The sequence below is a fragment of the Roseivivax sp. THAF197b genome, assembly GCF_009363255.1.
In the GTDB taxonomy this organism is placed as follows: Bacteria; Pseudomonadota; Alphaproteobacteria; order Rhodobacterales; family Rhodobacteraceae; genus Roseivivax.
In genome coordinates this window covers 1-56,744 of sequence record NZ_CP045318.1, presented here as the reverse complement: position 1 = coordinate 56,744, position 56,744 = coordinate 1, and the positions used below count along the sequence as shown (strand labels likewise).

Genomic DNA, 56,744 nt, shown 5'->3' with positions numbered 1-56,744 from the left:
TCAAAGGCCTGTCCCTGCATGTCGTCTTCATGCTGCTTCCGATGCTGCACGATGTCGGTCGCGAGACACATGGAGGAATTCTGTCCGGCCTCGCAAAGCTGGTGGATGCGGGCAGCGTCACTCCGTTGCTGGACGAGAAAACCTTCAGCTTCGCCGAGGTCGGAGACGCCTATGCGCGGCTCAAGAGCGGTCAGGCCATGGGCAAAGTGGTCGTGGAAATCTGACCCTCGGATCGAGATTAGGACCGGGTGTCTCGAATGCGCCCGGTCCCGTCCCGTGCGAGCCTCGCGAGTCCTCTGCGCAGAATGACCGCGCGCGGGACCCCGCAATCGACCCGGCTCAAGACCTCATTGCGACCGGGACCCGCAATTACCCGTTAGGGGCCTACCCGCGTTGCCGCGCCGCTTCGATCGTGAGCGCGGCCAGCCGGTAGATCCCGTGCGCCATCTTGGAATAGGGCGTCAGCAGGAAGAATGTCAGCACGAGCCCGAGATGGAGCGCCAGAAGCCACGCGACCGCCCCGGTGCCCGTCGCCGCATAAAGCGCAAGACCCGTCGCCCCGACAGCACCGAGCAGAAGGACAAAGGCCATCTCGCCGCCCCAGGCGCCTTGCGCGCCAAGATCCGGATCGGCCTTGGTCTTCAGCCAGGCGAGCGCTCCGGATCCGACCGTCAACAGGACCCCGCAACAGCAACGACAGACCCGCGATGCCGCCGAGGCCCGGAAACACGCCAACGGCAAGTCCCATGACCACGCCCAGAACGAGATACCCCAAAACGACGGGTTGCAAGATGAGGGCCCATGCTTGGCCAAGCGCAGGCAGGGCGGTTGCGAAGATGTCCATCGCACCGGCCTCCGGTTGTCGGAAGTGTCAGGAAAGAGGCGCGGTCCCGGGAGAGAGGGGACCGCGCGGGCTATGTGCTCAGTTCAGCGACACGCCGTAGGCTTCTTGCAGCCAATTCTGCACGAAGGTCTTCGCTTCGTCCGACACGGTCGTGTCGGCCGTGGTGGCCTTCTGCGCGCCTTCGCCGACGAAGACGTCGTATTTGCCGACGCGCTTTTCGGCGATGGTGGCGAAGTCGTCGCGATTGCGGACGGCATCGAAGGCGTCAGAATAGGCCTGCGCCACGTCATCGGGCGTGCCTGCAGGCAGGAAGGCGATCTTCTGCACCGGGAAGCCCGCGACGAAGAAGGCTTTCCACGCGTCCCAGGCCTCGCCGGAGGTCGCGCAGCCATCGGTGGCTTCGCAGACTTCCTTGAAGGTCGGGATGTCGGGGAAGGTCGGGTCGCGGACAATGTTGCCATCGGCATCCAGCGCGCCCCAGGTCATCATCGGCACGGCCTTGCCCTGCGCGACCAGATCGGCTGACGCGCCGAGATAGCCCGAGGACGTCTGGTAGTCGATCGTGGCTTCACCGCGCTCGAACATCAGGCGACCGTCGCCGCGGCCCTTGATCCCGAAGACCGGCTCAACATTCATGCCGAGCATTTCCCAAGCCAGCAGCGGCACGAGATCGAGGCGGGTGGCACCCTGGCTGCCATAGATGAAATCGGTGTCCTGAAGCGCATTGGCCGAGCCGTCGAAATTGGCGCCATCCTCGGCGTTCAGGTAGGCGACACCGCCCGTGCCCGAGGCCATGACGGGGGTCCAGTCGCTATACTCATAGCGCACGCGGGGATCGCCGAGAAGGAACGGGAACTGCGTGGAGCCGGATGTGCCGAACAGCAGCGTGCCGTTTTCATGCTCCTGCTCCTGGAACCAGTTGGCGCCCTTGGTCGAACCGGCACCCGGCATGAACTTGACCACGACGGTCGGGTTGCCCGGCAGCTCTTCCGCCAGGAGCGGTGCGAAGAAGTTGGCCCACTTGGCCGACCCGCCGGTTTCCGAGAACGGGATTACCCATTCGATCGTCTTGCCGGAAAAGTCGACTTCGGCGGCGGCCGAAGACGCGAGAAGTGCAGCGGTGGCAACGGTACCCGCGAATGTCTTGATGGTCATGATGTCCTCCCACAGACCGGTGTATCCCGGACGCGAGGCGCGGCGATAAGTTTGACTGTCCAAAGGGACGAATCCCCTCCTCCAATGCGGGGAACTTGCGGTCTCAACTTTGCGCGAAACTTGCGCATCGTGACAAAGTTTCGGGCATACGCATTGCAATCATCGAGGATAACGAAGCGCTCGCCACCGGGATCGCGTCCCGATTGCGGCATCGCGGCCACGCCGTAGACCTTCTGCACGATGGGCAGGCGGTGGATGATTTTCTCAAGGGGGACGGGGCCGACCTGATCGTTCTCGATATCAATCTTCCGGGGCTGGACGGCCTGTCGGTTCTGCGGGCGCTCCGCGGCCGCGGCGATGGCACGCCGGTGATCCTTCTGACTGCGCGCAGCGAGACGGAGGAGCGGGTGGCGGGGCTCGATGCCAGGGCGGACGACTACCTGACCAAGCCCTTCGAGATGGACGAGCTCGAGGCCCGGCTGCGCGCGATGGCGCGGCGCAAGAACCTCGTGTTCTCGGCGCGCGACCATCTGGGCGCGCTGACCTTCGATCGCACAAGTCGGCAGCTGATGGATGGCGACACGTCGCTCGATGTGCCGCACAAGGAGATCGCCACCCTCGAATGCCTGCTCGAACGACGCGGCCGGATCGTCTCGAAGGCCCAGCTTCTGACCCGTGTCTACGGTACCGGGGCCGATGTCGACGACAGCGCGATCGAGCCGCATGTGTCGCGGCTCAGGCGCAGGCTCGAACAACATGGCGTGCGCATCAAGACCGCGCGCGGGTTGGGCTACATGTTGGACCTGACCGGCTCATGACCGCCTTGTCGCTTCGCGCGGTTGTTCCTGCTGATCCTTGCGCCGCTCCTCGTCGTCTCGGTGCTGCTCGGCATCTGGCGCTACGAGGTGGCCAAGCGCACGGCGGAGGATCTCTTCGACCGCAGCCTGTTATCCGCGGCGCTCGCCATTTCGCGGGATGTCACGATCTCGGAGGGCGATGCGCTGTCCCCCAGCACCCGCGAGATCGTGTCCGATGCGGGGGGCGGCGAGATTTTCTATCATGTGACCGGTCCGGGCGGCATCTATGTCATTGGTTACGTCTATCCGCCCAATGCGCCCGGCAGCTCGGACAGCGACGAGCCCGCCTATTTTCTTGCCGATTACCGCGATGAGCGCGTGCGCGTGTTGCGCATGTCCGAAACGGTGAGCATCGGCACCATGACGGGTCAGGCCGTGGTAACCGTCTGGCAGCGTCTCAGTGACCGCGCCGCCTTTGCAGCCACCCTTGCCCAGCGCGCCGCGGGTTTGATGGCCGTGCTGATGCTGGCTCTCGCATTTGTGGTCTGGTTCGGCGTGCAGGTGGGCCTGCGCCCGTTGCGGGATCTGCAAAATGCCATCGAACAGCGTTCGCCCGATGATCTGCGGCGCATAAAGCGCCCGGTCCCGGTTGAGGTGGCGGCTATTGTCGGCACGCTGAACCGCCTTTTCGGGCAGGTCGCGCGCAATATCGAGACGCATCAATCCTTCATTTCCGACGCCGCTCACCAGCTGCGCAATCCGGCCTCGGCCTTGCTTTTCCTGGCCGAAACGATGCCCGATATCCAAGACCCGAAGGACCGCGAAAGACACCAGCGCGATCTGATCAAGGCGGCACGCAAATCCGCGCGCTTGGCCGAGCAGCTCCTGTCGCTCGAGCGGCTGCGTTTCGACGGACCGCGAGACTTCGCCACGCTCGATCTGAACGATGTGGCAGCCCAGGCCTGTTCCGATCTCGGCCCCGCGATCCTGTCCCGAGATCTCAGCTTCGAATTGGTTCAAACACCCGAGCCTCTACGCGTTCAGGGTGACGCCGTTCTATTGGGCGAAGCCATTACCAATGTAATCGAGAACGCCCTGCAACATGGCGGGCCGGAGCTGACTGCAATCACCGTACGCACTTCCAAGGAAGATAAAAACGCCTGCGTCACCATCGAAGATGACGGTCGGGGCTTGCCAATGGACAAGGCCGATCTCGCCTTTCGACGGTTCGGTCAACTGGAAGCGGGCGGCGGCTCTGGCCTCGGCCTCGCCATCGTCGACAACGTGGCGCAGATCCATGCGGGCACGGTCCGGCTGCTGGACGTATCACGCGGTACAGCCGTTGAATTTTGCATCCCCGGTGTTTGAGGCACCTGCGCGACACAAGCCTGCGCTCCGACCTCTCCACGGTCCCCGGATCGAGAAGACGGCACGCAATGCCGAGAAGGGGAAGCGCGACTGTATCAGGCCTGCACCCCCTCCGGGAATGTCAGCAATCTGCGCATGAATGGCGTTTAGGCCCGGGGCTCCCGCGTCACGGATATGGGTGGCAACGTCCTGCCATCCACCTCCTGCGGGACCGTTGCATAGTTGAACCAGAACCGATCAGCGCCCGTATCGCGGCAGCGCACGCTTTCGGGCAGATCGAGCGTTGCAAGACCGGCGCGTTCGGACGCGTCTTTGACGGAACGACGCATGGCCTCGGCATCCAGCCAGCCTGCGACGTAGATCAGATGACCCTGCGCAACCACGACCGCTTCGCCCTCTGTCGTGGTCTCCAGCACCTCTTCACCGGTTTCCAGCACCTCGCGGTAGCTGCGGATCGTACCGCCGCCTTTCAAAGCCACGGGTGTATCGGGCCGCAGGCTTTCTACATGCGTCACGGTGACATCAAAGCCCGGCAAGGCGGGCGGCAAGGGCACCGGGATGCGCATGTTGCCGTCTCGCGCAGCAGTGCGCGGACCGAGAAGCACAATCGCGCCGCTTTCCACGAACGCCGTTTTCAGCGCCTCCGGGACATGCATCAGTCCGGGCGCGGCGATCAGCTTGTAGCCCTCCAATGCGGCGGGATCCGGCGGCAGGATATCCACCGAATGCCCTGCCCGGCGCAGCGCGCGGTAGGTTTCGAAGACCAGCTCAAAATAGCTGAGCCCCGCGCCATGCGGCTGGATCGCCCAAGCCCATTCGGCGTCATAGTCGAAAATGAGCGCGACCGGGGATTGCGCAGGGCTCACCTCCGGTGTCTCGGCCAGTTCCGCCGCGACCTGCCGCGCCTCCTTGAGGCCCTGCGCCTCGGCGCTGTCGGGACGCAGCAACCCGGCATGCATCTGCTCCTGCGCCATGGGGGCCTGCCGCCAGCGGAAGTAGCACACGGCCTCGGCGCCGTGGGCGAAGGCCTCCCACGACCAGAGCCGCACCATGCCCGGCAGGGGTGCAGGGTTGTAAGGCGCCCAGTTCACCGGCCCCGGCTGCTGCTCCATCACCCAGAGGCGACCGCGCCCGACGGCCCGGTAAAGATCGTGATGAAAGGCCTGGAAATCCGGATCGCCCTGTCGGGCATAGAGCCGCTGCTGTTCCACCGTCGCAGGCACGCGGTCCTCGAGAAAGCCGAGCGGGTAGCTGTCCCAGGAGGAGATTTCCAGATCGGCGCCGACCTTGTAGTGATCGAAATCGGTGACCCGCCCCATGTAATTATGCGCGATGGGCGCGCTGGAATGGGCGCGAATGATCTCGGTCTGCAGGCGGTTGAACGCCACCACCTGATCGGACGAGAAGCGCCGGAAATCGAGAACGTGGCTCGGGTTCGGTTCGGTCACGGTCAGGTTGGGCAGGTCGATATCGTCGAAATCGGCGTATTCCATCGACCAGAAGACATTGCCCCAGGCGGCGTTCAAGGCGCGGATATCACCGTCATTGGACGGCCCCGGATAGCGCGCGCGGAGCCAGCGCCGAAACGCTTTGCGTGCCGCATCGCTGTAGGAGATCGTGGTATCGTGGCAGCCATATTCGTTGTCGGTCTGCCAGGCGGCGACGTGCGGGTTCTGCCCGTATCGCGCGGCGAGTTCCGTGACGATCTTTCCGCACTCGGCCTTGTAGCCTTCATGGCTGAAGCAATAATGCCTGCGCGAGCCGAACTTGCGCGGACGCCCCTCCGCATCGACCGCCAGCATGTCGGGATGCCGGTCGATCATCCAGCGCGGCGGCGTCGCGGTGGGCGTGCCGAGCACCACGCGCAGACCTGCCGCACCAAGCACCTCGATGGCCTCGTCAAGCCAATCGAAGGCGTACCGGCCGGGCTCGGGTTCGAGCCGCGACCATGCAAATTCGCCGATCCGGACCCAGGTGAGGCCTGCCTCGACCATGCGGCGCGCGTCGTCCTGCCAGATCTCACGCGGCCAGTGCTCGGGGTAATAGCATGTGCCGAGGGTACGCTTCATGTTCTATGCTCCGGGACCTGCATGTTGTGTCCGGCCTCAGGTCGCGGCCAGGACCCGCGCCTTGGGGAAATCGGCGGTCAAGCTGTCGGCCACCGCGGTCGCCCTGTCATCCGGAATGAGCGCCACGATGGAGCCACCGAAACCGCCACCGGTCAACCGGGCACCGATTGCGCCTGCCGTGAGCGCACCTTCGACCAGGTCGTCGATCTCGGTCAAGGACACGTCGTAATCGGCACTTTGCGAGCGGTGGCTGGCAATCATCAGTTCCGCGAATGTCGCGGCATCGCCCGCTTGCAGCGCTGCGGCACCCCGCTGCACCCGGTCATTCTCGGTCACGATGTGCCGCGCGCGTCGGTTCAGCGGATCGGGCAAAGCCGCAATCCGGTCCAGATCGTCGAGCGACAGATCGCTGAGCACTTCGACGCCCAGCGCCGCGCACGCCGCCTGGCATTCGGCAACGCGCGTCGCATAACCGCCATCGGTGAGCTTATGCGTCGCCCCGGAATGCACGACGAGGAAGCTGTATTCCGCCAGCAGCGGCACCGGCTCATGCCGCAAGGTCCGGGTGTCGAGAAACAGCGCCTCGCCTACCGCGCCCACGGACACCGCGAACTGATCCATGATCCCGCAGGGCATGCCGACGAAGTCGTTCTCGACCTTTCGCGCGAGCTTCGCCATTTCCACCGCATCGGTCTTCGTGCCGAAGAGGATATCGGCGATGCGCAAGGTACAGACTTCGATCGCGGCGGAGCTCGACAGACCCGCCCCCATCGGCAGATTGCTGGCAACCATCGCGGTCAGACCGTCGCCTGCACCGAGACCGGGCGCGTTGCGAAAGCTGCCGAGCACGTAATCCGACCACCTGTCATCGGCGCTCTCTGACAGGTCGCGGTGCTCTTCGCTGTCGAAATTGGCGCTCGCCACCCGCAAGCTGCCCGCAGGACCGCCCCGTCCCGCCGCCATCGCGGTGCCCAGGCGAAGCGGCATGGGCAGCACGAAGCCGCCGTTATAATCGGTATGTTCGCCCAGAAGATTGACGCGTCCCGGCGCGAAGGCCGTGGCCTCGGGAGCCATGCCGAAATGCGCCTCATAGGCCGCGGTCACTTCGTTCAGAAGCGCGCCCGCCGGATCGTCGGTCATCCTGTGGGCTCCATCTTGTAATGCACTTCCGATTGCGCGCGCAGCCGCTCTGCCGCCGTTTCGGCGGTCAGATCGCGCTGCGCCTCAGACAGCATCTCGTAACCCACCATGAACTTGCGCACCGTCGCGGACCGCAGAAGCGGCGGATAGAAATGTGCGTGCAATTGCCAATGATCGTGGTCGCCCGAGGTCATCGGCGCGCCGTGCCAGCCCATCGTGTAGGGAAACTCGGTCTTGAAAAGGTTGTCATACCGGGTGCAAAGCCGCTTGAGCAGATCGGCCAGGGCATCGCGCTCCGCGCCGGTCAGGTCGGTCAGCCGGAGGACGTGCCGCTTGGGCAACACCATCGTCTCGAACGGCCAGATCGCCCAATAGGGCACGACGGCGATCCAGTCATTATTCTCGACCACCGTTCGCGCGCCGTCGGCACTTTCGCGCTCGGCATAGGTGACGAGCAGGTTGGCGCCCGTGTCTTTCAGGTAAGCGTGCTGGCAATGATCTTCGCGCGCCACCTCGTTCGGGATGAAGTCGCTGGCCCAGATCTGACCGTGCGGGTGCGGGTTGGAACAGCCCATCACCGCACCCTTGTTCTCGAAGATGGCAACCCAATCGTGCTCTTTTCCGAGTTCCTCCAGCTGCTCGGCCCAGAGGTCGATGACCTGGCGGATACTCTCGGGCGGCAATTCCGGCAACGTGAGGTCGTGGCGTTCGGAAAAGCAGATCACTCGCGCCGTGCCCCGCACCGTCTCGGCCCGGAACAACGGATCGCCCTCGGCCTCGCCTTTCGGAGTGTCGCTCAGCAGCGCGGGGAAATCGTTCGGGAAGACGAAAGGGCCTTCATAGGTCGGATTGACCACGCCGTTGACCCGCGTGTTGCCGGAACAAAGGAAGCAGTCGGGGTCATGCGCGGGTTTCTCGTCGGGTGCCGTCTCCTCGGTCTGCCCCTGCCACGGCCGCTTGTTGCGGTGCGGAGAGACCAGAACCCACTCGTCCTTCAGCGGATTGTAACGGCGGTGCGGATCCTCGGTGAAATCGGGCTCTGCCATGCTGTTCTCCGTGCAAGCTATTTCGCGAACGGGCCGTATTTCGGGGCGCGATGCCAGTTCCAGGCGGTCTCGATGATATCCTCGATATCCGGGGTAGCGGGTGCCCATCCGAGCGCCTCCCGTGCCCGGCTGCTGTCCGCCACCAGAACCGCCGCATCGCCCGCACGGCGGGGGCCGATCCGGTAGGGGATCTCGTGGTTCTTGCCGATCACCCGCGCGGCGGCATCCAGCACCTCCTTGTTGGAGAAGCCATTGCCGTTGCCCAGGTTGAAGACATGCGCGCCGGGATGGGCGTCCATGTAGCCCAGCGCCTTCAGATGCGCCGAGGCGATGTCGTCGATATGGATGTAGTCGCGGATACAGGTGCCATCGCGGGTGTCGTAATCGTCCCCGAAGATCTCCAGCCCGTCACGTTCCCCAAGCGCTGCCAGAAGCACGTTCGGCACGAGGTGCGTCTCGGGGTCATGCGCCTCGCCGATCTCGCCCGAGGGATGAGCGCCCGCGGCGTTGAAGTAGCGGAAACAGACGGAGCGGATGCCGAAGGCGTGGCCGTAATCCTCGAGCACCTGCTCGATCATCAGCTTGGAGCGACCATAGGGATTGAGCGGCGCCTTGGGATGATCCTCCGAGATCAGGTCGGTCTGCGGATTGCCGAAGATCGCGGCGGTCGATGAAAAGACGAACCGGTCCACGCCCGCCACGCGCATCGCATCGAGAAGGTTGAGCGTGCCGGTCACGTTGTTGCGGTAGTAGAGGTCCGGCGCCGTGACCGATTCCCCCACCGCGATCAGCGCGGCGAAATGGTAGACCGCGTCGAATGCGTGCTGGGCGAAGAGCGCGGCCAGAGCCTCCCGGTCGAGCAGATCGCCCTGGATCAAGGGCACACCGCCGACAGCTTGGGCATTCCCCTGCGAGAGGTTGTCATAGACGACCACGTCATACCCGTCAGCCACAAGTTGACGCACCATGTGCGAGCCGATGTATCCGGCGCCGCCGCAGACCAAAATTCTGGGTTTCAAAAGAATGCCTCTCTGAATGTGCGTCCGCATCCGGTGTGGGTGCGGGATATCGTCAGCGAATGCGGGCTTCTGTGTCCGCGTCGAAAAGGTAGGCGCGTGCGGGGTCGAAGCTGAGCGACACCCGGGTCCCCGGTGCAAAACGGTGATCGCCGCGTTCCTCGACGATCAATCGCTCGCCGGTATCGGCCTGGATGTAATCGTAGGAGACGCCGCCCAAAGCTTCCGTCAGTTCGATCGACAAAGCGTCGCCCTCGGTCACGTCCACATGTTCGGGGCGGATGCCGAGGATGACCTTGGTGCCCGCCGCGGGCAGGGTGATCGGGACCGCAACTGAGGTCTTGAGCGCGGGGATCTCCACCTTGCCATCGGCCTTGACGACGGCGTCGAGGAAGTTCATCGCGGGCGAGCCGATGAAACCGGCGACGAACTTGTTGTCCGGGTCGCGATAAAGATCGAGCGGCGCGCCCACCTGTTCGATCCGGCCCAGCCGCAGCACCACGATCTTGTCGGCGAGCGTCATCGCCTCGACCTGGTCGTGGGTGACGTAGATCATCGTCGCGCCGATATCGTTGTGCAGCCGCGCGATCTCGACCCGCATCTCGACACGCAGCTCGGCATCGAGGTTGGACAGCGGCTCGTCGAAGAGAAACACCTCCGGCCCGCGCACGATGGCGCGCCCGATGGCGACGCGCTGGCGCTGGCCGCCCGACAGGGCCGCAGGCTTGCGCGCGAGGAACGGGTCGAGCTTCAGGATGCGGCTCGCCTCTGCCACCTTGGACTTGATCTCGGCTTTGGGGTGGCCGTTCATCTTGAGGCCGAAGCCCATGTTCTCCTCGACCGTCATGTGCGGGTAAAGCGCATAGGTCTGGAACACCATCGCCACCCCGCGCTCTGCAGGGTCCATGTTGGTCACATCGCGTTTGCCGATCTCGATGCGGCCCTCCGTGGTCTCCTCCAAGCCGGCCACCATGCGCATCAGCGTGGACTTGCCACAGCCCGACGGGCCGACGAAGACGCAGAATTCGCCGTCTTCGATTTTCAGGTCGACCCCGTGGATCACCTGCACGTTGCCGTAGCGTTTTACGACATTGTTAAGCGTTACTCCGGACACGAGCTCTCCCCCCTTGCATCCCAGTTTGCATTTCGATCCGGAAACCGCCACTCCGCCGCGTCGCGGGCAATGATCGCGGCCGTGTTCTGCATATCCGGGATATGGCGCTTGAGCGTGTCGAGATCGGTGCGCCTGTCGCCCGCATGGACGCCAATTCCACCGAGAAGGGCACCGCCCGGCGACAGGATCGGCACCGCCACCGCGATGATCCCGCGGACATGCTCACCATCCTCGATGGCGTAGCCCTGATCGCGGATCGTCGTCAGTTCGGCCCGCAGCACGTCCGGATCGGTGATCGTGGCGTCAGTCATCGGATGAAAGCTCTGCATCGTGAGCGCGTTCTCGCGCGCGTCCTCGGGCAGGTTGGCAAGCATCGCCTTGCCGACCGCGGTGCAATAGGCGGGATAGATCCGGTCGATATCATGAAAGACCCCGGCGATGACCTCCGGCGTGCCACGCTCAAGGGAGACGCACTGACCGCCGTCGAGCTTTGAGAGGTAGGTGGCCAAGTCGATCTTTTGGGCCAGCGCATCGAGATGCGGCCGGGCCACGGGTGCAATCTCGAAGTTGCGCCACGCGACCTGCGCCAGGCTGACCAGCCGGACACCGAGAAAATAGACCCGCCGGTCGGGGTCGTAGCTCAGCATGTTCTGCTCGGTCAGGGTCTGGAGAAACCGGTAGAGCGTTCCTTTCGGCAGGTCGCTGGCGGCCTGAATCTCGGAGGCACGGACCGGCCGACCGAGGCGGGCCACCACGTCGAGAACGCCAAGCGCCTTGCCGACGGTACCGCTGCCGGAGCCGTCGTTTTCGCGCTGGGAATTCTTCTTGTCAGCCAAAGCCCTGGCCTTCATCGTGATTTTGCCATCCGAAATCTGCGTCATCGATGATGATTGACTCGTTTCACCATCTGGCATACGTCTCAAATAATGAGATGTCAATTTCAATAAATGGACCAAAATTGAAGTCTGATCGGGAGGAAACCATGACACTTCAGAAAACATCTGCCTGGGTGGCGCTCGGCGTCTCCAGCCTGCTTGCCGGAGCGGCCTTTGCCGAGTCGCACGGGGCGGCCCTGTCGGGAGATCTCAAGATCATCTCCGACATGTCGAACCCGGCGCCGCGCGCGGTCATGGAGGGCATGGTCGCCGACTTCCAGGAAATGCATCCCGATCTGAACATCGATCTGACAATCGTCGACCGCGAGGCCTGGAAGACCCAGATCCGCAACGCGCTCGGCGCGAACCCGCCGGACGTGGTGAACTGGTACGCGGCCAACCGCATGCTGCCTTACGTCAATGCCGGTCTCTTCGCTGATGTTTCCGATCTCTGGGCGGAGCCCGAATTCGAGGCGCTGGCCTCCACCAAGGACGCGATGACCATCGACGGGGCCCAGTGGGGCGTGCCTTACACCTATTATCAGTGGGGCGTTTACTACCGGAAGGACATCTACGAAGAGCTCGGCTTGAGCGAACCTGCGACCTGGGAAGAAGAGAAGGCCAATTGCCAGGCGATCCTCGATTCAGGACGGAAATGCTACACCATCGGCACCAAGTTCCTGTGGACCGCAGGCGGCTGGTTCGACTACCTCAACAGCCGCACCAACGGTTACGACTTCCACATGGAGCTGGCCCGCGGGGAGATCCCCTGGACCGACGAGCGCGTCCGCCAGACCTTCGCCAACTGGCGTGAGCTGATCGACATGGGCGCCTTCATCGACGATCACCAGACCTATTCCTGGCAGGAAGCGGTGCCCTTCATGGTCAATGGCGAAGCCGCCGCCTACCTCATGGGCAACTTCTCGGTTGCGGCCTTCCGCGACGGCGGTCTGACCGACGATCAGCTGGACTTCTACCAGTTCCCGAAGATCGCCGAGGATGTCGATTACGCCGAGGACGCCCCCACGGACACGTTCCATATCGCATCCGGCGCGCAGAACATGGAGGCCGCGAAGGCGTTCCTGCGCTTCGTCGTGTCGGAAGAAAACCAGACCAAGATCAATGCCGGTGACGCGCTGGGTCAGCTGCCCGTGAACGCCAATTCCGAGATCGGTGAAGACAAGTTCCTCCAGGAAGGCTTCGACATGCTGTCGAACAATGCCTCCGGCGGGATCATGCAGTTCTTCGATCGCGACTTCCCGGCCGAGATGGCCAGCGTCGGCATGGAAGGTCTGCAGGAATTCATGGTCTTCCCCGACAACCTCGATGACATCCTCGCGCGGCTCGAAGACGCGCGTGCGCGGATCTACGAGTAACCGGACCCAAGGCCCGGGGGCGGCATCCACCGTCCCCGGACCAACCCTTCTGACAGCCGCCCCGACAAACCCGGCGGCTGTCACGAGGGTTGCATCTGCCAAGAGGGAGAGCCGATGACATACGCCACCGTCCCGGACACCCATCCGCCCGCGCCGCGCGGCTGGTACAAGCGCAATCAGATAGCGATCACGCCGTTCCTGTTCCTCGCGCCCGCGATCCTGTTCTTCGCCGTCTACGTCATCATCCCGATCGGCCAGAGCTTCTGGATCAGCCTGCATGAATGGGACGGTCTGGGAGAGGCCGAATGGGTGGGCACCGCCAATTATGAGCGCCTCCTCGGCATCGGCGAGCAAAACATGGACCGCAAGTTCGAGACCTCGTTCTGGAACAATATCAAGTGGCTGATCCTCTATCTGCTGGCGATCCCGGCCGGATTGTTCATCGCGCTCTTTCTCAATCAGACGGTGCGCGGCATCCGCGTCTACAAGTCGCTGTTCTTCTTTCCCTTCGTCATCAGCCAAGTCGTCGTGGGCCTTGTCTTTTCGTGGTTCTACCTGCCGCGCGAAGGGCTTCTGAACGCCTTGATCGGCGTTTTCGGCTTCGGGCCGGTGAACATCCTCGGCGATCCGTCCATGGCAACCTACGGGATCATCGCTGCGGGCCTCTGGCCGCAGACGGCCTATTGCATGATCCTCTATCTGACCGGCCTCAATGCCGTCGATCCCGAGCAGGTGGAGGCTGCGCGCCTTGATGGTGCGAAGGGTTGGCGGATGCTGTGGTACGTGATCCTGCCGCAACTCAAACCCGCGACCTTCATCGCCTTCGTCGTGACGATCATCGGCGCGCTTCGGTCCTTCGATCTCATCTCGGTCATGACCAATGGCGGCCCCTTCGGATCGACCCGTGTCCTGAGCTTCTACATGTTCGAGGAATCGCTGTCGGAATTCGGCTTCCGCATGGGCTATGGCGCGGCGATCGCGGTGATCCTCTTCTTCATCATGCTGGCCTTCATCGTCTACTTCCTCTGGTCGATGTACCAGGACGAGAAAGGAGCGCGCTGAGATGTTCCCGACACCCATCGAAAAGCAACCACGCTCCGCTCAGCTCAGCTACCAGGCGTTCCTGCCGCTGGCCCTGATCCTGTGGCTTCTGCCGCTCATTGCTGTCGCCAATTTCTCGATCAAGCCCGAGGCGGATTTCGCCAACGGCAATTACTGGGGCATGCCGTCCTCGTTCGAGCTGTTCTCGAATTACGGCCGGGTGTTCTTTGAATCGAACATGCCGCGCTATTTGCTGAATTCGCTGCTGATCACCATCCCAACGGTGATTGGTGCCGTGGCCCTGTCGGCGATGGCGGGCTTCGCGCTCGGCGTGTACCGTTTCAAGGGCAACCTGCTGATCTTCTTCATGTTCATCGCGGGCAATTTCGTGCCCTTCCAGATCCTGATGGTGCCCGTGCGCGATCTGACGATCGATCTGAACCTCTATGACACCAAGACCGGTCTGATCCTGTTCCACATCGCCTTCCAGACCGGCTTCTGCACGCTCTTCATGCGCAACTTCATCCGCGCCCTGCCCTTCCCGCTGATCGAGGCGGCGCGCGTCGAAGGCGTCGCGGAGTGGAAGATCTTCTGGTACGTCGTGCTGCCGCTGATGAAACCCGCACTAGCCGCGTTGGCCGTGCTGATCTTCACCTTCATCTGGAACGATTACTTCTGGGCCGTCGTGCTGACACAGGGACCCGGCGCGCAGCCGGTCACGGCGGGCATCACGGAGTTCAACAGCCAGTTCCGCGCCGCCTACCACCTGATGAGCGCAGGCTCCATCGTGGCGGCGCTTCCGCCGGTGGCGATGTTCTTCCTGATGCAGAAGCACTTCATTGCCGGACTGACACTCGGGGCCGTCAAGTGATCAGATGCTGGCGTTTGGATGACACCCGGCAGTCGCTGGTTCTCGGTGCCCGGAACGACCACCTTGCGGAAGTGGTCTATTGGGGGCCGCGACTGCCCGATGGCGAAGATCTCGAAACGATCTACCGGGCGAACGAGCTCGATGTGACCGGCGGTATGCTCGATACGAACCCCGAGCTGTCGATCAACCCGGAGGCGACGCGGACCTTCCCAGGCCAGCCAGGGCTCATTCTGCGAGACGGGTCGGGCACCCCGATCCTGCCCGACTTTCGCTTCGATACCGCGGATCAGGACGGCACTGCGCTCTCGCTGATCTTTCGCGATACGGCCCACGGGCTGCGCTACACCGCCTCCTTCGCGATCAACTCGGCGACCCATGTGATCGAGACCAAGGCCGAGCTGGAAAGCGACAGCCCCATCCACTTGCACTGGCTCTCCGCACCGGTCTTTCCTGCGCCGCAACTGGCCGACGAGATGATCGACTTCTCCGGCCGCTGGTGCGGTGAGTTCCAGATGAACCGCGCCCCCTGGTCGCCAGGAATGCGCTATCGCGAGAACCGCACCGGGCGCACCGGGCACGAGCATTTCCCCGGCCTGCTGCTGCCGTGCCGAGGGGCAACCAACGCGGCGGGGGATGTCTACGCCTTCCATTACGGATGGTCGGGCGGCCACCGCATGGTCGCCGAGGAATTGCCCGACGGGCGACGCCAGATCCAGTTCGGCCATGCGGCCCGCGTGGAGAACAACGCCAAGCACCGCTTCGAGACGGGCATCCTCTACGCCGTCTATTCCGATGACGGGATCAACGGCTGCGCCGTAGCCTTCCAGCGCCATCTGCGTGACGAGGTCGTGGACTTTCCCTTCCCCGACAGGCCGCGCCCGGTGCACTACAATTGCTGGGAAGCGGTCTATTTCGATCACGACCTCGCGGAGCTCAAGGAGATCGCCGAGATTGCCGCAGAGCTTGGCGCGGAGCGCTTCGTGCTCGACGACGGCTGGTTCGGCAATCGCGACGACGACACCCGCGCCTTGTCCGACTGGGAAGTCGATCCGCGCAAATATCCCGACGGGCTGAGGCCGCTGATCGATCACGTGCACGGGCTGGGCATGAGTTTCGGCATCTGGTTCGAGCCGGAAATGATCAATCCGGACAGCAGCATCTATCGCAAACATCCCGAATGGGCCTTTGGCAGCGCGGACCAGATCCTCGGACGGCAGCAGAAGGCCCTCGACATGGCGCTGCCGGAGGTGCGGGATTTCCTCTTCGACAGAGTGGGCAAGATCCTCGGCGATCATGACATCGACTACGTCAAATGGGATCACAACCGCGTCCTGCCCATGCCGGACGCGGCCCAGACCCGCGGGTCCTACGCCTTGATCGACCGGCTGCGCGCGGCCTTCCCCGCCACCGAAATCGAAAGCTGTGCTTCGGGCGGCGCGCGGATCGACTTCGGCATCCTGCAAAGGACCCACCGGGTCTGGCTTTCCGACAGCAACGACGCGATCGAGCGGCTGAGGATGCAGCACAACGCCGCAATCTTCCTGCCGATGGCCGTCACCGGCTCCCACGTGGGCCCGCGGGTGTGTCACACGTCGGGCCGCACCATCGACATCCGCTTCCGCGCCTGGGTCGCAGCCCAGCGGCATATGGGCTTCGAGATGGATCCGCGCGAATTGACGGCAGAGGAGGCCCAGGTCCTGAAGGACGTGACCCAGTGGTGGAAGGACAATCGCGACTGGATGGTCAAAGCCGATATCCTGCGTCTCGACAGCCCGGATCCGGCAGTGCTTGCCGAACAGCATCTGGCACAGGGCGGCGGGCGCTTCGTAATCTTCGCCGGAAAGCAGGATACCTCGTCGCAGATCGTTCCTCGCCCTCTGCGCCTCACCCGGCTTTCGCGGGACGCAATTTATCGCATCACGTTGAGGAACAGAGAGGACGCGCCGACCCTGTCGCGGGGCACCCCCTTGTTGAAAAGCGAAAGCATGACCGTGAGCGGTGGCTATCTGATGGCCCACGGGCTGACATTGCCGTGGAGCTTTCCGGCCACGATGTGGGTGATCGAGGGCGAATTGGTCTGACCGGACGGCGGAATCCGGCTCAAGCGGTGTCGTCCGTGTTACTCGGGCCAAACGAGGATCGCTTGAGTATCTCTTTCGCTGCATGCAGGTCTCAAGACGGCTGAACGCAACCGGGAAAGACACGTGGCCCAACAGATTGAACACTTCGGAGAAACCCCGGCCGGAGACGCCATCCAACGGGTGACGCTGAGGGGCGGCGGGCTTCGCGCCCATATCCTGACCTATGGCGCCATCGTTCAGGATCTCAGGTTGAACGGCTTTGCGCACCCGCTCGTCCTCGGCGCACCTACCATCGAGCCTTATTTCGGTCCGATGAAGTATTTCGGCGCCCTTGTAGGACGCTTTGCGAACAGGATCGGGCACGGACGGTTCTCCCTCAACGGGCAGGACTACCAACTGGTCCGCAATCGGCTGAGCAGGCACGCCCTGCATGGCGGGGCGGTCGGCACGAACGAGAAGATCTGGTGCATCGAGAACCTGACCGAAAACAGCGTCACGATGGGTCTCACGCTTGCCGATGGCGAGATGGGATTTCCCGGCCAGTTGACCGTTGGCGCAGAGATAACCCTGACCGAGGATTGCAGTCTCAGCTTCGATATCCGGGCCACCACGACCGCCCCGACGCCATGCTCCTTTGCGCATCATGGCTATTTCAACCTCGATGGCAGCCCCGACATCACGCGCCATGAATTGCGCATCAATGCGGACGCTTACCTGCCCGTCGATGCGGAGCTGATCCCCACGGGTGAAATCCATCCGGTGGCGGGCACGAAACTGGATTTTCGCACAAGATCGGAGATTGGCAGGCGCGGTCTGGATCACAATTTCTGCCTGTCGGATGGGCGGCGGCCCCTGCGGCCTGTCGCGGAGCTGTTCAGTGCGGAAAGCGGTCTTTCGATGTCGGTCGAGACGACGGAGCCCGGCATGCAGGTTTATGACGCCGCCCATATCCCGGAGGCGGGTCTGTCGGGCCTCGACGGCAAGCGATACGCACCTTTCGGCGGGCTGGCGCTGGAAACCCAGGCTTGGCCGGACGCGCCCAACAAGCCGGGCTTCCCCGACGCGATTCTGCGCCCTGACGATGTGTACCGGCACCAGGTGCGCTACACCTTCTCTCCCGGCGCGTCTTCCTGAACACCGCAGGGATGCAGAATGGAAAACGCCGATTGCCAGACCAGCAATCGGCGTCGTCCGTTCGGTTCTGAAATTCCTGTAGTATGCCGCGCAATCCTGCGCGACCGCCACTATCGCTGTTGGAAAAATTCTGCCGCCAGTGCCAAAAGGTTTACACTCTCCTTGCCCAAAGCCGTGCGCAATTTCCCCAAAATATTTCGCGAATTCATTTAGTTAAGAAGTGTCTGCTTGATTCAAACTTAACTATGAATCAAACCGCTGTCGAACAAATTATCGAAGACGAAAAACGCCGCCAAGGGATACCTCAGCGGCGTTCGATGGAATTTCCAATCTCTGGAGATTGGTCAGGCGGCAGGGGAAATCAAGATTCTTGCAAGATCGCAGGACCGGATCAGATGCCCTCGCGATGAAGAACCGGCTGGTCGCGAACCCACCGTGACGATCACCCGATCAGCGCAGGATTTGAGGATTTTCCGCGAGGTGGTTCTTCCCTCCTTCGCAAGATCTGAGACGACACGAAACTCCTGATTAAAACGCGCGAGAGCCTCCTCGGTGACCTGCCAGACCTCGAGGCTCCCTCGTTTTGCCTTGGTTGCCTTGAGAAGACCTTGCTCGCACCAACCGGCGACGCACTCGGATTTCCATCCAGTGAATGCCGCGATGTCGCCGACTGTCCATGCGCGCGCGCCACCATGCTGCTTCAGTAGGACATCAATTTCATCTTCGTCGAACAGAGCATGGCCCAATTTGCTCGCTTCTTCGAAAACCATGGGTCGCAGCTCGTTTGAGGCGATCTGACGAAGAATCTGTAGGAGCGCCTGCCGGTCCGTTGTTCTGCGCAGATTTATCTCGCGAAACTGTATCGCGCGATTTGGCACATAGCCTTGGTCGCTTACGGACTGCCGAACCCGCGCAATGACTTTTCTGACTTGAGCGAGATCGTAGTCACCATCGGTGCAAGGATGGGGCGCCATGCGGCATGCTGCAGGAAAGAAGCCCGCCTGCTCCAGGAGATCGAACTGCTTTCGCGAAACGCCAAGGGTGTCTCGGACCTCCGCTTTGTTTGCTGCGGTTTCTCTCAGGGTGCGGAACTTGTCGACATCTTGAGATCTGATGACTGAGCTACTCCCCGATCCTTGGACAGTTTCCGTGGTGATCTAAGCTACTCTCTGCCCCTGCTGGTCGGTTTCTATTTGGTTGAAGTAGACCACGGCGGGCGGCTGCCCGCCATGGGCGGCGTGAGGCCGCTGGTGGTTGTAGAAGGTGATCCATCTACCAACCCCTGCCTTCGCCTGCGAGCCGGTCTCCCAGGCGTGCAGATAGACGCACTCATACTTCAAGGACCGCCAGAGGCGTTCGATGAAGATGTTGTCGAGGCACCGCCCTTTGCCATCCATGGAGATCCGGGCCCCGATCCGCTTCAGCCGGTCGGTCCAGGCGAAGGACGTGAACTGCGAGCCCTGATCGGTGTTCATGATCTCGGGTGGGCCGAAGCGGTGGACCGCCTCGTTCAGCGCCTCGATGCAGAAGTCCGCCTCCAGCGTGTTCGAGATGCGCCAGGCCAGCACCTTGCGGGTGAACCAGTCCATGATGGCGACCAGGTAGAGGAAGCCTCGTCGCATCGGCAGGTAGGTGATGTCGGCGCACCAGACCTGGTTGGGCCGATCGACCCGCAGGCCACCCAGAAGGTAGGGGGAAGTCTTGTGCCCCTTCGCGGGCTTGCTCGTGTTGGGCTTCTGGTAGATCGGCATCAGACGCATGAGCCGCATCAGTCGGCGGATGCGTTTCACGTTCACTGCGTGCCCCTCGTTCTGCAGGTGCCAAGTCATCTGCCGGACGCCGTAGAATGGGGTTTCCAGGAACTGCCGGTCGATCAGTTGCATGAGCGCCAGGTTCACTGCGGTCTCGCCCTGCGGAGCGTAGTAGAACGACGACCGCGAGATCGACAGCAGGCGGCATTGCGCCCCGATCGACAGCGTGGGGTGAGAGCGTTCGATCATCCCGCGCCTCACTTGCCGGTCCAGGGTTTGAGCTTTCTGGACAAAAAATCGTTGGCGACAGCCAGCTCTCCGATCTTGGCGTGCAGCGACCGCACTGTCTCCTCGTCGAGCTCGGCCTTCTTCTTGCTGCCACGCTCGAAGATATCCGATGCCCCCTCGAGCAGCGCCTTCTTCCACTGGTGGATCATGGTCGGATGCACGCCGTATTCCGCGGCCAGTTCCGACACGGTGCGCTCGCCCTTTAAAGCTTCCAGCGCCACGCGAGCCTTGAAGCCCGCATCATGGTTCCTGCGTTTCGACATGTTCTGATCTCCTCGTTCTTGGAGACCAGCAGACGTTAGATCGTAGCTTGCGTCACTGTCCGATTTTCGGGGAGGTGCTCATAATTTGGCAACGTGATGCCCGAGCGAAACCAAGTGTCTCGTGACGACAATCTGTGCAGGTCTGCCTGAAACTAAAGGTTAAACCCGAGGCGCAGGTTGGGCGGGAAGCCAAAGTTCAGTTCGCCGCACCTGTCACGAATGTCTGACGTCATCCCTCGGAAGACTATTCAAAAACCGTTGCCTGAAGACAGAACACCAGCCGTGATGGTGGCCACGACCGCAGCCTGCAGCGCCTTCTGACCCTCCTTCGATAATAGATCCGTTCCGAATGATCGGCCGAAGGTGTGGCGGTTCGAGACGTTGAAGAAGCTCATCGCACTGATTTGCCAATGGAGTGTCAACGGGTCGATATCGGGGCGAAACACGCCTGCCGCTTGGCCACGTCGCACGATGTCGGACAGCGTGGCGATGGCACCGCGATTGACCTCCCGAATGGCATCTGAGCGTTCGAGATAACGGCCCTGGTGGATATTCTCGATCATGACCAGACGGATGAAATCGGGGTTCGCGCGGTGATGGTCGAAGGTGAAGCCAACCAGCCGCCGCAGCGCCTCAACCGGATCCAATCCACCAAGGTCCAGCGCACGTTCCTTGGCGCGGACCTCGCGATACGCTTCCTCGAGCGTGCGCAGGTACAACCCCTCTTTGTCGCCGAAATAATAGTAGATCATGCGCTTCGAGGTCTCGGTCCGCTCTGCGATCTCGGCCATGCGGGCCCCCGATAGCCCATGTTCGGCGAAGACCGCGCGCGCCACGCGCAGGATGTTCTCTTGTACGCCCTGCGGATCCTGCTTCCAGGTCGCGCGCCCCTGCCTTCCGTCATCCGCCATCCATGCTCCTCCCGATCTGCAGGTTGGCGCATTTAACCGGACGGTTCAATTCCCTTGACAGATTTAACCGCTGCGAACAATGTTGGCCTCATGAGGAGGAATCGCCAGGCGGTTTCGGGGAGGAACATTATGGCCGAACGCGCGGTACAGGACGCCGCGGTGCCCTTGCGCGCCGCGCTGCTGGGATGCGGAATCGCCGCGTCGCGCACGCCGTCCATGCACGAGGCGGAAGGCAGGGCGCAGGGTCTCGACTATACCTACGACCTGATCGACATGGACGATCCCGCCCACGCGGGCCAAACACTGGGCCAGGTTCTGGACGAGGCCGAAGCACGTGGTCTCGCGGGACTGAACGTCACCTACCCGTTCAAGCAGGACGTGATCGGCCACCTCCATTCGCTGTCCGACAATGCGCGTGCACTGGGCGCTGTGAACACCGTGGTCATCCGCGACGGTCGGCGCATCGGCCACAACACTGACCTCTGGGGTTTTGCCGAAAGCTTTCGCCGCGGCATGGCGGGTGCCTCTCTGGATGCGGTCCTACTGCTTGGTGCAGGCGGCGCGGGCAGTGCCGTGGCACATGCGCTGATGCAGCTCGGCGCTGCGCGGCTGTGGCTGCACGACACGGAAACGGCGCGCGCTCGGCGGCTGGCCGATAGTCTCGGGGACCATTTCGACGCGACCCGTGTCGCTGTCATCAACGACCTCGACGCCGTGGCGGCGCAGCTGACCGGCGTCGTCAACGCCACGCCGGTCGGCATGGCCAAGTTGCCCGGATCGCCCTTTCCGCCGCACCTCCTACGCCCCGGGCTTTGGGTTGCAGACATCGTCTATTTTCCGCTCGACACCGCACTCCTGCAGGCAGCACGCGCCGTTGGCTGCCGCGTGCTGCCCGGCTCTGGCATGGCGGTGCTCCAGGCCGTGCGGGCCTTCGAACTCATCACTGGGCGCGCGCCCGATCCAGACCGGATGCGCGCCACCTTCGACAGCCTCGGCACCTGACACCCGAGGCCCCAACGACGCCTTATCAGGGAGGAAACCATGCGTCTGACCACAACCCTTGCCGCCGCGGCGGCCCTCGCACTAAGCGCCGCCTCGGCCGATGCGCAAACCCTTCGCTTTGCCCATGTCGACCCGGCCGACTGGCAGAGCTCGAAAAAAGGGGCCGCGGCAGAGATCTTCAAGAACATCGTCGAAGGCGAAACCGACCTCACGGTCGAGCTTTTCCCGGCCGGCGCGCTTGGCAACGAGGACGAACTCGTCGCGCAGGCGCAGGACGGGCTGACACAGGTCGTCATGGTGTCTGGTGCCATGTCGAAGGCCTGCCCTGCCGCGAGCGTGCTGGATATTCCTTACGTGTTTCCCTCCGCCCCCGTCGCATGGGAAGTGCTTGATGGCCCGTTCGGCGCCGCGCTGGCCGAACATTGCCTCGAACAGACCGGCCTGCGCACGCTGGCCTACGGTGAAACCGGTTTCCGTAACTTCACCAACAACGTTCGTGAGATCCGGACCCCTGCGGACATGGAGGGACTGAAATTCCGCGTTCAGCCGATCCCGCTTTACATCGAGATGGTCGAGGGTCTGGGTGGTGAACCGACGCCGATCGCGTGGACGGAACTGCCGAACGCATTGTCGACCGGCGTCGTCGACGGCCAGGAAAACCCCGTGGGCGTGATCTACAACAACGGCCTGCACAAGCTTCAGCAGTTCATGACGCTGGACGGCCATGTCTACGCCGCAGACTTCCTCGTGATCTCGGACGACTTCTTCCAGTCGCTTTCCCCGGCAGAGCAGGAGGTGGTCGCGAAGGCCGCCAAGGTCGCTGGCACCATGGGCCGGTCGATCCAGCAATTCTCGACCGCCGCGGGCGTGAACGCCGTGCAGGCAGAGGGTATGCAGGTCTATTCCCCGACCGCCGAGGAACTTGCGATGTTCCGCGATGCCGCACAGCCTGCAGTCAAGGAATGGCTGGCCGGTGAGCTCGGCGACGACGCTGGCTGGATCGACCGCCTCGATGAGGCGCTGGCCTCGGCGATGGAATGATCAACTATTGTCACCCGGGCGGCCCCACGCGGGGCCGCCCAACACCGACAGGAGCCATCATGACCGTCGCGATCCGCCTTTACGAACGCCTGCTCGCGACCCTTGCTGGTTTATGCATGGCAGCGCTGTTCGGAATCGTCTGCGTCAACTCCCTGCGCCGCTACACGACGGGCGAGTCCCTGCGCTGGGGCGAGGAGCTCCCCATCTACCTGACCATCTACGGCGTGATGTTCGGCGTGGCCCTCGCCTGCCTCCAAGACCGCCACATCCGGTTTTCCGTCTTGGCGGACCTTCTGTCCGAGACGGCGCGCGCCCAGCTGCGCCTACTGACCGACGCTGCAACCGTCGCGATTGGAGGGGCCTTGACCTGGTCCGGCTGGGTTTTTGCCACGCGCCGCCCGCAGATCGAAGCCTCGGGCCTCATTTCGACCGCCAAGGCTATGGCGGAAACGACCGGAATCGCCTGGCTCGAATGGCTCGGTCGCGTTGGCACCTGGCAGTCGGCAATCGCGGTCGGCGGCGCGGCACTGACGCTTGCCGCAGCGCTGCAGCTGGCCGCGAAGCTTCGGCGAACCTGAAATGGTCTGGCTCATCCTCATCGCGGGGCTCGTCGCGGGACTGCCCATCGCCTTCGCAATCCTCGCCGCACTATCGGTCTTCATGGCCACCGGCGAGGCACCCTACCACATCCGGATCGTTGCGACCGAGATGTTCAAGGGCCTCAATTCCTACCCGCTGCTCGCGATCCCGCTGTTCATTCTGGCGGGCGAGCTGATGAACGCTTCGGGTATCACACAGCGGATCATCGCGTTTGCCAACGTGCTGGTGGGCGGCTTCCGCGCCGGGCTCGCGCAGGTAAACATCTGGGCTTCGGTGATCTTCGCCGGGCTTTCGGGCTCAGCCGTTGCTGATACCTCCGCGCTCGGGCGCGTTTTCATCCCCGAGATGGAGAAGCACGGCTACGACCGGTCTTTCGCCGCCGCGCTGACCGCGGCCAGCTCGGTTATCGGGCCGATCATCCCACCCTCCATCCCGGTCATCATCTACGCGCTGATCGTGTCGGGCGTGTCGGTGCCGGCACTGTTTCTCGCGGGCATCGTGCCGGGGCTTCTGCTGGCACTCTTCTTGTCAGCCTATGTCGCGCTGACGGTGAAAGACTCCGACATCACGCCTGATCCGGCGCTAACCGCCGGATCCCCTCGCTCAGCGATCCTTGGCGGCATCCTGCCGCTCCTGATGCCTGTCTTCGTCGTGGGCTCGATACTCCTCGGTGTTGTGACCCCGACCGAGGCGGCAAGCTTCGCCGTCGCCTATGCGCTTATCCTTGGTGCCTTCGTCTATCGCAGCCTCAGCCTGCGCACGCTGCCAGCGCTGTTCACAGGTGCAATGCGGGACAGTGCGGTAATCCTGGTTATCATCGCCGCCGTCGCCGCCGCGAACTGGCTGCTGACCTATAACCGAATCCCCAACATGCTGACCGACTGGGTGCTGGGCAATGTTGACAGCAAGACGATGTTCCTGCTGACCGTCATCGTGCTGTTCCTTTTCGTGGGGCTGTTCCTCGAAGGCATCGCCGCGATGCTGGTCCTCGTGCCGATTCTGCATCCGATCGCGGTCAGTCTCGGCGTCGACCCGGTGCATTTCGGCATCCTCGTGATCTTCAACCTGATGATCGGCCTGATCACGCCGCCGCTTGGCCTGTGCCTATTCGTGGCCGAGGATATCGCCAAGGTCGGGATGACGCGCATGGTGCGGGCGATCCTGCCTTTCTTCGTCGTCCAGGTATTGGTCCTGCTGATCCTGACCTTCGTGCCGGGATTGGTGACGGCCTTGCCGCGCGCATTGGGGTATTGATCCGATGAAGACCTCCATAGCAACCGTCTCGATCTCCGGCAGCCTGCCGGAAAAGCTCGACGCCATCGCACGCGCGGGCTTCGACGGGATAGAGATCTTTGAGCAGGATTTCATCGCGCATGACGGCCCGCCCCGCGAGGTCTCGCGAATGATCCGCGAGCGCGGGCTCACGATCCCGATCTTCCAGCCGTTTCGCGACTTCGAGGGTCTGCCGGGCGACCTGCGACGCAAGGCCTTCGACCGGGCCGAGCGCAAATTCGACCTGATGCAGGAACTGGGCACCGACCTCGTGCTGGTCTGTTCCTCGGTCCATCCCGAAGCTCTCGGTGGCATCGACCGCGCTGCGGACGATTTCGCCGAGCTTGGCGAACGGGCCGCCGCGCGGGGCCTGCGCGTGGGATACGAGGCGCTGGCCTGGGGCCGACATGTAAATGATCACCGCGATGCCTGGGAGGTGGTGCGCCGCGCCGACCATCCATCGGTCGGCCTGATCCTCGACAGCTTTCACACCCTTGCACGGCGGATCGACCCGGACAGCATCCGCCGCATCCCGGGCGACCGGATCTTTTTTGTTCAACTCGCAGACGCGCCGGCGATCGAGATGGACCTGCTCTACTGGTCACGCCATTTCCGCAACATGCCGGGCGAAGGCGATCTGGCCATCACCCGCTTCATGCGCGCGGTGACGGCCACAGGCTATGCCGGCCCTGTGAGCCTCGAGATCTTCAACGATCAGTTCCGCGGCGGAAGCCCCGAGACCATCGCCCGCGACGGGTACCGCAGCCTCGTTGCGCTCATGGACGACGTGCGCCGCGCCGAGCCGGACTTATGTGTGGAGCTTCCCGTATTTCCGCCGCGAGGTCGGGTTCGCGGTGTGTCCTTCGTTGAGTTCGCATCGCGCGGCACAGAACGCGCGCAATTGGAGGCGCTGCTTGCGACGCTGGGCTTCACCCATACAGGGCGGCATGTCACCAAGGACATCGCGTTGTGGCAGCAGGGCGAAATCCGCATCGTCCTGAACGCGGAGACGGAGGGTCACGCGGCAACTGCATGGACTGCCCGCGGCACGTGCATCTGCGACCTCGGCCTCACCGTGGACGACGCGCGGGCCACGGTGGACCGTGCCACCGCCTTGGGGTCCACGCCGTTCCGCCAGCCGCTTGGGCCCGGGCAGCTGGACATTCCTGCCATCAGCGGGCTTCGCGGGTCTGTGCTGCATTTTCTCGACGACCAATCCGGGCTGGATCTTGTGTGGGACGTGGAGTTCGAGGCGGTGGAGTCTCCGTCGAAGGGCGCAGGCCTGATCGAGATCGACCACTTGGCGCAGACGATGAGCTATGACGAAATGCTGTCGTGGTCGCTGTTCTGGACGACGCTTCTGGAAATGGAAAAGGCACCCATGGTCGACGTTATCGACCCTGACGGTCTGGTGCGATCACAAGCACTGGCCGCACCTGACGGCGCGATCCGCGTGACTCTGAACGGCGCGGAGACATATCGCACGCTGGCCGGAACCTTCCTCGCCGACAGCCTGACTGCGGCGGTGCAGCATATCGCTCTGGCCACCGAAGACATCTTCGCGACCGCCGCAAGACTTGCGGAATGCGGCTTCGACCCCCTGCCAATCCCCGCGAATTACTACGAGGATCTCGCCGCGCGCTTCGACCTGCCGCCCGAACTTCTGGACCGGTTGCGCCAAACCAACATTCTCTACGACGAAACCGAACGTGGTGCCTTCTTCCAGCTCTATTCCCGCCCGTTCCGCGAAGGGTTCTTCTTCGAGATCGTTCAGCGCCGCGGCGGCTATGCCGGCTACGGCGGACCGAATGCGCCCTTCCGTATCGCCGCGCAGAAACGGCTGATGCGACCGAAGGGTATGCCTCGGACCTGAATTGCGAATTCATCGCTGATCTCTTGGGCTGCACGATTGATTGCCCTTCGAGCTTGCTGCCCTTTGTGCCCTTGGCGGCTACCGGCCCAGTCCTGCCATTCGTCCACGGTGCCGCGAACGGCAGCTTACCGTGAGCTTGCGTTGTCTGGGCCGCGTTGACGGGTTCCACTTATCGGGGCACTACGAGCTGCGCCCTGAGAAAAGCAACGTTCAGGGTCAATCCCGGCAAGAGCCACTGAAACAACCGGACGACGGATAGAACGTCGTCCAATTCCGCATCCGCTTTTGCCGCGTCTCGGAGGCCTTCGGACGTCAGCCCCGTGGGGTTGGGCAAGGCAATGGCCAAGTCGATAGCGACCCGGTGGACGTGCTCGACCGCATCGGCATAGCCGGGCCCAGTCAATGCACCTTTCAGGTCTGCCCAGGCGGGGGCAAAATAGCTCGGCCAGCGGGCAAAGGCACGGTAGTCGGTATTGACGAAGGGCAACCCCAGCGTCACGCGGATGTCCTCATACATCGATGCCATCGTCGGATCCGCGTGATGCGCTTCCATCAGGGCGGGCTTCGGACCGGCGTCGGCCGACGTCTGCAGGGCAGCGGTGGAGGCTTGTCCTTGCCACGCATGGCCCTCAAGCAGCAGCCGGGCGAGCGTGGCCATTAGCAGATATGGCATGTTGCCATCCGAGAATACCTCATTGCAGGCCCGGATCTCGTCGATCTCGCGGTTCCCGTAGCCCATGTTTTCGAGCCGTGTCCGGATACCCAGCGGCGCCAGCCTTTCGGCTTGTGTCTCGGCGGCGTCTCGCAGGGACCGGCAAGACGAGGCGAAGCCCTCGGTCCCGACTACGGGTTCGAGCGCCGTCCAGAGGCAGTTGTAGAATTTCGGATAGTGCGCGAAGGCCATGGCGACGACGCCCATCCATGGCACCCCAAGGCCACGTTTGGTGCGCGAGTAGACATCCGCCAAAGCGCCCGTGGCCTCGTATTCCGGAACCGGGTGGATCGCTGGCAGCGGGACGGGTTTGAGCCGTGGAAGGTCACTGGCCATCGGAGGTCAGCTCCCTGGGAAGGCCTTCGCTCCATTTCCGGAGCTCATCGAGAAAGCCCAAGGCCGACATGCCCAATTCCGTGATTTCGTAATGCACCGACACCGGTGCGGTATCGAGCACCTCGCGCCGGACGAGTCCTTGCGCTTCCAGTTGCCGCAGGCGTTCGGTGATCATCTTCTTCGAGGCGCCGCCGATCATCCGGGCAAGGTCGTTGAAGCGCACCGGCCCGTCCTTCAGATGCCATAGGATGGAGCCGGTCCATTTGCCGCCGATGATCCGCATGCCGCGTTCGATGGCGCAGGGTTCGATGCAGGCATCGTGGACATGCCTGCGGCCTTTCTCATCCTCTTCGACGCGTGCGTCCATCTTGCCTCCGGTGGTTCAAGGCAGGTTACCAAAAGTATACTGGTTGCTTTTAGTTCTCTCGACTCCCAATCTCTGTCCGACACAGCCGCAAGTCAAGCGGCGCCTCGAAATGGAGAATACCGATGTCAAAGATCCTCATCCTGAACGGCGCACAGCCATACGAGTTTGCCCCCGGTCGCCTGAATGCCACGCTGGCCGACCGCGCGCGGGACCGTCTGACCGCGCAGGGGCATGATGTGCGCCTGACCACCGTCGCCGAAGGCTTTGACGTCGAGGCCGAGGTCGAAAACCACCGATGGGCCGATACGGTGATCATGCAGTTTCCCGTGAACTGGATGGGCGTGCCGTGGTCCTTCAAGAAATACATGGACGAGGTCTACACAGCGGGCATGGACGGTCGTCTTTGCGCCGGGGATGGCCGCACGTCCGAGACGCCCAAGTCGAATTACGGCATGGGCGGTACGCTGACGGGCACGCGCTATATGATCTCGGCCACTTTTAACGCCCCGAGCGAAGCCTTCGATGATCCCGCCGAGCCGTTTTTCGAAGGCATGTCGATGGACGATCTTCTGCGGCCGGTTCACCTGAACGCCAAGTTCTTCGACATGAAGCCGCTGCCCAGTTTCGGCGCGTTCGACGTGATGAAAGACCCGCAGGTCGAGGCCGACCTTCGGCGCTTCGACGCCCATCTCGACAGCGTGTTCGCGGAGGCAGACCATGTCGCGGCCTGATATTGTTCTCTACACCGCGAATACGATGAACGGCTGGAAACCGCTGATCTTCCTGCACGAGGCCGAGGTCGATTATGATCTGGTCGGCATCGACTTCTCGAAAAAGGAGCAGCATGCGCCGGACTATCTGAAGCTGAATCCCAACGGCAAGATCCCGACGATCTTCGACCGGGCTGAGGACCGCGCGATCTTCGAGTCCGGTGCCATCCTGTGGCACCTCGCCGAGAAATACGGCCGCTTCCTGTCCAGAGACCCGGTCGAGCGGTCCGAAACCCTGCAATGGCTGTTCTTTCAGGTGGGCCATGTCGGGCCGATGATGGGTCAGGCGATGTTCTTCCAACGCATCGCCAAGCCCAATGGCGACGAGGTGCCCTATGCCATCGACCGCTACGTCAAGGAAAGCCGCCGCCTGATGGAGGTGCTCGAACGGCGCCTTGAGGGTCGTGACTGGCTCGTGGGCGGTGACATGTCCATCGCCGACATGGCGACATACCCCTGGGCCCGCAGCCATTTCTGGGCGACCGTGGATGTCGAGGGGCTGCCAAACCTGCAAGCCTGGTTCGACCGTCTGGATTCACGGCCGAAAACGCAAGCAGCGCTGCAACTGCCCGAACCGCGCCCTTCGGCTTTTGGCCAAGGCGATGTCGAGGCGGCAGCCTCGGCCAATGCCGCCCGCTTCAAGGAGTAGCAAGATGCAAATTCGTGTCGATATCGTCTCGGACGTGGTCTGCCCCTGGTGTGTGATCGGTTATCACCAGCTGGCCGCGGCAGCTGCGGCGAGGCGGATCGCGCTCGATGTGGTGTGGCACCCGTTCGAGCTGAACCCGGGAATGGCCGAAGACGGCGAGAACCTGCGCGAGCATCTGGCCGCCAAATATGGCACGACGCCCGAGGACTCCCGCAGGGCACGGGATCGGCTGACAACGCTGGGGGCGTCGCTTGGCTTTACCTTCGATTACGCAGACGACATGCGTATGTGGAATACCTTCCGCGCCCACCAGCTGATCGACTGGGCCAACGAAAAGCGCAAAGGGCATGACATGAACATGGCCTTGTTCGCCGCGTTCTTTTCCGAACGGCGCAACATTTCTGACATTGAAGTCCTCGCTGACGTGGCCGCTTCTGCTGGGCTCGACCGCGAGGAGGCTTTCACCGTGCTGGAACACGGGGACCGCGAGGACCGGGTCAGGGAAAAGGAGCACTTCTGGACATCGCGCGGCATTACTGGCGTGCCTGCCATGGTCTTCCAGCGCCAGCATATCGTGGTCGGCGCGCAAGGTGAGGACGCGTATGGCCAAATCCTCGACCAAGTCGCAGCAGGGCAACCCGCCTGACGGTGGCGGCCGACGCTTCCGAAAAACCAGCCATCGACAGGAAGAGAACATTAGGAAGGTACAAGTAATGCACAACAAAATAGGTGGGTGAGGCGTGATGCAATGGCAGGACTGGCCCGTGCCCGATACCTGCCGTTCAGCGCCTCGGGCGGCGGGTTGCTTTTCCATCTTCTCAGCAAGCTCTATGAGCGCACCAGCGTCATCATCACAACCAACTGAGCTTCAGCGAGTGGGCCAGCGTCTTCGGCGATGCCAAGATGACGACTGCGCTGCTCGATCGCCTCACCCATCGCTGCCATATCCTGGAGACCGGCAACGACAGCTACCGCTTCAAGGCCAGTTCCGAGCCGCGAAAAAGAAGCGGAAGGAGACGGCAGCATTGCCCCCATCATGAACAAGCAAACATAACGACGGGCGGGTCAGATCTCGGTGACAATGCCGGGTCAGTTTTCAGTGACAGCCAACGCAGTCGCCTTCCCGATGAAGGTCGTGGCCGAGACCCTCGACGTCTCCCGTTCGAACCTGCATGCCCGGTTGAACGGGAGCACTAAGCCGTGGCGGCGCTACCGCAAGGCTCAGGACGCTGCGGTCCTGCCGTTGATCGACCGGCTGGTCGCGAAGCGTCCCACCTACGGCTAATGCCGGATCACGGCGCTGCTGATCGGGGGAATGAACGCGACGTTGTCGTGTTTGCCGAAATGCGCACCTGCGCATGCATACTGACGCAGTTACGCGAACGCGCTCTGCCCCCCCTGGAGGAATGCTGACGACGCGATTGAGGGCGGAATGACAGGGCGCCGGTGATCGCATCTGAACCCTGCCATGAACGCGGTGTGATCCCGCATGAAAGCTTATGTTCTGGCGCGTTCGAAGGCCTTCCAAGCAACGGTGAAGGCTTCAAGATCGAAATCCGGGGACCGGGCCGCATCGAGTACGATGGACTCGGTGTCTTGCAGCTTGGTGATTGCCGATGCCAGTTCGGCAACGTAGGGACCAGGGATCACGACCGCCCCGTGTCGGTCAGCATGGACAAGTTCACCATCGGCTATCGTCAGGCCGAACACCGTGACCGGCGTTCCGACCTCTCTCACATGGACAAAGGCGTGGCTGGGACCGACCGATCCTGCGATTACCGGAAATCCGTCCGGCAGATCACCGAGGTCACGCATCACACCGCTCGTAAGCGCGCCGGATAGGCCAAAGCCTTTGTGAATCGAGGTATTGATCTCGCCCCAGAAAGCACCCACGGCGTCCGGGCCGTCGAGATCCTCGATAACCGCCAGTGCAGGCCGTGGGCCGCTTGCCATATGGCGATAGTATTCCATGCGACGGGCACGGATCACCTCGGGCTCTTCGGATGGCGGAGTGGCCGCCGCGATCTTGGCAGTTCGGGCGAAACCCACGATCGCGCATGAGCCCGGATCGCTACTAAGCACGGTACCGCGGGTGAAACGGTCAAATCCGCGTTTGCCTTCGACGACTTCAATCGCGTTGCAGACCGTCGGTGTGTCAACCTTTCGCAATAGGTCCAGTAGATCAGGTGTCATTATGCCTCCAGCCAGCGGGCAAGCGCCATATTTGTCTCGTTCGGTTTTTCCAAGGTCGGCAAATGACCCGCTCCCTCGACGATTTCGAGCAACGCGTTGGGCAGGAGACCGGCCATCAACTCATGTCGCGCCACAGGACAGAGCGCGTCGTGCCGCCCACAAAGCACAAGTGCCGGGCCGTCGAACGCCTTCAGGGTCTCGGTCTGATCCGGGCGGTCGCGAAGAGCGATGGATTGGCGAATGAAGACCTCTGCCCCAAAGTCCAGCGCCATCTCCATGCACAGATCCAGCAAGCCCTGTTTGTCAGGGCCGTCCGCGAGGTAATTGGGCTTCATCTCGTCGCGCATGACCTCGGCCATGCGGCCCGCGCGGGCCTTGTCCATCTGCGGGCCACGCCGGGCCTTTACGCTATCGGCCTCAGCCAGGGGGTTTGTGTCCAGAAGTGCCAGACGCTCGATACGGTCAGGAGCTTGCCGGAGCACCTCCATCGCGACAATGCCGCCCATCGACAAACCCGCCAGCGCGAAACGTTCTGGTGCCCACGCCAGCACTTCGGCCGCCAGCGCCTGCATGCTGTCTGCGCCCGCGATCGGCGCGTGATGCACGGCGCGGCGGCCTGAGAAATGTGCGGTCTGCGGGCCGAACAGACGCGCGTCGCACATCATGCCGGGCAGAAAGACCAGCGGCGTCATTGGACCAGCGCCGCCCCTTCGGCCAGCGCTGCGAGCTTGGCATAGGCAATCGCTGGGTCAACGGCACCAAAGCCTGCGAATGTGCCAAAGCCACAAGCGCTGCCCGCGATCACCCGCTCCGTGCCCACGATCCCGGTGAACCGCTCGATCCGCTGGGCCACGACCTTCGGATGTTCGACGAAATTAGTCGTCGTATCCAAAACGCCTGGCACCAGCACTTTATCGTCGGGGATATCGGCCTTGCGGTCGCGGAACACCGTCCATTCATGTGCGTGGCGCGGGTTCGACGTCTCGAAAAGCACATAGCGCGATTTGGTCCGCATCAGCGTGTCGAAAACTTTCTCCATGCCGATATCGCAGCAATGCGGGCCTTCGTAATTGCCCCAACAGATATGCACGCGGACGCGCTCCTGCGGCACATCGGCAAGCGCGTGGTTCAGCGCCTCGACGTGGGCGTCGGCCAGCTTGACGAACTCGGCATCAGAAAGGTCACTGAACAGCATGTGTCGCGATAGGGCAAGGTCGGGGCAGTCCAGTTGCAGGTCCAGCCCGGCGGCCACGATGGTTTCATACTCCGCCTTCATCGCATCGGCCAGCGCCGCGAGGTAGGCATCGCGCGTGGGATAGAAATCGTTCTGAAGGAACAGGGAAATCACGCCCGGCGAGGCTGCGTTCATGAACCCGCGCGCCGCGCCATGCGCGACCATCGCCGCCTTGAGATTGGCGACGTCCTTCTCGAGCTCCGCTTGCCCCTTGGAGCGCACCTCGCCCACGCACATGGGCCGGGCATATTGCGGTGTCCCGCCCTCTTTGGCGATCCGTTCAAGGAAGCTGGGAAACATCCTCAGGTCGGCCGGCGCATTGCGCGGACTGTCCCCGTCGAAGCCGGTGTAGCGGTCCTTGACGTAGGTGGCATAGCTGATCTTGGAGGTCTCGCCATCGCTGACGATGTCTATCCCGGCCTCCTTCTGCTGCCCCACAGTGTCGGACACGGCTTTGGTCATGCAGGCGTCGAAGGCGTTTTGATCGTAGTCCTCCCCGCGTTCACGGGCGAAGAGGAAATCCACCACCGCCTGACTGCGCGGCAGAGAGCCCACATGCGTTGCGAGTATCTTTGTCATGCGGGCTCTCCCGTTTTGTGTCAGTTGGCGGTCCAGCTGGGCCCCGCCGGGTCCCCAGTGCCCACGATGTGATAAAGCGCCGCTTCGCCGCTCATCGAAGGCACGGCGGAATGAGCCAGATCTTCGGGCACCGACATCGTGTCGCCAGGAGCCAGCGTTGCGCTCCCTCCGTCCCAATCCACGCGCCAGTGGCCCTTGACCGGCATCAGAACCGAGGGGCGATCGTGGCTATGCTTGCTGTCGGAGGCTGAAGCGCGGGTGATGAAATCGACCTCGAAGCCGGGTTTATCCTTCAGCAGACCGGTTTCGCCGATCACTTTGCACGGGACCTTGTCCGACAGCGCCACCATGTCCCAGTAACGGGCGACGTGGTTGGGTAGCACTTCGGCGGTCGTCGGTTCGGGACGCTTGGCCAGTTCGTCTTCGGACATCAACGGCATCGGCTTAACGCCTTCGGGCAGACGCTGCTGACGCTTGGTGTCGTAAAGCTTCCCATCTTCGCCCAGCACAAGACCGTGATCCGCAGCATCCTCGATAACCTGCGGTGCCCACATCACGCCGCCGCCGGCATCGTCGCCGCCAAGGATCGCCATGATCATCCCGTAATCGGTCCCGATATTCTCGAATCCACGGAAAATGCCGGTGGGAATGTTGAAGATGTCGCCTTCTTCCAGCACGACCTCACCGGCAGTGCCCCAGCGACCCCAGAAGAAGCGCCAGCGGCCCGAAAGGACGAAGAACGCCTCGGCGGTGTGGTGGTCATGCAACGAGTTTCGACACTTGGGCGGCTGACCCGCCGCGCCGATGTTGAAGCCGTGTGGAAGCCCTATGTGAACATGCTGGTCCGGCGACTCGGAGACGCCGCCACCAATGATGGTGAAGTTTTCCTTCTGGTCACTGCCGGGCGTATGGGCGTCGATGAAAGCGGTTTTGCAGGGTTGCAGGTCGCCGTAGCGGACGATGCGGGTTTCGATATCTTGCGGTGTCATGGATCTTTTCCTGAATTTCAATTGGGGTCAGAAGGTGAAAGACCCCTGCCCCGGCGGCCGCAGGTTCAGCCGCCGAGCTCTTCGGCTGGCGAGAAAGCCGTGACGCCGACGTAACACCTCGGACGGTGTGGGCATCACACGTCACCCGTCTTCAGGAGGATCTGCTTCCAGATCGACGTTTCGTCGAAGAGCGTGAATTCCCGTCGCAGCTTCGGCTCCCGGCCGACAACCGCGCCAAATTCTGCGTGGCTGATCCCGAGCACATAGACCTCTGCGCCCGTGGGAGTTCCGAACGCACCCCAGCCCTCGTGCTTGCCATGCATGCTCCAGCGCAGAGCAGAGCGCGGCGGCATCATCGGGTCCTCGCGGCCGATGGTATGGTGGATATTGAAGGTTGCGTTCGGAAAGGCCGCCCTCAGCCCCATCCAGAACCGGTCGGCCCCGTCGAAGCTCAGCGTCTCCAGACCACCGGGATAGGACAGGTTCGCACCGCGGTCATACGCTTTCGGGATCACGGTAAAATCCGCGTTCATGATCCGAGTCAGGATCTCTGCGTGGCGCTGACCCCATTCATTATCGTTGCCGATCCCCTCGTAGGGACCATCGATGTCATTGTCGGGCGTCAGGGGCTGTACGCAGACCTCTGGCCCGCCTTCGCGGGCGATCAGGTCGCGGGCGAATTCCTTGGGTTCCCAACCCAACTGGCGCACGATGGCACCTTGGTCTCGGATCAACCATTCGTCGTCAATCTGGTTGCCGATCGCATGGCAGTCGGCCAGGATCCGGTAGTGAAGTTGCTTGCCTGTGGGTGCACCGTAAACGCCGGGATAGGCGTGAGTGGCGGTGGAATGAAGCCGGTGCGACGACAGCATGCCAGCCTCGGGCGTGCCGGACCAGATCACGTCTTCCCCAAACAAAGTGCGGTCTGGAAATTCGGCCAGCGTCGCCATGGTCGCTGCGATCACGCCCTGATTGCCGACCACCACCGACGCCGGTGAGCGCACGATGATCTTGGGCGCGTAATAGTCATGCAGGGTAGCTATGCCGCGATCTTCCCAAATCTCCTTGGTAATCCCGATGATGTAATCGGGGAAATCGGTGAATTTCGGGTCGAAACCCTTTAGCGGGGCGTTCATGTCTCGGTCCATCCTTCTGGAATGCGGGCAGATCCGCGCACGATGAGCGGTGCCTCTATGGCGGTTTTCTGATCCATGGCGATGTCGAGGTTTTCGATATGAGAAAGCAGCGCCTTGACAGTTTCCTCGACCATCAAATTTGCGCGCTGTCGCACGGTGGTCAGGTTGTACGATAACCAGGCCGCTGGCGGCACATCGTCGAAGCCGACAACGGATACGTCGCCCGGAATGCTCAATCCCAGCTCGTGCCGGATCACATCCATCACGTGAAAGGCCATGTGGTCGTTGGCGACGAAAAGCGCATCGGGCCGCCGTTCAGCCGAAACGTCGAACATGGCGCGCGCGGCCGTGCGCGCCTGCTCGACGTCGTAACTTCCGACGCCACGCGCGAAAAGCGCACGACGCTTCGAGTTGAGCCCGTCAAGGAAGCCTGCCTCGCGGTCGCGCTGGGTAGACGCGCCTTCCCAGCCGGCGATGTAGCCAATTCTCTCATGCCCACCAGCCAACAGGAACTCGGCCACCTTCCGCCCACCACCGAAGTTATCCGACGTGACCGCGGCAATCCCCTTTCGGTCCTCGTATCGGTTGAACTGCACGACTGGCACGCCTGCATTCTGGCAACGCTCCGCAATGTCCGAGGACATCGCCACCGAGGCAAAAACGATACCGTCCACCTGGTAGTCGAGCATTTCATCGACCACGTCGTCGATATTGCCGGCCTTCTGAGAGGCCATGAACACGAGTACGTGGTAGCCTTCGCGTTGCAGAGCGTTGGACAGCTTTTCCAGCGCTTCCGGGTAAAAGTAATTCTCCAGATAGGCGACCACGAGGCCGATGATCCGGCTCTTGCCAGACACCATCGCACGGGCGAGGAAATTGGGCCGGTAACCAAGCTCCTCGGCGGCCTTGCGGACCTTGTCCACGGTCTTCTTCGAGGCCGAGGCGCCGGGGGTAAAGACCCGGCTGACGGCCGACTGACTGACACCGGCCAGCCGAGCTACGTCGAGCGATGTGATCCTGGTTTCGGTCATGCCTCACCCATCATCAATCCGCCGTCCATCCGCCGTCCACCATCAGCGCTGTGCCGGTGATGAGCGCCGCCGCGTCGGACGCAAGGAAGACCGCCGCACCCATGACATCCTCGACCTCACCGATACGACCAAGCTTGATCTTTTCCTCGACCCAGGCGCGACGCTCAGGCCGGTCGAAGGTCTGTTTGGTCAGTGGCGTAACGACGAATGTGGGGCAGATCGTGTTGACGCGGATACCGAGGGGCCCCCACTCGATCGCCATCGACTTGGTGAAGCCCTCGACGGCGTGCTTGGTGGCGGCATAGACTGCGCGGTCGATCCCGCCGACCTTTGCCATCTGGCTGGATATATTGATCAGCGAGCCAGGCTTGCCCGCGTCCGCTAACCCCTTGGCGACGGCACGAGTCAGGAAATAGGCGCCTTTCACGTTAAGGTCGCTCACAGAGTCGAAATCGGCCTCCGTCGTTTCCAAAGCCGGGGAGTGACGTGCCAACCCGGCGGAGTTGATCAGAATGTCAAAGGGGCCGTTCGCGGCCACGGTTCGCTCGGACGCTGCAACGTCAGAGACGTCGAGCGAAAGCACCGTGGCCGCGTGGCCAGAAGCTGTCAGCGCGTCGGCCAACGCCGACAGCTTGCTGGCCGATCGAGCTGCCAACATCACCTCTGCGCCGGCCTCTGCCAGAGCCACCGCACAGGCCAGCCCGATGCCCGAAGAGGCACCGGCGACAAGCGCGCGCTTGCCGTCCAAACGGAACGAAGGGGTGCGCGGCAATTCCATCAGGCGGCTCCAACCGGGAACGGCAGGCGGCCTTGCACGCGCACCTTGTTGAATTCTCGTAGCCGGGCAAAGACGTCGACTCCAAGCTGCCGATAGGCGTCCAGAATATCGACCATGACCCAGTTCTCGCGGATCTTGCCGTTCTCCAGTCGCCAGAAATCCAGCGACCGCATCGTGATCTTCCTGCCTGAGGGCGCGATCCCCATCCAGCCGTCATGGGTGACCGTCTGGATCATGTTCGGCCAGCCGGTGACAGCGGCATAATCGCCATCGCCGAAGAAGTGATAGGTGATATCGTCCACGTACTTGCCGCGGTCGGGCATCCCGTTGAGGAAAGGGATCTGGTGCCAGTTGCGGAACCCTGCGATGCCGCGCCCGGTGCCGATACCCGCCGGGCCGTACCAGTTCATGCGTTCGTGCCAAAAGCGCTCCATCTCCATCACTTCCGGCCCGCCCTGGCTGGGGTGCTTCTTGAGATGGGTCAGCATATCAATGATGTGCTGCTGCGAAGCGCGGGATTTTTCCGCGTCCCACGGTCCCGGCACGATTCCGTCCAAAGTCGCGGGACCAGGGATGCAGAACTCCAGCCCCAGGCTCGGCGCCATCGGCCAGGCGCGCGCCTGCGTCATCACCTCGGGGATATCCCAGAGCGTCTGGATTTCGACGACCCGGCCCTCCTTGAGCTGGTAGAACTCGTGAAACCGCATATGGGTCAGGTGTCCGGTGGGTGGGATGTCGAGCCAGGGGGCGACGAAGGTCCCGAAGTAATGTCCGCCGCAGCCGACCCAGTCGCTGCCATGCTCATCCGGCCCACCCATGACGATCCAGTCGCGGCGTTCGAGGTCCGGCATGGCCTCAAAGAGCGGCGCGTAACAGGCGTCATAGAAGGCGTCCGGCCCTTCGAAGTCTCCGAATGGGTGCGGCATGTGGATCATCGCGTCCGGCGCGAGGGCCGAACGCAGTGCGGTGCGGACGCCGTCCGCATCGAAATCCACCATCGCCGCGCGCAACGGCGCGAGTGCGGCCTTGTTCTTAGTGTGAACGTCCATCGGGTCGTCTCGCATGTCTGTCACTCGGCCGCCGTGCCATAAGCCACGTTCTTGCCCCCGTAACGGCGCACTCGAATGTTGCACTGCTCGGCGTGGCCCACGAAGCCTTCCAGCATGCAAAGCCGCGAGCCGTATTCTCCGATCATCGCCGCCGCCTCGTCCGTGACAATCTTCTGGTAGCTGTGTGTCTTGAGATACTTGCCGACCCAGAGCCCGCCGGTATAGCGCCCGGCCTTTTTGGTCGGCAGCGTGTGGTTGGTGCCGATCACCTTGTCGCCGTTCGCGACGTTGGTACGCGGGCCGAGGAACAAGGCACCGTAGCTGTGCATGTTCTCCAGATACCAGTCGTCGCGGTCGGTCATGACCTGCACATGCTCGTAAGCCATGTCATTGGCGACCTGCAGCATCTCTTCGTGCGTGTCGCACAGGATCACGTCGCCATAGTCGCGCCAGCTGGCCGAGGCGGTTTCAGCTGTCGGGAGGAGGTCCAGCAGGTGGTCTATTTCCGCCAACGTCGCCTCGGCCAGTTGGCGCGAGTTGGTGATCAGGCAGGCGGGCGAATTGTACCCGTGTTCTGCCTGCCCCAGCAGGTCGGTGGCGCAAAGCTCAGCATCCACGGTGTCATCGGCGATGACCATGGTCTCGGTCGGTCCGGCGAACAGGTCGATGCCGACGCGCCCGTAAAGCTGGCGCTTGGCCTCGGCGACAAAGGCGTTGCCGGGTCCAACCAGCATATGCACCGGGTCGACGGACTCCGTTCCGATGGCCATGGCGCCGATGGCCTGGATCCCACCAAGCGCGTAGATCTCATGCGCGCCGCCCAGATGCATGGCGGCAATGACAGCCGGGTTCGGTTCACCCTTGAAGGGCGCGGTCGCCGCGACAATACGGGGCACACCCGCGACGGTGGCCGTTGCCACCGACATATGCGCCGAGGCGACCATCGGGAATTTTCCGGCGGGCACATAGCACCCCACCGACTGCACGGGGATGTTCTTATGCCCGAGGATCACGCCAGGCAGGGTTTCGACCTCGATATCTTTCATCGCGTCCCGCTGCGCCCGGGCGAAATCCATCACCTGGGTCTGCGCGAACTTGATGTCCTCCATGTCGCGGGCCGAGACCCTGGACATCAGCCCTTCGATCTCACCTTGTGTCAGGCGGAAGCTTTCGGGCGCATAATTGTCGAACTTCTGGCTCATCTCGCGAACTGCGGCGTCGCCGCGACACTCGATATCTTTCAGGCCGGCTTCGACGATGCTGCGTACCTTGGTGTCGTCTTCGGCGCGGTCGGTTTCAGGTTTCGATGTCTTGATGCGTTCGATGCTCATCTCAGTAATCCTCAGTTTGCGGGTCTGGGCGGGGTCTTCTCGCCCCGGTCGAAGGCTTCCCAGCCCTCGCCGTTGAAAACGTCATGGCCCAACTGGGCCAGCACATGCGGGAAATCGACCATCACCCAGTTGTCGGTTATCTTGCCGTTCTCGACCTTCCAGAAATCCATGTACCGGATTTGGATCCGCTTGCCGGTGGGCGCGATGCCCATGAAGGTGCCGGAATGGGTGGCATCCTGCCGCCCGAAAGCGGCGGCCCATTCGCCCATGTAAAGCCGGGCCTCGTCGATGCAGGTCTTGTCGGAGAACGCGGCCTGGAACGGGCGCTGCCAGTTTTCCTGGAACTCCTTTAGGCCCGTCTTGGTCCCGCAGCCCTGGTTGCCCATCCAGCGGAAACCATCGGCAAAGAACTGGCCGATATCGTCGATCCGATGGTCGTTGAGACCATCCACCATGCCTTCGATCACGGCACAGGTCTCGTCGGTCTTGGTCATGTCCGTGCCTTTTGTGAGCACGGCCTGTTCCGGGCGCGATCCTTTCATGCGACTTTCCTTTCAATCGGCATGGAATGGAGGCGGCCGAGAATATCCACGCCCAATTGCCGGTAGAGATCGAGCATATCGACCATCACCCAGCACTCGCGGACCTGCCCGTTCTCGACTCGCCAGAAATCAAGCGAGCGGCGCTCAATGCGGCGGCCGGTGGGCGCAAGAGAGAGGAACCCGTCCCCCGAATGCGTCGCCGTTCCGGAGGGCCATCCGGTGAACGCGACAAGGTTCCGATCCCCGAAAAACACTCCTTCGTCGAGGTGGCGGATGTTGTCGGAAAGCCCTTCGCGGAACTGCCGAAAGATGAGATTGGCAATGCTGTTGTGCCCGCGTGCTGATCCAAGGCCAGTCGGCCCGTACCAGAGCGCATGGTTATGCCAATACCCACCCAACCCCCGTTCTGGCGTCTCGGCGGTTCCTTGTTTGAGTTCGTGCAGCATGTTCCAGACCAATTGCACCGAAGCATCGGCCTGCGCGTCATCAAATGGCGTGGCGATGGTCCCCTGCCCGTCCGCCGGGCCGGGGCACATCCATTCCACCCCCCGCTGCGGAGCCATCGGCCAGACCCCGGCCTGTTGCATGAGCTGCGGGATGTCCCAAAGACCCTCCATTTCGACGATCCTGCCGTTGTCGAAACGCAGGTATTCCTGGTAACGCATGAAAACAGGGGTGTGACTGGCAGGGATGCCCAGCCAGTCATGGCTTAGCGTGCCGACGAAATTGCCGCCGAGGCCAACCCAGTTGCCAGTTTGCCCGACACCCCAGCGCGGCCCGGCCATGACAATGAAGTCGCGGCGCTCAAGGTCCGGCATTGCGGCAAAGAGCTGCGCATAGACCCGGTCCCATAGATCGTTCGGTCCGTCCACATCCTGAAACGGATGTCCAAGGCGGATACGGGCGTCCGGCGCAAAGCCCTCTATGATGGCGGCCTTCGCCTGCGCGGCATCACAGCTTGCAAGTGCGGATCGCAGCGCGGCAACAGTAGCCTTGTTCTGGTCGTGGACCGTCATCGTTTACCCCTTCACGGCGCCCGCGGTCAGTCCGCTGACGATCTGGCGCTGGAAGAACAGGATCAGCACGAACAGGGGCGCAGTGGCCGAGACGACGGCGGCGACGGCGTACATCACTTTGCCTTCGACCTGCGTCGTGCCCATGAAGCTGTTGATGGCAGGGATGATTGTCTCGTTCTGCTCGCTCAGAAGCATCACGGTCACGGTGAAGTCATTGTAGGCGAGCAGGAAGCTGAACAGCCCCGTGGTGATGACGCCCGGCCACATGACCGGCACGATCACATGCCGGAACGCCTGAAACCGGGTGCAGCCATCGACCATGGCACTTTCGTCCATATCCTTTGGGATGTTCTTGAAGAACGAGTGCAGCATCCAGAGCGTGAAGGGCTGATTGATCGCCACGAGCACGATGATGGTCGTTGGCAGGATGCCCCAGACGTTCCACTCGAAGAACCACAGCAGGTAGCCCGAGACGAGCGTGATATGAGGCATGGCGCGGAACACAAGCGCGGCCATCAGGATCCAGAATGCATAACGGAAACCGGACCGAGCCAGAGCATACCCACCCAGCGTTCCGAAGGTCAGAGAGATTATCACTGTGAAGAATACGACGATCCCGGTGTTCTTGAAATTAAACCAGAAGCTTTCGTCGATCCAGGCACCGCGATACGCCTCGGTGGTGAAGGCACTGCCGGTTTGTGCAATGGTGTTCGTGCCTCTGATCGCGTTCATCCAGTCAGCCTTGGACAGGAAGTCCGCCTGCACCTTGAAACTGCCCCAGAAGGTCCAGAAAAACGGGAACGCCGCGATAATGAGCCAGAGCAGGACAAGGCCGAAGGAGGCGATCTTGAGTGGGGTCAGGCGGGATTGAGCTGCGGTTGCCATGATCGACTCCTCAGTGGGCTTTACGGGTGAAGTCACGCCATGTGCGGACCAGGACGGGCATCATCAGGATCACCACCAGAATGATCGTGAGCAGTGAGGTCGCGCCCGCGGAAGCGTAGAGCGGATTGCCGCTTTCACGCAGGTCGTTGAAGATGATCCAGCTCAGTGACCTTGCATGGGCCTCGGCAGAGAAACTTACGATCGGTTCAAAGACGCGGAAGTTGTCCATGATGAGCATCAGCGTCACGAAAGACACCAATGGCATTAGATGCGGCACGATCACGTGGATCAGGCTTTGCCATTTCGAGGCGCCGTCGATCTTCGCCGCCTCCAACGTATCCTCGGGAACGGTCTGCAAGCCCGCGTAGAATGTGATGAAGCTGAACGGCAGAGTGTGCCAGACGCCGTAGACCATCAACATGGTCCACATCAGCGGGGTCGAGGCTTTGAGACTGAGCGACGGATCGTTGAAAATGTTCTGGATCGTCGCTCCGATCACGCCGTCCACGTCCACCATCCAAAACAGGATCAACGAACCGACCAGCGGGGTGACCAGGAACGGCAGAAGAGAAATGAAGATTGCAAATCCCTTGAATGCGCGGGGGAGATTGTTCACGCCCACGGCAATCGCGAGGCCCAGGATGAGCACCAGCGGCGTTACAATGAAGGTATACGCCAGCGTGAAAGTGAGCGCGTTGTAGAACGGTAGGTTATAAACCTCGCGCCAGAACTCCCCCAAGCTGCTCGAAGCCGACCAGGCCTCACCAATGTCGGAAATCGCAAGATGCGAACGGTTGAAATAGGTGTTCAGACCATTGAACCGGCCCAACGGTTGCTCCTCGCGGAGTTTTTGGGTGGCTTCGAGGTCGATCGAAGTGGTTTCAGTGCAGCCGAACGGACCGCAGCTCTCGGAGACCACCTGCACCTGTTCATGCTCGACGAACAGGGATTGAACGAAAACGGAGACGATGGGCAATGCGATGAAGAGGATCATCGCCGAGAGTGTCGGCAGGATGAACCAGAAAAAGGTGCGATGCTTCATGGCGTACGTCCCGGATGAGGCTTGGAAAGAGGGTGGAAGGGGCGCGCAGGCGCCCCTCCCGTGAGGCGGTTACTTGAGAAAGCCCGCTTCCTTTGCTGCGGTCACATAAGCGGCCTCGACATCGCCAAGCGCTTTCTCGGCGCTCTCCCCGCCCTTCAGGAAATCGGCCAGCTCGGACCCGAGAGCGTTATGCATCAGCCCGATCTGCGGGATCATCGGGTAAGGCTGTGCACCGCCCTGAGCAGTAGCGGCGACACCCGCCGCGGCGGGTCCCGGCTTAAAGCCGTCCAGTAGCCAGACCGCGTCGTCGTTGTTCGCCGCGACCATATCCGCGTTCATTGCGCTGGCCAGCGCGGCAAAGGTGGCTTCGGCCTCTGCGTCGGAGACGTTGGTGGAGATGGTGAATCCATCCCACCACAGGGTCGCGCCGGGCACGCCACCGGGTTCGGCCGTCGGTGCCGCGGACAGAACCGTGTTGGCGGTGATTTCGTCGGTCGAACCTTCATCGTCGAGGATCGGCGCGCCCCGCGAGCCCCACATGATCCCCAGTGCTGCCTGCCCTGCCTCCCACAGACCTTGGGTCTCATTGGAGGCTTGCGTCAGATGATCGGGGTGCGCGTATTCGACGAGCTCTTTGAGGGTATTTAGCGCGGCAACCCCCTCAGGGCTGTTAATCGCAGGCTCTGCCGTGCCTGGTTCAAAGAATTCACCGCCATGCGCCATGAACACGAGGTTAAAGGACTCGCCCACGTTCCAGCCGGTCTTCATGTTCATCACAATGGGATGTTCCATGATCCCGGCCTCGCGGATCGCTTTTGCCGCAGCGATGACCTCGTCATAGGTGGAGGGGATTTCGTCAATACCGACCTCAGCCAGGATGTCCTTGCGTGAAAAGAGATGCTGCGCGTTGGCCATGAACGCCACCGCCATGACATTGCCGTCGAGGGTGATCAGCAGGTTTTGCGGCAGGTTTTGACCGTATTTCTCAACCAGATCGTTCAGCGGGCGAACGAGGCCATCGTTCATCAGCTGTGTGAGGGTCGCGTTGGCAACGATCACCGAAGTATATTCCGCAGGGTCGGGCGTGAGCGCCGCATTCATGATCTGGCGCGCTTCAGTAGTGTGGTTGCGGGTGAATTCCTCGGCCTGTGCGCCGCAGTTCTTCTCGGCCTCGTCGACCACGGCATGGATCGCCGGAAAGTCCGAGGCGAGGATGCGGATCGATTGGCCCTCAGGACCGCACATTGCGCCATGCCCTTCGGCAAAGGCAGCGCTGGACATCAAGCTTACAAACAGGCCGGTCGTCGCAATCTTCTTCAGAAACATGTCATTCTCCCTGCGTTTCTGTTGGGTGGACACGCCCTGCAATCACGCGTCCGCTGACTGCCCTCGGGTCACCCCGAGAGAGAAAGTTTATCAATTCCCGATACGCTGGCCGGTTTGGCCGTCGAACAGGTGGCAATGGTCGATGGGCACTTGGATCGAGGCCATATCGCCGATCTCGGCACGGAACCCCTTGTCAGCGCGCACGCTGACCAACGTCCTACCCAGACGCACCGTGACCATGGTTGCGTCACCCAGCAATTCGAGCGTGTAGATCGGCGCGTTGATCTGCCCACCGCTTTCGACCACCCGCGCATCCTCTGCTCGGAAGCCCAGCGTGACCGTGCCGTCCGGCGCGGAAAGCCCGTCGATGCGGGTCTCCGGCGCGGTGAAGCAGCCATTCGCGGCAGAACCTTCGATCAGGTTCATCGCCGGCGATCCGATGAAGCTGGCAACGAAGGTGTTGGCAGGGAAGTCATAAATCTCAGTCGGGCTGCCCACCTGCTGGACGATGCCTTTCTTCATCACCACCACGCGGTCGGCCAGCGTCATGGCTTCGATCTGGTCGTGAGTGACGTAGATTGTGGTGACGGATAATTCGTGGGACAGGTTCTTGATTTGCGCCCGGGTCGAGACCCTGAGCTTGGCGTCGAGATTCGACAGCGGCTCATCCATCAGGAACACGTTGGGTTCACGAACGATGGCGCGAGCCAGAGCCACGCGCTGGCGCTGACCGCCGGACAGTTCCGCCGGCTTGCGGTGCAGAAAATCGTCCAGTTCAACCATAGCGCTGGCGCGTCGCACCTTTTCGTCGTGGGTCGAACGGTCGACGCCGCGCACCTTCAGAGGAAAGCGGATGTTCTCGTAGACATTCAGGTTCGGGTAAAGCGCGTAGCTCTGGAACACCATCGCGACATCGCGGTCCTTGGGCTCCAAGTCGTTGACCTTGCGATCGCCGATCCAGATCTCACCATCCGACGGATCCTCAAGACCCGCGATCATCCGCATCGTTGTGGTCTTGCCACAACCTGACGGACCCAGCAGCACCAGGAACTCACGGTCGGCGATCGTCAGATCGAAATTATCGACCCCGACAAATCCCCCCCACCGCTTACAGACATTTCGGAGCTGTATTTCGGCCATCTGAGCCCCCTTGAGACATGGCTGGCAAATTTTGCATACGTTTTCAAAAACGATAGACTCGCTTCGACCAGTATGGCAACGTTTTTTTGCAATCGTATGCAACATGCGGGATTCATGATGAGTTTTCAGAAAGAAAAACGGTTGGTCCGCGCGCTGTATTCAGCGTTGGAGCGCGCATCTCCTAACCGAATCGGCCATGTTTTGTCCGAATTCATGGCCACCGATGCGTTGTGGCGAGGCTTTCACCCGTTCGACGAACTGACCGGGGCAGAAGCTGTGGCGGAGCAGTTCTGGAAACCGCTGCGCCTGTCGCTGAGCCGCATGCAACGTCGGCAGGACATATTCTTTGCCGGCAAGAACGAGATTGACGGATTCACCGGCACCTGGGTGGTGTCGATGGGCCACCTGATGGGGCTATTCGACCGGCCATGGCTGGGCATCGCACCGACCGGAAAAATGGTTTTCTTGCGTTACTGCGAGTTCAACCGGATTGAGAACGAACGCATCGCAGAGACAGCGATGTACTTCGACATCCCGCACCTGATGATGCAGGCCGGGCTCAATCCCTTTCCACCTCAGACCGCGGCCCACCTGGTACAGCCCGGCCCACTGACGCACGATGGATTGCTTTTTGATGACGCCCTCGATGCCGAAGGCCAGGCGACGCTCGCCACGATCAACGCGATGATCGGCGATTTGGGCACATGGCAATCAGGTCTCCCGCTTGAGGAGGAGCTGGCCCAGAGCTGGACTGACGATATGGTATGGTGGGGGCCTGCAGGCATCGGCGCGACCTACACGATCGAACGCTACGCAAAGCAACATTCCGGCCCATTCCGTGCGGCCTTCAAGGACCGATCGAAGACCCGCCACCTCGCTCGGCTCGCAGAGGGGCATTATGGAGGCTTCTTCGGCTGGCCAAATTTCACCGCGCGCCATTCAGGCGGTTTCATGGGCATGCCTGGGTCAGACAGGCCCGGAGAGATGCGGGTCATCGATATTTACCGCCGGGATGGCAAAAAGCTTGCCGAGAATTGGATATTCATCGATCTCCTGCATTTCTGGAAAACACAGGGCGTCGACATCCTGAAACGTACAGTCGCGATTGCTGACTCATGAGCAAGCTTTTCCACTTCAAATCGACCGTCGTGCCGGACTGGATCGACTATAACGGGCATATGCGGGACAGCTCTTATAGCCTCGCCTTTAGCTTGGCAGTCGATGCGTTTGAGTGGAGTTGGAGTTCACTCTCGTGGACGGTTATGGGCTTTCAGTTTCCAGCCCTTCAGCGGCGGCCCTTTCGTAATTGATTGGTGACTTGTATCCCAAAGCCGAATGGCGGCGCGAGGGGTTGTACCAGCCTTCGATGAACTCGAAGCAGGCGACACGGGCCTCAGCCACGGTTTTGAACTTCCGGCGATCGAGGAGTTTGCAAAAGGGTGGCGAAGAAGCTCTCGCACATCGCGTTATCGTAGCAATCGCCGACCGAACCCATGGATGTTCGGACGCCCATTTCCTTGCAACTGAGCCCGAAGGCCACGGATGTGTGTTACGAGCCCTGGTCGCTATGATGGATGACGCTAACAGGTTTGCGCTGTGCGACCGCCATGTTCATCGCATCGAGCACCAGCTGGGTTCTTCTCTGCCGGGTGCCCATGGCCCAGCCGATGACACGACGGCTGAAGGCATCGAGCACCACCGCAAGATACAGAAAGCCCGCCCAAGTCGGCACGAAGGTGATGTCGGCCACCCACAGCAGGTTAGGCGCATCGGCATAGAAGTTGCGGTCAACCAGATCAGTTGCCGGGCGCGCCCTCGGATCGCGCTCTGTAGTCACTATGAACTTGCGGCGGCGGACACCCTTCAAGCCCTTGGCTTGCATCAGCCGCTCGATGCGCTTGCGACCGACAAAGACGCCCTCATCGGCCAACTCGGGTTGAAAGCAGGGCGCTCCATAGGTCTCTTTTGATGCCTTGTGGATCGCCGCGATCCGTTTGGTCAGTGTCTCATCGACAACCTGCCGGGCACTCGGGCAGCGGCTGTGATAGGCATAGAGTCCGCTGCGGGACACACCCAGCGTGCGCGACATCATCTGGATCGAAACGCGCAAAGGGACCCTGCTTGCAGCCGAGTACGTGGCGTGCGCCTGCTCCCCAATCGGTCCACACAGCGGACTTTGGTGCAACTTGCAGCGAATGGCGGCTGTCCGCCCAAAATCCTCGCCCTGGATTCAGCTGCCAGATGAATCAAGATCCCCACACGAACGCCAGATGTGAAACATTAGCTTTCTCGGCGATTGAGGTTTCGTTCAAGTGACGGGACGCTGATTACCACGCTGCAAACCGCCGCTTTGACCCGGGCCAAAAAGCCCGCGTTGATCATCCCAAAACGCAGGCGTAGAGGGGGATCACACGCGATTCGACGTGGCTGCCTGGAAACACAGGCACCTCTCAAGGAGACCCCGTCATGCAGGCCCTTACCCCCAATCTCAAGGGCGCGCTCTTGGGTCTGCTTGGCTACGCGATCTATGCCACGAATGACATCGTCATCAAGGTGCTGGGGCAAACCTATGCACCGCTGCAGACGCTCTTCTTCCTGGTGCTGTTCGGTTTTCCGATCACGCTGTTGATGCTGATGAGCGACCCGGCGGAAGCGAGCCTCAGACCGCGCCGCCCGCTCTGGGTGGGGTTGCGCGTGGTAGGCTATATCCTGAACTCGATCTGCGCATTCTACGCCTTCGCCGTTTTGCCGCTGGCCCAAGTCTACAGCCTTTTGTTCACCGCACCACTGATGATCACCCTGCTTGCATGGCCCATCCTCGGCGAGCGGCTGGGGGCGCATCGGCTCGTGGCAATCCTGGTTGGGTTTGCAGGCGTGCTCATCATCCTTCGGCCGGGAAGCAGCACCGAGCTGGGACTCGGGCATCTCGCGGCGTTCGGGGCCGCCTTCGGAGGCGCGCTGGCGGCGGTGTCCGGGCGCAAGGTGTCCGGTGTCGAGCGGAGCGCTGTGTTGCTGCTGTATCCGATGCTGGCCGCCTTCGTGCTTTCCGGGATGGCATTGCCCGCGGTCTACAAACCAGTACCGCTTGAACACCTGGCGCTGTTCGGGCTGGTTGCCGCCTTGAACTTCTCGGCGCAGCTGACCGTCATTGCCGCTTTCCGATCCGGCGAGGCAGCGGTTGTGTCGCCCATGAACTACAGCCAAATCCTGTGGGCCGCGGCATTTGGCGCGCTTCTCTTCGGCGAGACAATCGATAACTCGACACTGATCGGCAGCATCGTGGTGATCGCCTCGGGGCTTTACATTGTCGTCCGCGAGCAGACGGGCGGACGGTCCGTTGTCCGACCTGTGATGACCACGCTGTCGCGCTTCTCGATCGCGCCCGCCGCCTTGCGCGTTGCGAATTACCGCGGGCGCAAGGCGAGACGGGAATAACCCCCCTTTTCGAGGGTTGGGGTCTGCTCGGCGGGCCTCCGAAATCAGAGAGCGTACAACCTGTATGCCGGCGGAAGTGCACGACCGCTCGCCTGACCCCCAAAACGCCTACCAATCTGTAGCTCGCCGCACGTTCACTTTCAGCTTTGGTCCCTGACGTTGCGAAAACGCGACGGTGGCCAAAATGTCGTGGGCGCGCTGTCTACGCCCATCATTTTCCAATCTTGCCTTGGGAGAGCGCATTTTTGGCTGAAAAGACTGGCGCGCAAACCTATGCGGAAATCGCGCAAGATTTTGGGTATCGCGCAAGGTATTGCGCAATCCTACAATTCCTCAGAAGTCGAGGTTTTCCACGCTCAGCGCATTCTGCTGGATGAAGTCGCGGCGCGGCTCGACCACGTCACCCATCAGCTTGGTGAAGAGATCGTCCGCCTCGGCCATATCCTCAACCTCGACGCGCAGAAGCGTGCGGGCATCAGGATCGAGCGTCGTCTCCCAAAGCTGGCTCGGGTTCATTTCGCCCAGACCCTTGTAGCGTTGCAGCTGGTTACCCTTCTCGCCCTCTTCGAGGATCGCCTCCAGCAGATCGAGCGGGCCGTGGATCACCTGACGGCGGTCCTTGCGCTGCAGGAAGGCGGGACTGCCATAGACGGCTTGCAGTGCCTGGGTGAAGCTGCCGGTGCGGCGCGCCTCGCCCGAGCGGAGCATGGTGCCGTCAAGCGTGCGCACCTCCTCGACCCCGCGCAGGATGCGGGCAAGGCGGATGCCGCGGTCCTGGGTGATGCGGCCCTGCCAGCCCTTCTCGTATTCCACGGCAATGAGGTCGAGCCGTTCGGCCACGCGGTTCGCAACGCCCTGCAGGTCCGCATCGACCGCACCCGGAACGAAGGCACCCGCAATCGCGGCCTGTTCGAGGATGCGGCGCGGATAATGCGTCGGGAAGGCATCGAGCACACGCTTCAATTGCCGCGCCTCGTCCACCACGCGCACGAGGTCCGTGCCGGTGATTTCCTCGCCGTTGCCCTGCTGCAGGATGGCGCCTTCGGTGCCCTGCTGGATCAGGTAATCCTCGAGCGCGGGCGTGTCCTTCAGATAGACCTCGGACTTGCCGCGCGAGACTTTGTAGAGCGGCGGCTGCGCGATGTAGAGGTAACCGCCCTCGATCAGCTCAGGCATCTGGCGATAGAAGAAGGTCAGAAGCAGCGTGCGGATATGCGCGCCGTCCACGTCGGCATCCGTCATCAGAACGATCTTGTGGTAGCGCAGCTTGGAGATGTCGAACTCGTCGCGCCCGATCCCGGTGCCCAGCGCCATGACGAGGTTGCCGATCTCCTGGGAGGACAGCATCCGGTCAAAGCGCGCGCGCTCCACGTTCAGGATCTTGCCCTTGAGCGGCAGGATCGCCTGCGTGCCCCGGTCGCGGCCGGTCTGAGCAGAGCCGCCGGCGCTGTCACCCTCGACGATGAACAGCTCGGTCTTGGCGGGGTCCTTCTCGGAGCAATCCTTGAGCTTGCCCGCGAGGTAATTCACGTCCATCGCCGTCTTGCGGCGGGTCAATTCGCGGGCCTTGCGGGCCGCTTCGCGCGCCATCGCCGCCTCGACGATCTTGCCGACGATCATCTTCGCTTCGTTCGGGTTCTCCTCGAACCATTCCGACAGCTTCTCGTTCATCAGGCCTTCAACGGCGGGGCGCACTTCGGACGAGACGAGCTTGTCCTTGGTCTGGGACGAGAATTTCGGATCGGGCACTTTGACCGACAGGACGCAGGTCAGACCCTCACGCGCATCGTCGCCGGTGAAGCTGATCTTCTCGCGCTTGGCGATGCCGCTTTCCTGCGCATACTTGGTCAGCGTCCGCGTGAGCGCGCCGCGAAAGCCCGCCATATGCGTGCCGCCATCGCGCTGCGGGATGTTGTTGGTGAAGGGCAGGACGTTCTCGTGGTAGCTGTCGTTCCACCACATCGCGACCTCGACGCCGATCCCGTCCCGTTCGCCGGTCATGTAGATCGGCTCCTCGATCATCGGGGACTTGGAGCGGTCGAGATACTTCACGAATTCCTTGACGCCGCCGTCGTAGTAAAGCTCCGAGCGCAGGGGCTCGGCGGGGCGCTCATCCTCCAGAACGATGCGCACGCCGGAGTTCAGGAAGGCGAGTTCGCGCAGGCGCTTTTCCAGGATGTGGAAGTCGTAATCGAGGTTGGAGAAGGTCGTCGTGGACGCGAGGAAGCGCACCTCGGTGCCCTTCTGGCCGTTTGCGTCGCCCACCTCCTTGAGATGCTCGACCGTCTCGCCCCGCTCGAAGCGGGCCACATGCTCGCGCCCGTTGCGCCAGATGCGCAGCTCCAGCCAATCGGACAGCGCATTCACCACCGAGACGCCCACGCCGTGCAGACCGCCCGAGACCTTGTAAGAGTTCTGGTCGAACTTCCCGCCCGCATGCAGCTGGGTCATGATGACCTCGGCCGCCGAGACGCCCTCTTCCTCGTGGATATCGACCGGGATGCCGCGCCCGTTATCGGACACCGACACGCTGTTATCGGCGTGCAGCTTGACGTTCACGCGGGTGGCGTGACCGGCCAAAGCCTCGTCGATGCCGTTATCGACCACCTCGTAGACCATGTGGTGCAGGCCGGAGCCGTCATCGGTGTCGCCGATATACATGCCGGGCCGCTTGCGCACGGCCTCCAAGCCCTTGAGAACCTTGATGGATCCAGCGCCGTATTCTTCGGGCACACCGGTGCTCTCTGCCATGGGAATTTTCCTTGTTCTTGTCCGGCATTTTATACGAATTCTGGTGGGGAATGTCACGCCATTGCCCCAGATTTTGCGTCTCAGGTGAAGGGGATAATGCACCCCACGCCGATCAGCAGACATCCGGCCGTTATATTGGTCCGGCGCACGGCCTCGGGGCTCGACAAAAGCCGCTTCACCCGGTCGATCGACACGGCGAGCATAAGGTTTCCAACGAGCGGCACGAACGCCGAAATCAGCGAGATCACGGCCATGTCGGCCCATGTCACGCGGGTGATGTCAAAAAAGCCCGGCAGCATGCCCATGTAGAACAGGATCGCTTTCGGGTTGCCGATGATGACGGCAAGTCCCGCGACGAATCCCGCCCACATGCCCGGCCGCGTCAGGCGGCTATCGCCCGAGAGGTCCGTGTCTGCATTGCGCAGGATGAGCGCCCCCATGACGAAAAACGTGGCCGCCGCGACCCAGCGCAACGCCTCGATGAATCCGCCATAGACCGAGACGATCCAACTGACGCCGAGGATGGCCAGAAAGGGCCAGAGCATATCACCCACGACCACGCCCAGCGCCAGTGGCCAGGCCGCGTTGAACCCGCCGGACAGCGCGCGGGCGACAAGGGCCACCCAGACCGGGCCGGGTGTCAGGAACAGGATCAAAAGCGCGCCCGCATAAAGCGTCAGTTCGGTCAGACCGAGGGTCATGGTTGCTCCTTCTGGGTCACCCGGCTTTCGCCCGCCGTCTCGGTCACCTCGATATATTGCGCGCGGTCGCCCAGTTCGGCGAACAATTCGGGCCCCGTCCCAGTCATCCAGGCCTGCGCACCAAGCGCCGTGACCTCCGCGTAAAGCGCGGCCCGACGCCCTGCATCGAGATGCGCGGCCACCTCATCGAGGAGCAGAAGGGGCGGCGCACCGAAATCGGCGGCGATGGCCCGCGCATTGGCCAGAATGAGCGAGATCAAAAGCGCCTTCTGCTCCCCTGTGGAGCAATCCGCCGCCAAGACGCCCTTGGCTGCGAACGTCCCGACGAGGTCCGCGCGATGCGGGCCGACCAGGGTTCGCCCGGCCATCAGGTCCCGCGGGCGCGAGGCCGCCAGCGCATTGCTCAGCGCCGCCTCGCCTTCGGGCAGGTCGCCATCTGCGTGGACTAGGTCGAGCGTGGCGGTTGGAAACGCCGTCTCCGCCCCGTCCTGCGCATCTGCAAGACGGGCCAGGGCCACGCGGCGGTTCGCGTCGATCACGGCGCCGGTGCGGGCCATCTGCGCCTCAAGGGCCCGATACCAATGCGCATCGCGCACATTGTCCTTCAGCAGGCGGTTGCGGTCGCGCATGGCCTTCTCGTAATCGAGGCTGGCCTCGGCGTGATCGGGAAAGAAGGACAGCGTCATCCGGTCGAGAAAGCGCCGTCGCCCTTCCGCCCCCTCGATCCACAGCCGATCCATGGAGGGCACCAGCCACAACACCCGGGCAATTCGACCGAGCTGCGTCTGCGGCTGCGACTTGTCATCGATGCGCACCTGTCGGGGCTGGCCGTTCTCGGACAGGAACGCGACCTCCGACCGGCCCTGCGGCCCCGCCACGATGCCTGAGATCTTCCAGCCCAGCGCCTCCGGCCTGCGCGCCATGTCCTGCGCGGAGGCCCGCCGCATGCCTCGCCCCGGGGAGAAAAGCGACACGGCCTCCAGAAGGTTCGTCTTGCCCGCGCCATTCGGCCCGAAAATCGCGACGGGCCGGGTGTCCACGGCCATGTCCGCCCGCCGATGCGACCGGAAATGCGACAGGGTGAGCGTCTGAAGAGCGAGGTTCATATCCGGCTTTAAAGACGCTCCGCCCGGAAAAGCAAAGGCCCCGCGCAGCGCACGGGGCCTGATGGACAGTCTTGAGCGTCGCGGATCACACCCGCATCGGCATGACCACGTAGACCGCGCTTTCGTCGGTGCCTTCGCGCATCAGCGTCGGATCGCCTGCCGAGTTGAACATGAACACGGCATTCTCGCGGTCGACCTGGCTCGCGATCTCGAGCAGGTATTTCGCGTTGAAGCCGATCTCCAGCCGCTCGTCGCCATAGGCCACGGCGAGTTCCTCTTCGGCGGCGCCGCTGTCGGGCGCGTTCACCGACAGGACCAGCCGGTCCTCGTCAAGTTGCAGCTTCACCGCGCGGGAGCGTTCGGAGGAGACGGTCGAAACGCGGTCCACGGCCTTTGCGAACTCGGACGCATCCACTTCCAGCCGTTTCGTATTCGCCTGCGGAATGACGCGGGTATAATCGGGGAAGGTGCCGTCGATGACCTTGGAGGTCAGGGTGATGTCGGGCGTGGCGAAGCGCACCTTGGTCTCCGAGACGGACACCGCGATATCCATGTCATCATCGTCGAGAAGCTTACGCAGCTCGCCCACGGTCTTGCGCGGCACGATCACGCCCGGCATGTCATCCGCACCCAGGGGCAGATCCGCATCGATGCGCGCAAGGCGATGACCATCGGTGGCCACGCAGCGCAAAACCCGGCCATCCGCGCTTTCCGCGACATGCATGTAGACGCCGTTCAGGTAGTAGCGCGTCTCTTCGGTGGAGATCGCGAATTTCGACTTGTCGAAAAGCCGCCGCAGCACGGCCGCCTTGATCGAGAAGTTGGAGGCGTATTCCGAGGTCGCCATGACCGGGAAGTCTTCCTTGGGCAGCGTCGCGAGCGAAAAGTTCGACCGACCCGCCTCGACCGTGAGGCGCCCCGCCGCGCTGTCCTCGGACAGGGTCACGGGCGCGCCGTCAGGCAACTTACGGACGATTTCGTGCAGCGTCACCGCCGAGACCGTCGTGGCGCCTGCGCGCTCCACCTGGGCCGGGGCCTTGTCGACCACCTCGATATCGAGGTCGGTCGCGCGGAATTGCCCGGTATCGCCTTCGGCCTCGATCAGCACGTTGGCGAGGATCGGAATGGTGTTGCGCCGCTCGACCACGGATTGGGCCTGGCTCACCGCCTTGAGCAGAGCCCCGCGCTCCATGCTGACTTTCATGATCTATCCCTCCAGAGACACCGATGCGGCGCGAGGAGGTCCTCACGCCGTCAGGTTTCCCGTTTTGTCCGACGTCTGCACGGGGGCGTCAAGGCCGCTGGGCCTGGACGCGACCGCTATGCGTCAATTGTGGTGACGGAGACTCATTCCTCGAGCGCGCGGCGCAGCAATTCCACGTCTTCGGCAATCTGCGCATCCGACCGCATCAGGTCCTCGATCCGCTTCACGCCGTGCATGACGGTGGTGTGGTCGCGCCCGCCGAAGCGGCGCCCGATATCGGGCAGGGACCGGGCGGTCATCTGCTTGCAGAGATACATGGCCACCTGGCGCGGACGCGCGAAGTTGCGCACGCGTTTCGGACCGATCAGATCGGACAGACGGATATGATAATGCTCGGCGACCTTGCGCTGGATTTCCTCGACGGAGATCTTGCGCTCGGACGCGCGGATCACGTCCGACAGGCAATCCTGCGCCAGCTCCAGCGTGACCGGTTTGCCCACCAGCGACGCGAAGGCATAAAGCCGGTTCAGTGCCCCTTCGAGCACGCGCACGTTCGACGAGATCCGGTGCGCAAGGAAGGCCAGAACGCCGTCCTCAATGACGACATCGGGATAGTGCTGCCCGTGGCTTTCGCACTTGGATTGCAGGATCCCGAGACGCAGCTCGTAATCGGTCGGGTGCAGATCCACGACAAGGCCCGATTGCAGGCGCGAGCGGATCCGGTTCTCCATATCCTTGATCTCGTCCGGGGCGCGGTCGGCGGAGATGACGATCTGCTTGTTCTGATCCACGAGCGTGTTGAACGTATGGAAGAACTCTTCCTGCGTGGAATCCTTGCCCGCGATGAACTGGACATCATCGACCATGAGCACGTCGACCGAACGGAAGAGCGACTTGAAATCCATCATGCGGCGGTCACGCAGCGCCTGGACGAAGCGGTACATGAACTGCTCGGCCGAGAGATAGAGAACGTTCAGCTCGGGATTGCGGGCGCGCAGTTCCAGCGCGATGGCGTGCATCAGGTGGGTCTTACCAAGGCCCACGCCGCCATGCAGGAACAGCGGGTTGAAGGTGACCGGTCCGCCCTCGGCGACCCGGCGCGCCGCCGCGTTCGCAAGTTCGTTGGGCTTGCCGACCACGAAATTGTCGAAGGTGAGCCGGGAATCGAGAGGGGCGCTCGGCAAAAGATCGGCGCCATTAGTGGAGGCGTCGGCTGGGGCGGCAGGCTTGGACGGACGTGCGGTTGCGGAGGCAGGCGATGACGCAGCGCGATCATGAGAGACACGGAACTGGATGCGGCGCACATCCGGCTCGATATGAGAGATCCCCGCAAGAATCGCGTCCCCGAAATTCTGCGAAACGTAATTTCCGACGAAATGCGTTGGCGCCTGCAAAACCGCGACGCCTTCCTTGTAGCCGTCAAATTTGAGTGGCTTGATCCACGTGGCGAAATTGTTCTCGCCCAGCGTCCGCGCCAAATTGTCCTGAACCGTGCCCCATTGCTCCAGTGTCAT

General features: G+C 62.4%; 52 protein-coding genes and 3 pseudogenes (1 of these 55 running past the window's edge). 21 read left to right on the top strand and 34 right to left on the bottom strand.

Going from position 1 to position 56,744, the window contains the following annotated elements:
- Positions 1-224, top strand: partial view of a zinc-dependent alcohol dehydrogenase family protein gene (locus tag FIV09_RS00285; protein ID WP_152448107.1) — the end only. 763 nt of this gene lie to the left of the window's left edge; the window shows 224 of its 987 coding nt (coding positions 764-987); the start codon falls outside the window, past its left edge; it ends in the stop codon at positions 222-224.
- Between the two features lie 160 nt (positions 225-384).
- On the opposite strand, the gene FIV09_RS20265 is transcribed toward FIV09_RS00285, so the two are convergent.
- Positions 385-675 (bottom strand): hypothetical protein, encoded by a 291-nt coding sequence (locus FIV09_RS20265; RefSeq protein ID WP_172975590.1) that lies wholly within the window; start codon positions 673-675, stop codon positions 385-387.
- A 247-nt stretch (positions 676-922) separates the two neighbouring features.
- Entirely contained in the window at positions 923-1,999 is a 1,077-nt protein-coding gene (locus FIV09_RS00275) for a tricarboxylate transporter (protein ID WP_152448105.1), read from the bottom strand.
- A 146-nt stretch (positions 2,000-2,145) separates the two neighbouring features.
- Between FIV09_RS00275 and FIV09_RS00270 the strand changes: the two genes are divergently transcribed.
- Together FIV09_RS00270 and FIV09_RS00265 are read left to right on the top strand one after the other, a co-directional pair.
- Entirely contained in the window at positions 2,146-2,817 is a 672-nt protein-coding gene (locus tag FIV09_RS00270) for a response regulator transcription factor (protein ID WP_152452254.1), read from the top strand.
- 21 nt (positions 2,818-2,838) lie between these two features.
- The gene (locus FIV09_RS00265; protein WP_254702277.1) at positions 2,839-4,164 is read left to right on the top strand and encodes a sensor histidine kinase; all 1,326 of its coding nucleotides are present in this window, start codon (positions 2,839-2,841) and stop codon (positions 4,162-4,164) included.
- A gap of 146 nt (positions 4,165-4,310) precedes the next feature.
- Here the strand turns inward: FIV09_RS00265 and FIV09_RS00260 are convergent, their stop codons facing one another.
- The 6 genes from FIV09_RS00260 to FIV09_RS00235 form a co-directional block, all read right to left on the bottom strand.
- Positions 4,311-6,233 (bottom strand): beta-galactosidase, encoded by a 1,923-nt coding sequence (locus FIV09_RS00260; RefSeq protein ID WP_152448104.1) that lies wholly within the window; start codon positions 6,231-6,233, stop codon positions 4,311-4,313.
- 36 nt (positions 6,234-6,269) lie between these two features.
- Positions 6,270-7,373: a galactokinase gene (gene galK, locus FIV09_RS00255; RefSeq protein WP_152448103.1), complete on the bottom strand. Its 1,104-nt coding sequence runs from the start codon at positions 7,371-7,373 to the stop codon at positions 6,270-6,272.
- The gene (locus FIV09_RS00250) at positions 7,370-8,419 is read right to left on the bottom strand and encodes a UDP-glucose--hexose-1-phosphate uridylyltransferase (RefSeq protein ID WP_152448102.1); all 1,050 of its coding nucleotides are present in this window, start codon (positions 8,417-8,419) and stop codon (positions 7,370-7,372) included. Before FIV09_RS00250 ends, galK begins: the two co-directional genes overlap by 4 nt.
- Positions 8,420-8,436: 17 nt before the next feature.
- Positions 8,437-9,387, bottom strand: a complete 951-nt coding sequence (gene galE / locus FIV09_RS00245; protein ID WP_254702276.1) for a UDP-glucose 4-epimerase GalE — start codon at positions 9,385-9,387, stop codon at positions 8,437-8,439.
- Positions 9,388-9,490: 103 nt separating this feature from the next.
- The gene (locus tag FIV09_RS00240) at positions 9,491-10,549 is read right to left on the bottom strand and encodes an ABC transporter ATP-binding protein (protein ID WP_152448100.1); all 1,059 of its coding nucleotides are present in this window, start codon (positions 10,547-10,549) and stop codon (positions 9,491-9,493) included.
- The gene (locus FIV09_RS00235) at positions 10,537-11,385 is read right to left on the bottom strand and encodes an IclR family transcriptional regulator (protein ID WP_254702275.1); all 849 of its coding nucleotides are present in this window, start codon (positions 11,383-11,385) and stop codon (positions 10,537-10,539) included. Before FIV09_RS00235 ends, FIV09_RS00240 begins: the two co-directional genes overlap by 13 nt.
- Positions 11,386-11,531: 146 nt before the next feature.
- Between FIV09_RS00235 and FIV09_RS00230 the strand changes: the two genes are divergently transcribed.
- The 6 genes from FIV09_RS00230 to FIV09_RS00205 all read left to right on the top strand — a co-directional run bounded on the left by FIV09_RS00230 (position 11,532) and on the right by FIV09_RS00205 (position 18,140).
- Positions 11,532-12,800 (top strand): ABC transporter substrate-binding protein, encoded by a 1,269-nt coding sequence (locus FIV09_RS00230; RefSeq protein WP_152448099.1) that lies wholly within the window; start codon positions 11,532-11,534, stop codon positions 12,798-12,800.
- A gap of 114 nt (positions 12,801-12,914) precedes the next feature.
- Positions 12,915-13,862 carry a carbohydrate ABC transporter permease gene (locus tag FIV09_RS00225; RefSeq protein WP_152448098.1) on the top strand — a complete coding sequence of 316 codons (948 nt, stop codon included), beginning with the start codon at positions 12,915-12,917 and terminating at the stop codon, positions 13,860-13,862.
- A gap of 1 nt (position 13,863) precedes the next feature.
- Entirely contained in the window at positions 13,864-14,712 is an 849-nt protein-coding gene (locus tag FIV09_RS00220) for a carbohydrate ABC transporter permease (protein ID WP_152448097.1), read from the top strand.
- 14 nt (positions 14,713-14,726) lie between these two features.
- Positions 14,727-16,793 (top strand): alpha-galactosidase, encoded by a 2,067-nt coding sequence (locus tag FIV09_RS00215; protein ID WP_371417737.1) that lies wholly within the window; start codon positions 14,727-14,729, stop codon positions 16,791-16,793.
- A gap of 123 nt (positions 16,794-16,916) precedes the next feature.
- Entirely contained in the window at positions 16,917-17,927 is a 1,011-nt protein-coding gene (locus FIV09_RS00210; protein WP_254702274.1) for an aldose epimerase family protein, read from the top strand.
- Between the two features lie 18 nt (positions 17,928-17,945).
- The gene (locus tag FIV09_RS00205) at positions 17,946-18,140 is read left to right on the top strand and encodes a hypothetical protein (RefSeq protein ID WP_152448095.1); all 195 of its coding nucleotides are present in this window, start codon (positions 17,946-17,948) and stop codon (positions 18,138-18,140) included.
- A gap of 131 nt (positions 18,141-18,271) precedes the next feature.
- Here FIV09_RS00205 and FIV09_RS00200 read toward each other — a convergent pair whose 3' ends face one another.
- The 3 genes from FIV09_RS00200 to FIV09_RS00190 all read right to left on the bottom strand — a co-directional run bounded on the left by FIV09_RS00200 (position 18,272) and on the right by FIV09_RS00190 (position 21,140).
- Positions 18,272-18,697 (bottom strand): hypothetical protein, encoded by a 426-nt coding sequence (locus FIV09_RS00200; protein ID WP_152454984.1) that lies wholly within the window; start codon positions 18,695-18,697, stop codon positions 18,272-18,274.
- A 387-nt stretch (positions 18,698-19,084) separates the two neighbouring features.
- Positions 19,085-20,229 (bottom strand): IS3 family transposase gene (locus FIV09_RS00195; protein ID WP_371417701.1). Its coding sequence is split into 2 segments (ribosomal slippage): positions 19,085-19,968 and positions 19,968-20,229, totalling 1,146 coding nucleotides; the frame shifts between segments, so codons are not numbered across the junction.
- A gap of 248 nt (positions 20,230-20,477) precedes the next feature.
- Positions 20,478-21,140: a TetR/AcrR family transcriptional regulator gene (locus tag FIV09_RS00190; protein ID WP_152448093.1), complete on the bottom strand. Its 663-nt coding sequence runs from the start codon at positions 21,138-21,140 to the stop codon at positions 20,478-20,480.
- Positions 21,141-21,269: 129 nt separating this feature from the next.
- Between FIV09_RS00190 and FIV09_RS00185 the strand changes: the two genes are divergently transcribed.
- The 5 genes from FIV09_RS00185 to FIV09_RS00165 are packed head-to-tail and all read left to right on the top strand — an operon-like array spanning position 21,270 to position 26,928.
- Positions 21,270-22,142 (top strand): shikimate dehydrogenase, encoded by an 873-nt coding sequence (locus FIV09_RS00185; protein WP_152448092.1) that lies wholly within the window; start codon positions 21,270-21,272, stop codon positions 22,140-22,142.
- Between the two features lie 39 nt (positions 22,143-22,181).
- The gene (locus FIV09_RS00180; RefSeq protein WP_152448091.1) at positions 22,182-23,183 is read left to right on the top strand and encodes a DctP family TRAP transporter solute-binding subunit; all 1,002 of its coding nucleotides are present in this window, start codon (positions 22,182-22,184) and stop codon (positions 23,181-23,183) included.
- A gap of 59 nt (positions 23,184-23,242) precedes the next feature.
- Positions 23,243-23,761 (top strand): TRAP transporter small permease, encoded by a 519-nt coding sequence (locus FIV09_RS00175; RefSeq protein WP_152448090.1) that lies wholly within the window; start codon positions 23,243-23,245, stop codon positions 23,759-23,761.
- 1 nt (position 23,762) lies between these two features.
- Positions 23,763-25,037 (top strand): TRAP transporter large permease, encoded by a 1,275-nt coding sequence (locus FIV09_RS00170; RefSeq protein WP_152448089.1) that lies wholly within the window; start codon positions 23,763-23,765, stop codon positions 25,035-25,037.
- 4 nt (positions 25,038-25,041) lie between these two features.
- On the top strand, positions 25,042-26,928 hold the full coding sequence (locus tag FIV09_RS00165) for a bifunctional sugar phosphate isomerase/epimerase/4-hydroxyphenylpyruvate dioxygenase family protein (protein WP_152448088.1): 1,887 nt from the start codon (positions 25,042-25,044) through the stop codon (positions 26,926-26,928).
- A gap of 169 nt (positions 26,929-27,097) precedes the next feature.
- On the opposite strand, the gene FIV09_RS00160 is transcribed toward FIV09_RS00165, so the two are convergent.
- On the bottom strand, positions 27,098-27,976 hold the full coding sequence (locus tag FIV09_RS00160; protein WP_152448087.1) for a halocarboxylic acid dehydrogenase DehI family protein: 879 nt from the start codon (positions 27,974-27,976) through the stop codon (positions 27,098-27,100).
- On the bottom strand, positions 27,966-28,343 hold the full coding sequence (locus FIV09_RS00155; protein ID WP_152448086.1) for a helix-turn-helix domain-containing protein: 378 nt from the start codon (positions 28,341-28,343) through the stop codon (positions 27,966-27,968). Before FIV09_RS00155 ends, FIV09_RS00160 begins: the two co-directional genes overlap by 11 nt.
- Before the next feature lie 122 nt (positions 28,344-28,465).
- Here FIV09_RS00155 and FIV09_RS00150 point away from each other — a divergent pair, with 122 nt between their 5' ends.
- From FIV09_RS00150 to FIV09_RS00130, 5 genes and pseudogenes are all read left to right on the top strand, one after another.
- Positions 28,466-29,074, top strand: coding sequence for an NAD(P)H-dependent oxidoreductase (locus tag FIV09_RS00150; RefSeq protein ID WP_152448085.1), 609 nt, complete (start codon positions 28,466-28,468; stop codon positions 29,072-29,074).
- Positions 29,061-29,762 carry a glutathione S-transferase family protein gene (locus FIV09_RS00145; RefSeq protein WP_152448084.1) on the top strand — a complete coding sequence of 234 codons (702 nt, stop codon included), beginning with the start codon at positions 29,061-29,063 and terminating at the stop codon, positions 29,760-29,762. Before FIV09_RS00150 ends, FIV09_RS00145 begins: the two co-directional genes overlap by 14 nt.
- 4 nt (positions 29,763-29,766) lie before the next feature.
- Positions 29,767-30,408, top strand: a complete 642-nt coding sequence (locus FIV09_RS00140) for a DsbA family oxidoreductase (protein WP_152448083.1) — start codon at positions 29,767-29,769, stop codon at positions 30,406-30,408.
- A gap of 126 nt (positions 30,409-30,534) precedes the next feature.
- Positions 30,535-30,779: pseudogene (locus tag FIV09_RS00135) on the top strand (ATP-binding protein); the annotation flags it as partial.
- Between the two features lie 88 nt (positions 30,780-30,867).
- A pseudogene (locus FIV09_RS00130) lies at positions 30,868-31,044 on the top strand (IS3 family transposase); the annotation flags it as partial.
- Between the two features lie 215 nt (positions 31,045-31,259).
- Here FIV09_RS00130 and FIV09_RS00125 read toward each other — a convergent pair.
- From FIV09_RS00125 to FIV09_RS00055, 15 genes are all read right to left on the bottom strand, one after another.
- A complete protein-coding gene (locus FIV09_RS00125) occupies positions 31,260-31,955 on the bottom strand; it encodes an RraA family protein (RefSeq protein WP_152448082.1) in 696 nt (231 codons plus the stop codon).
- Positions 31,955-32,647 carry an alpha/beta fold hydrolase gene (locus tag FIV09_RS00120; RefSeq protein ID WP_152448081.1) on the bottom strand — a complete coding sequence of 231 codons (693 nt, stop codon included), beginning with the start codon at positions 32,645-32,647 and terminating at the stop codon, positions 31,955-31,957. Before FIV09_RS00120 ends, FIV09_RS00125 begins: the two co-directional genes overlap by 1 nt.
- Positions 32,644-33,768 (bottom strand): cobalamin-independent methionine synthase II family protein, encoded by a 1,125-nt coding sequence (locus FIV09_RS00115; RefSeq protein ID WP_152448080.1) that lies wholly within the window; start codon positions 33,766-33,768, stop codon positions 32,644-32,646. Before FIV09_RS00115 ends, FIV09_RS00120 begins: the two co-directional genes overlap by 4 nt.
- 20 nt (positions 33,769-33,788) lie before the next feature.
- Entirely contained in the window at positions 33,789-34,757 is a 969-nt protein-coding gene (locus FIV09_RS00110) for a cupin domain-containing protein (RefSeq protein WP_152448079.1), read from the bottom strand.
- A gap of 134 nt (positions 34,758-34,891) precedes the next feature.
- Complete coding sequence (locus FIV09_RS00105; RefSeq protein ID WP_152448078.1) at positions 34,892-35,893, bottom strand: ester cyclase; 1,002 nt, start codon at positions 35,891-35,893, stop codon at positions 34,892-34,894.
- Positions 35,890-36,924 (bottom strand): LacI family DNA-binding transcriptional regulator, encoded by a 1,035-nt coding sequence (locus tag FIV09_RS00100; protein ID WP_152448077.1) that lies wholly within the window; start codon positions 36,922-36,924, stop codon positions 35,890-35,892. Before FIV09_RS00100 ends, FIV09_RS00105 begins: the two co-directional genes overlap by 4 nt.
- 13 nt (positions 36,925-36,937) lie before the next feature.
- Entirely contained in the window at positions 36,938-37,702 is a 765-nt protein-coding gene (locus FIV09_RS00095) for an SDR family NAD(P)-dependent oxidoreductase (protein ID WP_152448076.1), read from the bottom strand.
- Positions 37,702-38,751, bottom strand: a complete 1,050-nt coding sequence (locus FIV09_RS00090; RefSeq protein ID WP_254702445.1) for an ester cyclase — start codon at positions 38,749-38,751, stop codon at positions 37,702-37,704. The genes FIV09_RS00095 and FIV09_RS00090 overlap by 1 nt, the downstream gene beginning before the upstream one ends.
- A 20-nt stretch (positions 38,752-38,771) precedes the next feature.
- Positions 38,772-40,082 (bottom strand): histidinol dehydrogenase, encoded by a 1,311-nt coding sequence (gene hisD, locus FIV09_RS00085; RefSeq protein WP_152448075.1) that lies wholly within the window; start codon positions 40,080-40,082, stop codon positions 38,772-38,774.
- A gap of 11 nt (positions 40,083-40,093) precedes the next feature.
- A complete protein-coding gene (locus FIV09_RS00080; protein ID WP_152448074.1) occupies positions 40,094-40,624 on the bottom strand; it encodes an ester cyclase in 531 nt (176 codons plus the stop codon).
- On the bottom strand, positions 40,621-41,640 hold the full coding sequence (locus FIV09_RS00075; RefSeq protein WP_152448073.1) for an ester cyclase: 1,020 nt from the start codon (positions 41,638-41,640) through the stop codon (positions 40,621-40,623). The genes FIV09_RS00080 and FIV09_RS00075 overlap by 4 nt, the downstream gene beginning before the upstream one ends.
- A 3-nt stretch (positions 41,641-41,643) precedes the next feature.
- Complete coding sequence (locus tag FIV09_RS00070) at positions 41,644-42,525, bottom strand: carbohydrate ABC transporter permease (RefSeq protein WP_152448072.1); 882 nt, start codon at positions 42,523-42,525, stop codon at positions 41,644-41,646.
- 10 nt (positions 42,526-42,535) lie between these two features.
- Positions 42,536-43,567, bottom strand: a complete 1,032-nt coding sequence (locus FIV09_RS00065) for a carbohydrate ABC transporter permease (RefSeq protein WP_152448071.1) — start codon at positions 43,565-43,567, stop codon at positions 42,536-42,538.
- Positions 43,568-43,636: 69 nt separating this feature from the next.
- Positions 43,637-44,893, bottom strand: a complete 1,257-nt coding sequence (locus FIV09_RS00060) for an ABC transporter substrate-binding protein (RefSeq protein ID WP_152448070.1) — start codon at positions 44,891-44,893, stop codon at positions 43,637-43,639.
- A 90-nt stretch (positions 44,894-44,983) separates the two neighbouring features.
- Entirely contained in the window at positions 44,984-46,033 is a 1,050-nt protein-coding gene (locus FIV09_RS00055; RefSeq protein ID WP_152448069.1) for an ABC transporter ATP-binding protein, read from the bottom strand.
- Positions 46,034-46,147: 114 nt separating this feature from the next.
- Here FIV09_RS00055 and FIV09_RS00050 point away from each other — a divergent pair, with 114 nt between their 5' ends.
- Entirely contained in the window at positions 46,148-47,152 is a 1,005-nt protein-coding gene (locus FIV09_RS00050; protein ID WP_152452247.1) for an ester cyclase, read from the top strand.
- Between the two features lie 141 nt (positions 47,153-47,293).
- Here FIV09_RS00050 and FIV09_RS00035 read toward each other — a convergent pair.
- A pseudogene (locus FIV09_RS00035) lies at positions 47,294-48,179 on the bottom strand (IS3 family transposase); the annotation flags it as partial.
- A 320-nt stretch (positions 48,180-48,499) separates the two neighbouring features.
- Here FIV09_RS00035 and FIV09_RS00030 point away from each other — a divergent pair.
- The gene (locus FIV09_RS00030; RefSeq protein WP_152448066.1) at positions 48,500-49,468 is read left to right on the top strand and encodes a DMT family transporter; all 969 of its coding nucleotides are present in this window, start codon (positions 48,500-48,502) and stop codon (positions 49,466-49,468) included.
- 333 nt (positions 49,469-49,801) lie between these two features.
- Here FIV09_RS00030 and gyrB read toward each other — a convergent pair whose 3' ends face one another.
- The 5 genes from gyrB to dnaA form a co-directional block, all read right to left on the bottom strand.
- Complete coding sequence (gyrB, locus tag FIV09_RS00025; protein WP_152448065.1) at positions 49,802-52,219, bottom strand: DNA topoisomerase (ATP-hydrolyzing) subunit B; 2,418 nt, start codon at positions 52,217-52,219, stop codon at positions 49,802-49,804.
- 80 nt (positions 52,220-52,299) lie between these two features.
- Complete coding sequence (locus tag FIV09_RS00020; RefSeq protein ID WP_152448064.1) at positions 52,300-52,920, bottom strand: LysE family translocator; 621 nt, start codon at positions 52,918-52,920, stop codon at positions 52,300-52,302.
- Complete coding sequence (recF, locus tag FIV09_RS00015; protein ID WP_152448063.1) at positions 52,917-54,026, bottom strand: DNA replication/repair protein RecF; 1,110 nt, start codon at positions 54,024-54,026, stop codon at positions 52,917-52,919. Before recF ends, FIV09_RS00020 begins: the two co-directional genes overlap by 4 nt.
- Positions 54,027-54,111: 85 nt before the next feature.
- Complete coding sequence (dnaN, locus tag FIV09_RS00010) at positions 54,112-55,230, bottom strand: DNA polymerase III subunit beta (protein ID WP_152448062.1); 1,119 nt, start codon at positions 55,228-55,230, stop codon at positions 54,112-54,114.
- A 143-nt stretch (positions 55,231-55,373) separates the two neighbouring features.
- On the bottom strand, positions 55,374-56,744 hold the full coding sequence (dnaA, locus tag FIV09_RS00005; RefSeq protein ID WP_152448061.1) for a chromosomal replication initiator protein DnaA: 1,371 nt from the start codon (positions 56,742-56,744) through the stop codon (positions 55,374-55,376).

What these genes read in the sequence shown, in the direction of transcription:
- FIV09_RS00220 (WP_152448097.1), top strand. Translation starts at nt 13,864, where the DNA reads ATGTTCCCGACACCCATCGAAAAGCAACCACGCTCCGCTCAGCTCAGC.
- galK (WP_152448103.1), bottom strand. Translation starts at nt 7,373, where the DNA reads ATGACCGACGATCCGGCGGGCGCGCTTCTGAACGAAGTGACCGCGGCC.
- FIV09_RS00140 (WP_152448083.1), top strand. Translation starts at nt 29,767, where the DNA reads ATGCAAATTCGTGTCGATATCGTCTCGGACGTGGTCTGCCCCTGGTGT.
- FIV09_RS00120 (WP_152448081.1), bottom strand. Translation starts at nt 32,647, where the DNA reads ATGACGCCGCTGGTCTTTCTGCCCGGCATGATGTGCGACGCGCGTCTG.
- FIV09_RS00250 (WP_152448102.1), bottom strand. Translation starts at nt 8,419, where the DNA reads ATGGCAGAGCCCGATTTCACCGAGGATCCGCACCGCCGTTACAATCCG.
- FIV09_RS00020 (WP_152448064.1), bottom strand. Translation starts at nt 52,920, where the DNA reads ATGACCCTCGGTCTGACCGAACTGACGCTTTATGCGGGCGCGCTTTTG.
- FIV09_RS00100 (WP_152448077.1), bottom strand. Translation starts at nt 36,924, where the DNA reads ATGACCGAAACCAGGATCACATCGCTCGACGTAGCTCGGCTGGCCGGT.
- dnaN (WP_152448062.1), bottom strand. Translation starts at nt 55,230, where the DNA reads ATGAAAGTCAGCATGGAGCGCGGGGCTCTGCTCAAGGCGGTGAGCCAG.
- hisD (WP_152448075.1), bottom strand. Translation starts at nt 40,082, where the DNA reads ATGAGCATCGAACGCATCAAGACATCGAAACCTGAAACCGACCGCGCC.
- FIV09_RS00110 (WP_152448079.1), bottom strand. Translation starts at nt 34,757, where the DNA reads ATGACACCGCAAGATATCGAAACCCGCATCGTCCGCTACGGCGACCTG.
- FIV09_RS00095 (WP_152448076.1), bottom strand. Translation starts at nt 37,702, where the DNA reads ATGGAATTGCCGCGCACCCCTTCGTTCCGTTTGGACGGCAAGCGCGCG.
- FIV09_RS00080 (WP_152448074.1), bottom strand. Translation starts at nt 40,624, where the DNA reads ATGAAAGGATCGCGCCCGGAACAGGCCGTGCTCACAAAAGGCACGGAC.
- FIV09_RS00105 (WP_152448078.1), bottom strand. Translation starts at nt 35,893, where the DNA reads ATGAACGCCCCGCTAAAGGGTTTCGACCCGAAATTCACCGATTTCCCC.
- FIV09_RS00030 (WP_152448066.1), top strand. Translation starts at nt 48,500, where the DNA reads ATGCAGGCCCTTACCCCCAATCTCAAGGGCGCGCTCTTGGGTCTGCTT.
- FIV09_RS00055 (WP_152448069.1), bottom strand. Translation starts at nt 46,033, where the DNA reads ATGGCCGAAATACAGCTCCGAAATGTCTGTAAGCGGTGGGGGGGATTT.
- FIV09_RS00165 (WP_152448088.1), top strand. Translation starts at nt 25,042, where the DNA reads ATGAAGACCTCCATAGCAACCGTCTCGATCTCCGGCAGCCTGCCGGAA.
- FIV09_RS00065 (WP_152448071.1), bottom strand. Translation starts at nt 43,567, where the DNA reads ATGAAGCATCGCACCTTTTTCTGGTTCATCCTGCCGACACTCTCGGCG.
- FIV09_RS00180 (WP_152448091.1), top strand. Translation starts at nt 22,182, where the DNA reads ATGCGTCTGACCACAACCCTTGCCGCCGCGGCGGCCCTCGCACTAAGC.
- FIV09_RS00205 (WP_152448095.1), top strand. Translation starts at nt 17,946, where the DNA reads ATGGAAAACGCCGATTGCCAGACCAGCAATCGGCGTCGTCCGTTCGGT.
- dnaA (WP_152448061.1), bottom strand. Translation starts at nt 56,744, where the DNA reads ATGACACTGGAGCAATGGGGCACGGTTCAGGACAATTTGGCGCGGACG.
- FIV09_RS00150 (WP_152448085.1), top strand. Translation starts at nt 28,466, where the DNA reads ATGTCAAAGATCCTCATCCTGAACGGCGCACAGCCATACGAGTTTGCC.
- FIV09_RS00185 (WP_152448092.1), top strand. Translation starts at nt 21,270, where the DNA reads ATGGCCGAACGCGCGGTACAGGACGCCGCGGTGCCCTTGCGCGCCGCG.
- FIV09_RS00225 (WP_152448098.1), top strand. Translation starts at nt 12,915, where the DNA reads ATGACATACGCCACCGTCCCGGACACCCATCCGCCCGCGCCGCGCGGC.
- FIV09_RS00125 (WP_152448082.1), bottom strand. Translation starts at nt 31,955, where the DNA reads ATGACACCTGATCTACTGGACCTATTGCGAAAGGTTGACACACCGACG.
- FIV09_RS00230 (WP_152448099.1), top strand. Translation starts at nt 11,532, where the DNA reads ATGACACTTCAGAAAACATCTGCCTGGGTGGCGCTCGGCGTCTCCAGC.
- FIV09_RS00115 (WP_152448080.1), bottom strand. Translation starts at nt 33,768, where the DNA reads ATGACAAAGATACTCGCAACGCATGTGGGCTCTCTGCCGCGCAGTCAG.
- FIV09_RS00075 (WP_152448073.1), bottom strand. Translation starts at nt 41,640, where the DNA reads ATGACGGTCCACGACCAGAACAAGGCTACTGTTGCCGCGCTGCGATCC.
- FIV09_RS00175 (WP_152448090.1), top strand. Translation starts at nt 23,243, where the DNA reads ATGACCGTCGCGATCCGCCTTTACGAACGCCTGCTCGCGACCCTTGCT.
- galE (WP_254702276.1), bottom strand. Translation starts at nt 9,387, where the DNA reads ATGGTGCGTCAACTTGTGGCTGACGGGTATGACGTGGTCGTCTATGAC.
- FIV09_RS00275 (WP_152448105.1), bottom strand. Translation starts at nt 1,999, where the DNA reads ATGACCATCAAGACATTCGCGGGTACCGTTGCCACCGCTGCACTTCTC.
- gyrB (WP_152448065.1), bottom strand. Translation starts at nt 52,219, where the DNA reads ATGGCAGAGAGCACCGGTGTGCCCGAAGAATACGGCGCTGGATCCATC.
- FIV09_RS00155 (WP_152448086.1), bottom strand. Translation starts at nt 28,343, where the DNA reads ATGGACGCACGCGTCGAAGAGGATGAGAAAGGCCGCAGGCATGTCCAC.
- recF (WP_152448063.1), bottom strand. Translation starts at nt 54,026, where the DNA reads ATGAACCTCGCTCTTCAGACGCTCACCCTGTCGCATTTCCGGTCGCAT.
- FIV09_RS00050 (WP_152452247.1), top strand. Translation starts at nt 46,148, where the DNA reads ATGATGAGTTTTCAGAAAGAAAAACGGTTGGTCCGCGCGCTGTATTCA.
- FIV09_RS00145 (WP_152448084.1), top strand. Translation starts at nt 29,061, where the DNA reads ATGTCGCGGCCTGATATTGTTCTCTACACCGCGAATACGATGAACGGC.
- FIV09_RS00190 (WP_152448093.1), bottom strand. Translation starts at nt 21,140, where the DNA reads ATGGCGGATGACGGAAGGCAGGGGCGCGCGACCTGGAAGCAGGATCCG.
- FIV09_RS00090 (WP_254702445.1), bottom strand. Translation starts at nt 38,751, where the DNA reads ATGGACGTTCACACTAAGAACAAGGCCGCACTCGCGCCGTTGCGCGCG.
- FIV09_RS00260 (WP_152448104.1), bottom strand. Translation starts at nt 6,233, where the DNA reads ATGAAGCGTACCCTCGGCACATGCTATTACCCCGAGCACTGGCCGCGT.
- FIV09_RS00060 (WP_152448070.1), bottom strand. Translation starts at nt 44,893, where the DNA reads ATGTTTCTGAAGAAGATTGCGACGACCGGCCTGTTTGTAAGCTTGATG.
- FIV09_RS00200 (WP_152454984.1), bottom strand. Translation starts at nt 18,697, where the DNA reads ATGGTTTTCGAAGAAGCGAGCAAATTGGGCCATGCTCTGTTCGACGAA.
- FIV09_RS00170 (WP_152448089.1), top strand. Translation starts at nt 23,763, where the DNA reads ATGGTCTGGCTCATCCTCATCGCGGGGCTCGTCGCGGGACTGCCCATC.
- FIV09_RS00160 (WP_152448087.1), bottom strand. Translation starts at nt 27,976, where the DNA reads ATGGCCAGTGACCTTCCACGGCTCAAACCCGTCCCGCTGCCAGCGATC.
- FIV09_RS00070 (WP_152448072.1), bottom strand. Translation starts at nt 42,525, where the DNA reads ATGGCAACCGCAGCTCAATCCCGCCTGACCCCACTCAAGATCGCCTCC.